This window comes from Streptomyces sp. NPDC089424, from assembly GCF_044749345.1.
Taxonomy (GTDB): domain Bacteria; phylum Actinomycetota; class Actinomycetes; order Streptomycetales; family Streptomycetaceae; genus Streptomyces.
In genome coordinates this window covers 277,861-325,124 of sequence record NZ_JBIVHU010000010.1, presented here as the reverse complement: position 1 = coordinate 325,124, position 47,264 = coordinate 277,861, and the positions used below count along the sequence as shown (strand labels likewise).

Annotated in this window: 49 protein-coding genes, 2 tRNA genes and 1 riboswitch; of the genes, 32 read left to right on the top strand and 19 right to left on the bottom strand. The window is 71.0% G+C overall.

The window, feature by feature from the left end:
* Window positions 1-728 precede the first annotated feature (728 nt).
* A complete protein-coding gene (locus ACIP2X_RS34375) occupies window positions 729-1,907 on the top strand; it encodes an SUKH-4 family immunity protein (RefSeq protein WP_401681068.1) in 1,179 nt (392 codons plus the stop codon).
* Window positions 1,908-1,931: 24 nt separating this feature from the next.
* Here ACIP2X_RS34375 and ACIP2X_RS34370 read toward each other — a convergent pair.
* A tRNA-Cys gene (locus tag ACIP2X_RS34370) sits at window positions 1,932-2,006 on the bottom strand.
* 250 nt (window positions 2,007-2,256) lie between these two features.
* Here ACIP2X_RS34370 and ACIP2X_RS34365 point away from each other — a divergent pair.
* The 6 genes from ACIP2X_RS34365 (at window position 2,257) to ACIP2X_RS34340 (ending at window position 8,223) form a co-directional block, all read left to right on the top strand.
* The gene (locus tag ACIP2X_RS34365; RefSeq protein ID WP_401681065.1) at window positions 2,257-3,708 is read left to right on the top strand and encodes an MFS transporter; all 1,452 of its coding nucleotides are present in this window, start codon (window positions 2,257-2,259) and stop codon (window positions 3,706-3,708) included.
* A 48-nt stretch (window positions 3,709-3,756) separates the two neighbouring features.
* The gene (locus ACIP2X_RS34360; protein ID WP_401681062.1) at window positions 3,757-3,957 is read left to right on the top strand and encodes a hypothetical protein; all 201 of its coding nucleotides are present in this window, start codon (window positions 3,757-3,759) and stop codon (window positions 3,955-3,957) included.
* Entirely contained in the window at window positions 3,954-4,328 is a 375-nt protein-coding gene (locus ACIP2X_RS34355; RefSeq protein WP_401681059.1) for a type II toxin-antitoxin system death-on-curing family toxin, read from the top strand. Before ACIP2X_RS34360 ends, ACIP2X_RS34355 begins: the two co-directional genes overlap by 4 nt.
* A 177-nt stretch (window positions 4,329-4,505) precedes the next feature.
* Window positions 4,506-6,296 carry a DEAD/DEAH box helicase gene (locus tag ACIP2X_RS34350; RefSeq protein ID WP_401681057.1) on the top strand — a complete coding sequence of 597 codons (1,791 nt, stop codon included), beginning with the start codon at window positions 4,506-4,508 and terminating at the stop codon, window positions 6,294-6,296.
* 417 nt (window positions 6,297-6,713) lie between these two features.
* Complete coding sequence (locus tag ACIP2X_RS34345; protein ID WP_401681054.1) at window positions 6,714-7,355, top strand: IclR family transcriptional regulator; 642 nt, start codon at window positions 6,714-6,716, stop codon at window positions 7,353-7,355.
* A gap of 76 nt (window positions 7,356-7,431) precedes the next feature.
* Window positions 7,432-8,223 carry a S16 family serine protease gene (locus tag ACIP2X_RS34340; protein ID WP_401681051.1) on the top strand — a complete coding sequence of 264 codons (792 nt, stop codon included), beginning with the start codon at window positions 7,432-7,434 and terminating at the stop codon, window positions 8,221-8,223.
* Between the two features lie 24 nt (window positions 8,224-8,247).
* On the opposite strand, the gene ACIP2X_RS34335 is transcribed toward ACIP2X_RS34340, so the two are convergent.
* From ACIP2X_RS34335 to ACIP2X_RS34315, 5 genes are read right to left on the bottom strand one after another with little or no spacing between them, the layout of a single operon-like run.
* On the bottom strand, window positions 8,248-9,207 hold the full coding sequence (locus ACIP2X_RS34335) for a glycine betaine ABC transporter substrate-binding protein (RefSeq protein WP_401681048.1): 960 nt from the start codon (window positions 9,205-9,207) through the stop codon (window positions 8,248-8,250).
* Window positions 9,204-10,064 carry an ABC transporter permease gene (locus ACIP2X_RS34330; RefSeq protein WP_401681045.1) on the bottom strand — a complete coding sequence of 287 codons (861 nt, stop codon included), beginning with the start codon at window positions 10,062-10,064 and terminating at the stop codon, window positions 9,204-9,206. Before ACIP2X_RS34330 ends, ACIP2X_RS34335 begins: the two co-directional genes overlap by 4 nt.
* A complete protein-coding gene (locus ACIP2X_RS34325) occupies window positions 10,061-11,299 on the bottom strand; it encodes a betaine/proline/choline family ABC transporter ATP-binding protein (RefSeq protein WP_401681042.1) in 1,239 nt (412 codons plus the stop codon). Before ACIP2X_RS34325 ends, ACIP2X_RS34330 begins: the two co-directional genes overlap by 4 nt.
* Entirely contained in the window at window positions 11,292-11,939 is a 648-nt protein-coding gene (locus tag ACIP2X_RS34320; RefSeq protein ID WP_401681039.1) for an ABC transporter permease, read from the bottom strand. Before ACIP2X_RS34320 ends, ACIP2X_RS34325 begins: the two co-directional genes overlap by 8 nt.
* 58 nt (window positions 11,940-11,997) lie before the next feature.
* On the bottom strand, window positions 11,998-12,468 hold the full coding sequence (locus ACIP2X_RS34315; RefSeq protein ID WP_401681036.1) for an Lrp/AsnC family transcriptional regulator: 471 nt from the start codon (window positions 12,466-12,468) through the stop codon (window positions 11,998-12,000).
* A 124-nt stretch (window positions 12,469-12,592) separates the two neighbouring features.
* Here ACIP2X_RS34315 and hppD point away from each other — a divergent pair, with 124 nt between their 5' ends.
* Window positions 12,593-13,738 (top strand): 4-hydroxyphenylpyruvate dioxygenase, encoded by a 1,146-nt coding sequence (hppD, locus tag ACIP2X_RS34310; protein WP_401681033.1) that lies wholly within the window; start codon window positions 12,593-12,595, stop codon window positions 13,736-13,738.
* 10 nt (window positions 13,739-13,748) lie between these two features.
* Here the strand turns inward: hppD and ACIP2X_RS34305 are convergent, their stop codons facing one another.
* Complete coding sequence (locus ACIP2X_RS34305) at window positions 13,749-15,212, bottom strand: tetratricopeptide repeat protein (protein WP_401681030.1); 1,464 nt, start codon at window positions 15,210-15,212, stop codon at window positions 13,749-13,751.
* A gap of 92 nt (window positions 15,213-15,304) precedes the next feature.
* Between ACIP2X_RS34305 and ACIP2X_RS34300 the strand changes: the two genes are divergently transcribed.
* Entirely contained in the window at window positions 15,305-16,711 is a 1,407-nt protein-coding gene (locus ACIP2X_RS34300) for an FAD-binding oxidoreductase (protein ID WP_401681028.1), read from the top strand.
* A gap of 13 nt (window positions 16,712-16,724) precedes the next feature.
* On the opposite strand, the gene ACIP2X_RS34295 is transcribed toward ACIP2X_RS34300, so the two are convergent.
* Window positions 16,725-17,135 (bottom strand): SsgA family sporulation/cell division regulator, encoded by a 411-nt coding sequence (locus ACIP2X_RS34295; RefSeq protein ID WP_401681025.1) that lies wholly within the window; start codon window positions 17,133-17,135, stop codon window positions 16,725-16,727.
* A gap of 253 nt (window positions 17,136-17,388) precedes the next feature.
* On the opposite strand from ACIP2X_RS34295, the gene ACIP2X_RS34290 reads away from it, so the two are divergent.
* Both ACIP2X_RS34290 and ACIP2X_RS34285 read left to right on the top strand, forming a co-directional pair.
* Window positions 17,389-18,903, top strand: coding sequence for an RDD family protein (locus ACIP2X_RS34290; RefSeq protein WP_401681022.1), 1,515 nt, complete (start codon window positions 17,389-17,391; stop codon window positions 18,901-18,903).
* A 103-nt stretch (window positions 18,904-19,006) separates the two neighbouring features.
* Window positions 19,007-19,744, top strand: coding sequence for an RDD family protein (locus tag ACIP2X_RS34285; RefSeq protein WP_401681019.1), 738 nt, complete (start codon window positions 19,007-19,009; stop codon window positions 19,742-19,744).
* A gap of 74 nt (window positions 19,745-19,818) precedes the next feature.
* On the opposite strand, the gene ACIP2X_RS34280 is transcribed toward ACIP2X_RS34285, so the two are convergent.
* Window positions 19,819-20,088 carry a hypothetical protein gene (locus ACIP2X_RS34280; protein WP_401681016.1) on the bottom strand — a complete coding sequence of 90 codons (270 nt, stop codon included), beginning with the start codon at window positions 20,086-20,088 and terminating at the stop codon, window positions 19,819-19,821.
* Window positions 20,089-20,481: 393 nt separating this feature from the next.
* Between ACIP2X_RS34280 and ACIP2X_RS34275 the strand changes: the two genes are divergently transcribed.
* Both ACIP2X_RS34275 and ACIP2X_RS34270 read left to right on the top strand, forming a co-directional pair.
* Entirely contained in the window at window positions 20,482-22,848 is a 2,367-nt protein-coding gene (locus ACIP2X_RS34275) for an immune inhibitor A domain-containing protein (protein WP_401681013.1), read from the top strand.
* 122 nt (window positions 22,849-22,970) lie between these two features.
* The gene (locus ACIP2X_RS34270; RefSeq protein WP_401681010.1) at window positions 22,971-23,312 is read left to right on the top strand and encodes a hypothetical protein; all 342 of its coding nucleotides are present in this window, start codon (window positions 22,971-22,973) and stop codon (window positions 23,310-23,312) included.
* Between the two features lie 584 nt (window positions 23,313-23,896).
* Here ACIP2X_RS34270 and ACIP2X_RS34265 read toward each other — a convergent pair.
* Together ACIP2X_RS34265 and ACIP2X_RS34260 are read right to left on the bottom strand one after the other, a co-directional pair.
* Window positions 23,897-24,481: an isochorismatase family protein gene (locus ACIP2X_RS34265; protein WP_401681007.1), complete on the bottom strand. Its 585-nt coding sequence runs from the start codon at window positions 24,479-24,481 to the stop codon at window positions 23,897-23,899.
* A 171-nt stretch (window positions 24,482-24,652) separates the two neighbouring features.
* A complete protein-coding gene (locus ACIP2X_RS34260) occupies window positions 24,653-26,020 on the bottom strand; it encodes a nicotinate phosphoribosyltransferase (RefSeq protein ID WP_401681004.1) in 1,368 nt (455 codons plus the stop codon).
* Between the two features lie 57 nt (window positions 26,021-26,077).
* On the opposite strand from ACIP2X_RS34260, the gene clpS reads away from it, so the two are divergent.
* From clpS to ACIP2X_RS34225, 7 genes are all read left to right on the top strand, one after another.
* Entirely contained in the window at window positions 26,078-26,395 is a 318-nt protein-coding gene (clpS, locus tag ACIP2X_RS34255) for an ATP-dependent Clp protease adapter ClpS (protein ID WP_401681001.1), read from the top strand.
* A gap of 11 nt (window positions 26,396-26,406) precedes the next feature.
* Window positions 26,407-27,000 carry a DUF2017 domain-containing protein gene (locus ACIP2X_RS34250; protein WP_401680998.1) on the top strand — a complete coding sequence of 198 codons (594 nt, stop codon included), beginning with the start codon at window positions 26,407-26,409 and terminating at the stop codon, window positions 26,998-27,000.
* A gap of 342 nt (window positions 27,001-27,342) precedes the next feature.
* On the top strand, window positions 27,343-28,761 hold the full coding sequence (locus ACIP2X_RS34245; RefSeq protein ID WP_401680995.1) for an amino acid permease: 1,419 nt from the start codon (window positions 27,343-27,345) through the stop codon (window positions 28,759-28,761).
* Window positions 28,762-28,892: 131 nt separating this feature from the next.
* Window positions 28,893-29,315: a Mov34/MPN/PAD-1 family protein gene (locus tag ACIP2X_RS34240; protein WP_401680992.1), complete on the top strand. Its 423-nt coding sequence runs from the start codon at window positions 28,893-28,895 to the stop codon at window positions 29,313-29,315.
* A gap of 79 nt (window positions 29,316-29,394) precedes the next feature.
* Window positions 29,395-29,490 (top strand): putative leader peptide, encoded by a 96-nt coding sequence (locus tag ACIP2X_RS34235; RefSeq protein WP_365457717.1) that lies wholly within the window; start codon window positions 29,395-29,397, stop codon window positions 29,488-29,490.
* A gap of 116 nt (window positions 29,491-29,606) precedes the next feature.
* A complete protein-coding gene (locus tag ACIP2X_RS34230) occupies window positions 29,607-29,885 on the top strand; it encodes a MoaD/ThiS family protein (protein WP_401680988.1) in 279 nt (92 codons plus the stop codon).
* A gap of 13 nt (window positions 29,886-29,898) precedes the next feature.
* A complete protein-coding gene (locus ACIP2X_RS34225; RefSeq protein ID WP_401680986.1) occupies window positions 29,899-30,849 on the top strand; it encodes a PLP-dependent cysteine synthase family protein in 951 nt (316 codons plus the stop codon).
* 37 nt (window positions 30,850-30,886) lie between these two features.
* On the opposite strand, the gene ACIP2X_RS34220 is transcribed toward ACIP2X_RS34225, so the two are convergent.
* Window positions 30,887-31,330: a type II toxin-antitoxin system PemK/MazF family toxin gene (locus ACIP2X_RS34220; RefSeq protein ID WP_401680983.1), complete on the bottom strand. Its 444-nt coding sequence runs from the start codon at window positions 31,328-31,330 to the stop codon at window positions 30,887-30,889.
* Between the two features lie 239 nt (window positions 31,331-31,569).
* Here ACIP2X_RS34220 and ACIP2X_RS34215 point away from each other — a divergent pair, with 239 nt between their 5' ends.
* Window positions 31,570-32,322 (top strand): MBL fold metallo-hydrolase, encoded by a 753-nt coding sequence (locus ACIP2X_RS34215; protein ID WP_401680980.1) that lies wholly within the window; start codon window positions 31,570-31,572, stop codon window positions 32,320-32,322.
* Between the two features lie 101 nt (window positions 32,323-32,423).
* Here ACIP2X_RS34215 and ACIP2X_RS34210 read toward each other — a convergent pair whose 3' ends face one another.
* Together ACIP2X_RS34210 and ACIP2X_RS34205 are read right to left on the bottom strand one after the other, a co-directional pair.
* Window positions 32,424-33,689 (bottom strand): PTS transporter subunit EIIC, encoded by a 1,266-nt coding sequence (locus ACIP2X_RS34210; protein ID WP_401680978.1) that lies wholly within the window; start codon window positions 33,687-33,689, stop codon window positions 32,424-32,426.
* 168 nt (window positions 33,690-33,857) lie between these two features.
* Complete coding sequence (locus tag ACIP2X_RS34205; protein ID WP_401680975.1) at window positions 33,858-35,144, bottom strand: PTS transporter subunit EIIC; 1,287 nt, start codon at window positions 35,142-35,144, stop codon at window positions 33,858-33,860.
* A 184-nt stretch (window positions 35,145-35,328) separates the two neighbouring features.
* On the opposite strand from ACIP2X_RS34205, the gene ACIP2X_RS34200 reads away from it, so the two are divergent.
* The 4 genes from ACIP2X_RS34200 to rdgB all read left to right on the top strand — a co-directional run bounded on the left by ACIP2X_RS34200 (window position 35,329) and on the right by rdgB (window position 37,773).
* Window positions 35,329-35,562, top strand: coding sequence for a glucose PTS transporter subunit EIIB (locus ACIP2X_RS34200; RefSeq protein WP_393104696.1), 234 nt, complete (start codon window positions 35,329-35,331; stop codon window positions 35,560-35,562).
* A 95-nt stretch (window positions 35,563-35,657) separates the two neighbouring features.
* On the top strand, window positions 35,658-36,395 hold the full coding sequence (gene rph, locus ACIP2X_RS34195; protein WP_401680972.1) for a ribonuclease PH: 738 nt from the start codon (window positions 35,658-35,660) through the stop codon (window positions 36,393-36,395).
* A gap of 327 nt (window positions 36,396-36,722) precedes the next feature.
* Window positions 36,723-37,124 (top strand): hypothetical protein, encoded by a 402-nt coding sequence (locus ACIP2X_RS34190; RefSeq protein ID WP_401680969.1) that lies wholly within the window; start codon window positions 36,723-36,725, stop codon window positions 37,122-37,124.
* A 46-nt stretch (window positions 37,125-37,170) separates the two neighbouring features.
* A complete protein-coding gene (rdgB, locus tag ACIP2X_RS34185) occupies window positions 37,171-37,773 on the top strand; it encodes an RdgB/HAM1 family non-canonical purine NTP pyrophosphatase (RefSeq protein WP_401680966.1) in 603 nt (200 codons plus the stop codon).
* Between the two features lie 42 nt (window positions 37,774-37,815).
* On the opposite strand, the gene ACIP2X_RS34180 is transcribed toward rdgB, so the two are convergent.
* The 4 genes from ACIP2X_RS34180 to bcp all read right to left on the bottom strand — a co-directional run bounded on the left by ACIP2X_RS34180 (window position 37,816) and on the right by bcp (window position 39,831).
* Window positions 37,816-37,899, bottom strand: a tRNA-Leu gene (locus ACIP2X_RS34180).
* The gene (locus ACIP2X_RS34175; RefSeq protein WP_401680963.1) at window positions 37,899-38,573 is read right to left on the bottom strand and encodes an HNH endonuclease; all 675 of its coding nucleotides are present in this window, start codon (window positions 38,571-38,573) and stop codon (window positions 37,899-37,901) included. The genes ACIP2X_RS34180 and ACIP2X_RS34175 overlap by 1 nt, the downstream gene beginning before the upstream one ends.
* A complete protein-coding gene (locus ACIP2X_RS34170) occupies window positions 38,570-39,223 on the bottom strand; it encodes an HNH endonuclease signature motif containing protein (RefSeq protein ID WP_401680960.1) in 654 nt (217 codons plus the stop codon). The genes ACIP2X_RS34175 and ACIP2X_RS34170 overlap by 4 nt, the downstream gene beginning before the upstream one ends.
* A 140-nt stretch (window positions 39,224-39,363) precedes the next feature.
* Window positions 39,364-39,831 carry a thioredoxin-dependent thiol peroxidase gene (gene bcp, locus ACIP2X_RS34165; RefSeq protein ID WP_401680957.1) on the bottom strand — a complete coding sequence of 156 codons (468 nt, stop codon included), beginning with the start codon at window positions 39,829-39,831 and terminating at the stop codon, window positions 39,364-39,366.
* Between the two features lie 93 nt (window positions 39,832-39,924).
* On the opposite strand from bcp, the gene ACIP2X_RS34160 reads away from it, so the two are divergent.
* The 3 genes from ACIP2X_RS34160 to ACIP2X_RS34150 all read left to right on the top strand — a co-directional run bounded on the left by ACIP2X_RS34160 (window position 39,925) and on the right by ACIP2X_RS34150 (window position 41,170).
* Window positions 39,925-40,254 (top strand): DUF3618 domain-containing protein, encoded by a 330-nt coding sequence (locus tag ACIP2X_RS34160; RefSeq protein WP_401680954.1) that lies wholly within the window; start codon window positions 39,925-39,927, stop codon window positions 40,252-40,254.
* A gap of 96 nt (window positions 40,255-40,350) precedes the next feature.
* The gene (locus tag ACIP2X_RS34155) at window positions 40,351-40,653 is read left to right on the top strand and encodes a co-chaperone GroES (protein ID WP_258021436.1); all 303 of its coding nucleotides are present in this window, start codon (window positions 40,351-40,353) and stop codon (window positions 40,651-40,653) included.
* A 97-nt stretch (window positions 40,654-40,750) separates the two neighbouring features.
* Window positions 40,751-40,814: riboswitch (guanidine-III (ykkC-III) riboswitch) on the top strand.
* A gap of 35 nt (window positions 40,815-40,849) precedes the next feature.
* Window positions 40,850-41,170: a DMT family transporter gene (locus ACIP2X_RS34150; protein ID WP_401680951.1), complete on the top strand. Its 321-nt coding sequence runs from the start codon at window positions 40,850-40,852 to the stop codon at window positions 41,168-41,170.
* Window positions 41,171-41,194: 24 nt separating this feature from the next.
* Here the strand turns inward: ACIP2X_RS34150 and ACIP2X_RS34145 are convergent, their stop codons facing one another.
* On the bottom strand, window positions 41,195-43,573 hold the full coding sequence (locus ACIP2X_RS34145) for a transglycosylase domain-containing protein (protein WP_401680948.1): 2,379 nt from the start codon (window positions 43,571-43,573) through the stop codon (window positions 41,195-41,197).
* 186 nt (window positions 43,574-43,759) lie between these two features.
* Between ACIP2X_RS34145 and ACIP2X_RS34140 the strand changes: the two genes are divergently transcribed.
* From ACIP2X_RS34140 to ACIP2X_RS34125, 4 genes are read left to right on the top strand one after another with little or no spacing between them, the layout of a single operon-like run.
* Window positions 43,760-44,560: an ABC transporter permease gene (locus tag ACIP2X_RS34140; protein ID WP_401680945.1), complete on the top strand. Its 801-nt coding sequence runs from the start codon at window positions 43,760-43,762 to the stop codon at window positions 44,558-44,560.
* Window positions 44,553-45,392: an ABC transporter permease gene (locus ACIP2X_RS34135; RefSeq protein WP_401680942.1), complete on the top strand. Its 840-nt coding sequence runs from the start codon at window positions 44,553-44,555 to the stop codon at window positions 45,390-45,392. Before ACIP2X_RS34140 ends, ACIP2X_RS34135 begins: the two co-directional genes overlap by 8 nt.
* A gap of 17 nt (window positions 45,393-45,409) precedes the next feature.
* On the top strand, window positions 45,410-46,426 hold the full coding sequence (locus ACIP2X_RS34130; protein ID WP_401680939.1) for an ATP-binding cassette domain-containing protein: 1,017 nt from the start codon (window positions 45,410-45,412) through the stop codon (window positions 46,424-46,426).
* A 50-nt stretch (window positions 46,427-46,476) separates the two neighbouring features.
* Window positions 46,477-47,205, top strand: coding sequence for a DUF1707 domain-containing protein (locus ACIP2X_RS34125; RefSeq protein ID WP_401680936.1), 729 nt, complete (start codon window positions 46,477-46,479; stop codon window positions 47,203-47,205).
* Window positions 47,206-47,264: the final 59 nt, after the last annotated feature.

Below are 47,264 nucleotides of genomic sequence, written 5' to 3'. Positions count from 1 at the left end.
CCGGCTGCTGTCGGGTGCGGATGACGTCCGGGGGCGAGAGAGGCGTGCTGGGGCGGGGACTGCCGGGCACGCCGGTTGCGTCTGGGGCTCGGAGGCTGTCGGGTGCGCGGACGATGTCTTGGGTTCGGAGGCTGTCGGGTGCGCCGGGGAGGTCCGGGGCCCGGCTGCTGTCGGGTGCGGATGACGTCCGGGGGCGAGAGAGGCGTGCTGGGGCGGGGACTGCCGGGCACGCCGGTTGCGTCTGGGGCTCGGAGGCCGTCGGGTGCGCGGACGATGTCTTGGGTTCGGAGGCTGTCGAGCGGGCCGACGAGGTCCGAGGCGCGGCTGCAGTCGGGGTGCGCGGATGACGTCCGCGGCTCGGAGGTGTTGGGGCGCGGATGACGTCCGGGACTCGGAGGTCGTCGAGCGCGCCGAGGAGGTCTGGCGCGCGGATGACATCCGGGCTGCCCGGGGCCGATCGTTGAGGCGCCCCCTTCCGGCGGGCCTCGCGCCTCCCTCCGTGTGGGCGGGACCGGCGGCTCCTTCCGTGGACGCGTGAGACCGGCGGCCTCCTGCAGCTCCCGGGGGTGAGCCCCTCGCGGGCGTCGTTCGCCAGGTGCCGTTCGCTCGGGGTTTGTGCAGGTCGGGGCGATTGTCAGTGGTGGCGCGTAGTGTTCTGGGCAGTGGGGACGGCCGCTCGTGGCACGGACGGCGGGCGTACCCCGTGGACAACCACGCACGGGGGAACCATGAGCACGATCGAAGCCGCCGCCGCGGTGATCACCCTGACCGAGGATCAACTCGACCCACACGTCACCCATGCGCCGACGCGCCGCTGGCTGACGGGCCCCGGACTGCCCGCGGACAGCGGCCTGTTGACGTTCGACGCCCTGCGCAGGGACGGGCTGCGGACGGTCGCCGACTCGACGGGCGACCCCGACCGCCTGATGGCCCGGCTGCGCGAGCAGCTGGTGATAGGCGGGCTCCTGGCCCCCGACGGCCTGGAGTCGGAGTCGGTGCTGCTCGACGGCGCGACCGGCGAGGTCTCGACGGCGTACTTCTTCCACGACCGCCCCGACCTGATGGACAGCCGTCCGCTGGCACCCTCGCTGCGCACGCTGGTGCGGTTCGCCGCGGCGACGGAGGAACTGGCCGAGGTGCGCGGCCAGTTCGCCTCGTACGCCGGCCGCTCCGGACCCAAGGCCGTGGCGGAGGCGACGCGGCAGCTGCTCGCGGTGTTCGAGGAGGGCGCCGGCCCGGAGGGCGAGATGCCGCCGTACTGGCGGATGGCGGCGCTGATCCGCCCGCTCGCCCTGATGGCGGGGCCGGGCACGGAGTCCGGACTCACCCTGGATCTGCCGCCGCGCCTGCTGGACCAGGAGTTCGGCCCCGGCCGGATCGCCCGCTTCGAGGAGGTCGACTTCCCCGCGCCCCTCACCCACGGGCCGACCCGCCGCTTCCTGCGCGAGACGGGCCTGCCCGAGGACGGCTTCCTCTTCCGCCTCGACACGGACGTCCCGCTGCCGACCCTCGTCGAGTACTACACCGACGAGCGCCCGGGCGACTTCCCCACCGATCGCCTCCCGGCCCGCGCGGACCACCTGATACGCCTCGGCCACCTCATCGAGGACAACAGCCTGGTCGTCGACGGCGCCACGGGCGAGGTCCTGAACTGGAGCGAGCCCGAGGCGAGGCTGTACCCCCTCAACACGGACGTCTCGACGCTGGCCTTCACCCTGTGGCTGTTGCACCGGGAGAAGGCGATCGACGCCGCGGCGGACCACGAGCTGACGACTGACGCCTACGACCAGCTGGCGGCGACGATGATCGACGTCCTGCGCAGGATCGACCCGACGGGCTCGGTCGACCGCTCCGGCTGGCACTACTGGACGGAACTGTTCCAGGACGAGGCCGGCGGCGTCCTGTGACCGCCGCCGACGCCTCGCGCGAAGTGGAGGCCGTGGCGGGATTCGAACCCACGTAACTCGCTTTGCAGGCGAGCCCCTGAACCACTCGGGCACACGGCCGTGTGCGGTGACGTGCTTCGACCGTAGGGGCGGGGCGGCGCGGCCTCAAGGAAAGGCCGGGGGCCGCAACGGGACTGCCATACGCCGTTCACGAACGGCCCGGTCCACGACCACGAACGGCCCGGTCCACGACCACGAACGGCCGGGTCTACGACCAAGGACCGAGGTCCCGGGTCTACGACCAAGGACCGAGGTCATCACCGACTCCCGACAGGGGCCACATCCGGTTGTGCCCCTTACGCTGACGTACATGGCTGCCCTGAACCCCCGCGACACCGAGGTCGCAGACGCCCCGCTCGTCACGCCGCGACCCGACGGCGAGGGTGTGCTCGGCCGGTCGTACCGGGCGCTGAGCGTGGGCATCGTCTCGGTCGTGCTGCTGATCGCCTTCGAGGCGACGGCCGTGGGCACGGCGATGCCGGTGGCGGCGCGGGAGCTGGACGGCGTCTCGCTGTACGCGTTCGCCTTCTCGGGGTACTTCACGACGAGCCTGTTCGCGATGGTGCTCGCGGGGCAGTGGTCGGACCGGCGGGGCCCGCTGGGCGCGCTGACCACCGGGATCGGCACCTTCGCCGCGGGGCTGCTGCTGTCCGGGACGGCGGGGGCGATGTGGCTGTTCATCCTCGGCCGGGCGGTGCAGGGGCTCGGCGGCGGGATGGTGATCGTGGCGCTGTACGTGGTGGTCGGGCGGGCCTACCCGGAGCGGCTGCGGCCGGCGATCATGGCGGCGTTCGCGGCGAGCTGGGTGGTGCCGTCGGTGGTCGGGCCGCTGGCGGCGGGCGCGGTGACCGAACAGCTCGGCTGGCGCTGGGTGTTCCTCGGGATACCGGTGCTGGTGCTGCTCCCGCTGGCGCTCGCCCTGCCGCAGATCCGGCTGCGCGCCGCGGGCGGGGTGAAGGACGGGGCCGGGCGGCGGCCGGGTTCGTTCGACCGCCGCCGGATCCGCCTCGCGCTCGGCATCTCCTTCGGCGCGGGTCTGCTCCAGTACGCGGCCCAGGACCTGCGCCCCCTGTCCGTGCTGCCCGGGCTGGCGGGTGTCGCGCTGCTGGTGCCGGCGGTGCTGGGGCTGCTGCCGCGCGGCACCTACCGCGCGGCGCGCGGACTGCCCTCGGTCGTGCTGCTGCGCGGCGTCGCGGCGGGGGCGTTCATCGCCGCGGAGTCCTTCGTGCCCCTGATGCTGGTCACCCAGCGGGGTCTCAGCCCGACGCTGGCCGGTTTCTCGCTGGCGGCGGGCGGGGCGACCTGGGCGCTGGGCTCGTGGCTCCAGGCGCGGCCCCGCCTGGAGCCGTACCGCGAACGCCTGATGACGCTGGGCATGCTGCTGGTCGCGGCCGCCATCACCACCGCCCCGAGCGTGCTGCTCGCTTCCGTCCCCGTGTGGATCGTCGCCGTCGCCTGGGCCTTCGGCTGTCTCGGGATGGGCCTGGTGATCTCCTCCACCAGCGTGCTGCTCCTCCAGCTGTCCGCCCCCGACCAGGCCGGCAGCAACTCCGCCGCCCTCCAGATCTCCGACGGCCTCTCCAACATCCTCCTGCTGGCCGCGGGCGGCGCGGCCTTCGCAGCTCTGGGCGGCGGCGCGGTCACCCACACCGCGACGACGGGCACGGCCTCCCACCCGGCGGCGTTCGCGGCGGTGTTCCTGCCGATGGCGGCGGTGGCGTTGCTGGGAGCCTGGGTCACGACCCGGCTGCGCGAGCGGTGAGCCGCAAAGCGATCGCCCCGTGGTGACCGCACCCCGTAGCCTCACGCCATGCACGAACTCACTCTCCCCTTGACCGCCGAGCTCCGGCAGGCCGTCGAGGACCTCGCGGACGCGAGCGGACGCCGGCCGGAGGACGTCGCGCGGGACGCCGTACGCGCGTACCTGCGGGACGAGGGCGCGAGGGTGCGCGCCTCGGCCGAGCGGCTCGCCGCCGCCCATGCCGATCTGCTGCGCAGGCTCGGGCAATGACGCGCCACCTCACCGTCGCGGACGTGACAGGACTCGCCGAGACCGCCTTCGGCGGGCGGGCGCCCGAGGCCCGGGATCCCGGACTGCTGGCCTCGGCCGTGCACCGGCCGCGGGCCCGGATGTTCGGCACGGCGGCCTACGACGACGTGTACGAGCAGGCGGCCGCGCTGCTGCACGCGCTCGCGACCAACCATCCCCTCGTCGACGGGAACAAGCGCACGGCCTGGCTCGCGGCGGCGACGTTCCTCGCGGTCAACGGGGTGGATCTCGCGGCGTGCGACCAGGACGTGGCGTACGACCTGGTCGTCGACGTGGCGTCGGGAGCCGAGGGGGACGTGGGGCGGATCGCGGGACGGTTGAGGGGGTTGTGACGTCGGTCCCACCCGTGGGGGAGGCGGGGGAGTTCCCTGCTCGACGGGTGGGGGGCGCCGGTAGGGTGGCCCGGTTGTCGTACCCAGCCCGGCCGCTCTACCCCCACGGAGACCGTGACTACCGCCCGCCAGTCGCCCGCCACCACCTTCAACGGAGGGCCCTCCGGGCCCACGCCCATGTCTGCTTCCTCCTCGTCCTCCCATCACCTCTCACCCGCCTTCCCCGGCCGCGCCCCCTGGGGCACGGCCGGCAAGCTGCGTGCCTGGCAGCAGGGCGCGATGGAGAAGTACCTCCAGGAGCAGCCGCGTGACTTCCTGGCGGTCGCCACGCCCGGCGCCGGCAAGACGACCTTCGCGCTGACGCTGGCGTCCTGGCTGCTGCACCACCACGTCGTGCAGCAGGTGACCGTGGTCGCGCCCACCGAGCATCTGAAGAAGCAGTGGGCGGAGGCCGCCGCGCGGATAGGCATCAGGCTGGATCCCGAGTACAGCGCGGGCCCGCTCAGCAAGGAGTACCACGGGGTCGCGGTGACGTACGCGGGCGTGGGCGTGCGCCCCATGCTGCACCGCAACCGCGTCGAGCAGCGCAAGACCCTCGTGATCCTCGACGAGATCCACCACGCCGGCGACTCCAAGTCCTGGGGCGAGGCCTGTCTGGAGGCCTTCGAGCCCGCGACCCGGCGGCTGGCCCTGACGGGTACGCCGTTCCGGTCCGACACCAACCCCATCCCCTTCGTGGCGTACGAGGAAGGGGCCGACGGGATCCGGCGGTCCGCCGCCGACTACACCTACGGATACGGCTCCGCCCTCGCGGACAACGTCGTGCGGCCCGTCATCTTCCTTTCCTACAGCGGCAACATGCGCTGGCGGACCAAGGCCGGCGACGAGATCGAGGCACGGCTCGGCGAGCCGATGACGAAGGACGCGATCAGCCAGGCCTGGCGCACCGCGCTCGACCCGCGGGGCGAGTGGATGCCGTCCGTGCTGCGCGCCGCCGACCAGCGGCTGACCGAGGTGAGGAAGGCGATCCCGGACGCCGGCGCCCTGGTGATCGCCTCCGACCAGGACTCGGCACGGGCGTACGCCAAGCTCATCAGGGACATCACCGGTGACAAGGCCACCCTCGTGCTGTCCGACGACGCCGGCGCGTCCGACCGGATCGACGAGTTCAGCCACAACGACGAGCGGTGGATGGTCGCGGTGCGGATGGTGTCCGAGGGCGTCGACGTGCCGCGGCTGGCGGTGGGGGTGTACGCGACGACCATCTCGACGCCGCTCTTCTTCGCGCAGGCCGTCGGCCGCTTCGTACGGTCGCGGCGGCGCGGCGAGACCGCCTCCGTGTTCCTGCCGACCGTGCCGGACCTGCTCTCCTTCGCGAACGAGATGGAGCGCGAGCGCGACCACGTGCTCGACAAGCCGAAGAAGGACGGCGAGGAGGACCCGTACGCCGAGGAGGACAAGCTCCTCGCGGAGGCGGAGCAGCAGAAGGACGAGGACACCGGCGAGCAGGACATGCTCCCCTTCGAGGCCCTCGAATCCGACGCCGTCTTCGACCGGGTCATGTACAACGGCGCCGAGTTCGGGATGCAGGCCCACCCGGGGAGCGAGGAGGAGCAGGACTACCTCGGTATTCCGGGGCTGCTCGAACCCGACCAGGTGCAACTCCTGCTCCAGAAGCGGCAGGCGCGGCAGATCGCGCACAGCCGCAAGAAGCCGGACGCCGAGGCCGACCTGCTCGAAATGCCCGCCGAGCGGCGGCCGGTGGTCAGCCACAAGGAGCTGATGGAGCTGCGGCGGCAGCTCAACACCATGGTGGGCGCCTACGTCCACCAGAGCGGCAAGCCGCACGGCGTCGTCCACACCGAGCTGCGCCGGGTGTGCGGCGGGCCGGCGAGCGCGGAGGCGACGGCGGGTCAGCTGCGGCAGCGGATCGCCAAGGTGCAGGAGTGGGCCACGCGGATGCGGTGACGACGGCGCCGCATCCGGCAGGGAGCCGGATGCGGCGACGACAGCGCCGTCTCCGGCCGGGAGGCAGCTCCGTGTTCGGCCGAGGACCGATCGGCCAGTGGTTGCTCGCGTCGCTCCCGCGCGCCCCGTCCCGGGCGACGCGCGCCGTACGTATCAGGGCAAACCCGAATACCCCATACCGGTCCCTGACCGGATTCTGGACGGAGACTTCCGCTGAGCGAACCGGCTCGCTAATGTCCCGCTACGCACACGCCCCGTGGCAGCGCCGCCGCGGAGCGCAGCCGTGAAGCGACTGGGCCCGGACCACCGGCCGGGCCGTCAGCCGATCGGCAGCCTCTGTAGCGCGTCGCTGACGGGACTCGGTGACGCATCCGCCGCGAGAGCGCTGCCGACCTCACCACTTAAGGAGTGGGCGTCGTGACCGCGGAGACCTCTCAGACGCTCGACCGGGGACTGCGCGTCCTCAAGTTGCTGGCCGACACGGACCACGGGCTGACCGTCACCGAACTGTCCACCAAGCTGGGCGTGAACCGCACCGTCGTCTACCGCCTCCTCGCCACGCTGGAGCAGCACGCGCTGGTACGCCGCGACCTCGGCGGGCGCGCCCGGGTCGGACTGGGCGTGCTGGGGCTCGGACGGCAGGTGCATCCGCTGGTACGGGAGGCCGCGCTGCCGGCGTTGCGGTCGCTGGCCGAGGACATCGGGGCGACGGCGCATCTGACGCTGGTGGACGGGGCGGAGGCGCTGGCCGTCGCGGTGGTCGAGCCGACCTGGACGGACTATCACGTGGCCTACCGGGCGGGCTTTCGGCACCCCCTGGACCGGGGCGCCGCCGGCAAGGCGATCCTGGCCGCCCGCCAACGCCCGCACAAAGACCCCGGCTACACCCTCACCCAGGGCGAACTGGAGGCAGGCGCCTGCGGAGCCGCCGCTCCCCTGGTCGGCGTGACCGGGGTCGAGGGCAGCGTGGGCGTGGTCATGCTGGCGGACGCGGTCCCGGAACGCGTCGGCGCGAGAGTGGTGGACGCGGCGAGAGAGGTGGCGGAGGCCCTGCGCTGACGCCGGCCCCCGGCCCCGGCTACCGGCCGCCCTACCGGCCGCCCCCTCGAACAGTCCCGCGCGTTAGATTGACCTCGTGCTCTCTCGTCTCACGCGTTCCAAGGCCCTCGCCGTCTGCGCGCTGCCCGTCGCCGGTCTGATCGCCGCCGCCGCGACGGCGCCGCTGCCCTTCGTGGTGGCGCAGCCGGGAATGACGGCGAACGTGCTCGGGGAGGACCAGGGCACGCCGGTGATCACGATCTCCGGGGCGCCGACCCGCGAGACCGACGGGCAGCTGCGGATGACGACCATCGAGGCGACCAGCCCGGACACCCGCGTGTGGCTCGGTGACGTGCTGGACAGCTGGTGGAGCACCGACAAGGCCGTCATGCCCCGTGACGCGGTCTACCCGAGCGGCGACAACGTCAAGGAGATCGAGCAGCACAACGAGGCCCAGATGCGGGAGTCCCAGAACGCGGCGAGCGAGGCCGCGCTCACCTACCTGGGCCTTCAGGACAAGGACATCGAGGTCGACCTGGAACTCGCCGACGTCGGCGGCCCCAGCGCCGGCCTGCTCTTCTCCCTCGGCATCATCGACAAGCTGGAGGGCGACGGCAGCGGCGGCGACCTCACCGGCGGCCGCAACATCGCCGGCACGGGCACCATCGAGGCCGACGGCTCCGTGGGCGCGGTCGGCGGCGTCGCCCTGAAGACCCAGGCCGCCCACCGCGACGGCGCGACCGTCTTCCTCGTCCCGAGCGCCGAGTGCGCCGACGCCAAGTCGGAACTCCCGGGGGGCCTGCGCCTGATCCCGGTCAAGACCCTGAAGGACGCCGTCCAGTCCCTGACCACCTTGGAAAAGGGCACGGGCCGACTCCCGAGCTGCTGACCCGCGCCCCGCCGCGCCGGCGGGTCAGCCCTCTCGTACGAAGCCCTCCTGTACCAGCCAGTCCAGGGCCACCTGGTGGGGGTCCTCGCCGTCGACGTCGACCTTCGCGTTGAGGGTCTGGGCCACCGTGTTGTTCAGTTTCTTCGTGATCGGGTCGAGGATCCCCGCGATCGCCGGCCACTTCTCCAGGGTCTTCGTGTTGATCACGGGGGCGGCGTTGTAGTTGGGGAAGAACTTCTTGTCGTCCTCCATCACCACCAGGTTCATGGACTTGATGCGGCCGTCGGTGGTGAAGACCTCCCCGTAGGTGCAGCCGCCCTTCGCCGTCTGGGTGTAGATGATCCCGGTGTCCATCTGCGTGACCCGGGACGGCGGGATGTCCATGCCGTACGCCTTCTCCATGCCCGGCAGGCCGTCCGCGCGGTTGGCGAACTCGCCCTCCACGCACAGCGTCACGGCCGGGGGGTCGGACTTGGAGAGCGCGGCCACCTCCGAGAGGGTCCGCGTGCCGTACTTCTTGGCGTTGGCCTGGTTCATCGCCAGGGCGTAGGTGTTGTTCAGGGCCGACGGCTCCAGCCAGGTCACCCCGTTCCCGCGGTCCGCCTCGCGCACCGCCTCCCATTGCTGCCGGGGATCGGTGATCGGCTTGCTGTTGCCCAGGTACGTGATCCAGGCCGTGCCCGTGTACTCGTACCCGGCGTCCGCCTCGCCGCTCTTGACCGCCTCGCGCGACCCCACGGACCCCTGGATGCCGGTCCGGTCGAGGACCTCCGCGCCCGCCGCCTCGAAGGCGATCCCCATGATCGCGCCCAGGATCAGCTGCTCGGTGAACTCCTTCGAGGTGACCGTCAGATCGGCGCCCTTCAGCGGCTCGCCCTGCCCGATCGACCCGGGCCGCACGTCGTCGACCATGGGGGAGCCGCTGGTCAGCCCGCAGCCGGAGGCCAGCACCAGTGCCGTGGCGAGATACAGCAGCCGCCTCATCGGCCCACCTCCAGTCCGCGGGGCCGCAGCGTCACTTCGGCGAGTGAGGCCAGCCAGTCCACCAGCAGGGCCAGCGAGACGGTGAGGATGGATCCCAGGATCAGCACGGGCATCCGCTGACTGGTGATACCGGTCGTGATCAGCGTACCCAGCCCCCCTCCACCGCCGAAGGTGGCCAGCGTCGCCGTACCGACGTTCAGCACCAGCGCCGTACGGACGCCCGCCAGGATCAGCGGGACCGCGAGGGGCAGCTCGACGCGGCTCAGCACCCCCGTCGGCGACATGCCGATGCCCCGGGCCGCCTCCAGCAGCATGGGGTCGTTCGCCTTGAGGCCGGCGATGGTGTTCGACAGCACCGGCAGGATGGCGTAGACGATGATGCCGATCAGGGCGGCCCGGCGGCCGATGCCCAGCCAGATCACCAGCAGGGCGAGCAGACCGATCGCCGGGGTCGCCTGGCCCATGTTGGCGAACGTCATGGCCACCGGGGTGACCTTCTGGAAGGTCCTGCGGGTGAGCAGGATGCCCAGCGGGATCGCGATGATCAGCACGAAGAAGGTGGAGATCGCGGTCAGCTGGATGTGCTGCCACAGCGCCTCGGACACCTGGCCCCCGGACAGCGCGTTCTCGGAGATGGTGTCCAGCTCGGCCTGGCGGAACCACAGCCAGGTCGCCAGCAGCAGGGCCACCACGAAGGCCGGCAGGAACGTCAGCTTCTGCCAGGTGATGCGCGGCGCCGTCCGGGCCGGCGGCGGAGGCGGCTCCTGGTCGGCGGGCACCTCGCCCTCGTCCCGGTAGACATGCCCGCGGACGTCGTGCTCGCCGGGCGGACGGTTCTGTTCCGAAGAGGTGGTCACGCCTTGGGCTCCCCTCCGTGACCTTCCTGTTCCGCGTGCGTCTGCCCGGCCCGTGTCCCCTCCAGGTCGTGCTGGTGCTCCAAGGCGTCCAGCCGGTCGGCCTCCAGCAGTTCGTGCACCGAGTTCATCAGCGTCTCCATGTCGACCACGCCGGTGTACTCGCCGCGCCGCCCGGTCACCGCGACCCGGCCGGTGTTGTCCGTGAGGACGGCCTCCAACGCGTCCCGCAGGGTCGCGTCCCGGGTCACCGTGTCGTGGACCAGGGTCCCGGCCCGGGCGAGCGAGCCCTTGGCCCGCATCAGGTCGCCCCGGCGGAGCCACTTGTAGGGGCGGCCCCGCTTGTCGAGCAGCAGGATCTCGTTCGTGCCGCTGGAGCGGAGCCGGTTGAAGATGCTCTGGAGCGGGTCGTCCACGGTGACCGTCGGGTAGTCGGTGATCTCCACGTCCCGGACCCGGGTGAGGTTCAGCCGCTTCAGCGCCGCGCCGGCACCCACGAAGCCGGAGACGAAGTCGTCCGCCGGGTTGGTGAGGATCGCCTCCGGGGTGTCGAACTGCGCGATGTGCGACCGCTCGCGCAGCACCGCGATGCGGTCACCGAGCTTGATCGCCTCGTCGAAGTCGTGGGTGACGAACACGATCGTCTTGTGCAGCTCGCGCTGGAGGCGGATCAGCTCGTCCTGGAGGTGGTCCCGCGTGATCGGGTCCACCGCGCCGAACGGCTCGTCCATCAGCAGCACCGGCGGATCGGCGGCCAGCGCCCGTGCCACGCCCACGCGCTGCTGCTGCCCGCCGGAGAGCTGACGCGGATAGCGGCCGTGGAACTCGGCGGGGTCGAGACCGACGAGATCGAGCATCTCCTCCACCCGGTCACGGATGCGCGTCTTGGACCAGCCGATCATCCGCGGTACCAACGCGATGTTCTGGGCGACCGTCATGTGCGGGAAGAGGCCGGACGACTGGATCGCGTAGCCGACCTTGCGGCGCAGCTTGACCGGATCGATGTGGGTCACGTCCTCACCGTCGATCCGGATGCGCCCGCCCGACGGCTCGATCAACCTGTTGATCATCTTCAGGGTGGTCGACTTGCCGCACCCGGACGGGCCGACGAAGATGACGGTCTCGCCCGCCTTGATCTCCATGCTGACGTTGTCGACGGCGGGTTGTGGATTGCCGGCGTACCGCTTGCTGAGGTTCTCCAGCTCGATGGTCGCCCCGTGGGACTCGGACTCAGGCACGGATCCCCTTAGAAATGGTCAGCCGCCCGATCAGCACGTACGCGGCATCGAACAGCAGGGCCAGGATGATGATGCCGACGGTGCCCGCGAGCACCTGGTTCAGCGCGTTCTTGCTGCCCAGGGAGGCGAGACCGCGGAAGATCAGGTTGCCCAGACCGGGGCCCGAGGCGTAGGCGGCGATGGCCGCGATGCCCATCAGCATCTGGGTGGAGACCCGGATGCCGGTCAGGATCGGCGGCCAGGCGAGGGGCAGCTCGATCCGCATCAGCCGCTTCGCCCGGGACATCCCGATGCCGGTGGCCGCGTCGACCAGGGTGGGATCGACGCCCCGCAGGCCCACGATGGCGTTGCGGACGATCGGCAGCAGTCCGTACAGCGTCAGGGCGATCACGGTGGGCGGCACACCGAGTCCCACCAGGGGGATCAGCAGACCGATCATGGCCAGCGACGGAATGGTGAGGATGGTCGAGGTGGCGAGGGTCGCGAGGTTTCCGGCCCACTCGGAGCGGTAGGTGGCCACGCCGATCAGCACGCCGATCGCGGTCGCCACGACCATGCACTGGAAGACGACGCTGGCGTGCTGGTAGGCGTCGGTGAGGATCTGTTGATGGCGGTTGCCGAGATACTCCCAGAAGTTCACACACCATCACCCCGCTGCTAGGTCATGTCCGACCGTCGCCTTCCCGGTGATCGTCGGTTCACTCATGAAGCGCCGCCTGCTCCACGAGCGGGATGATCCGCAGCGGAACGGGGTTCTCCATCACGATCGCCGTGGCGGCCCGCACGATGCCATCAAAACCGACGACCCGGTCGATCACACGCTGAAGATCGGCGTTGGAGCGGGCCACCAGCCGGCACAGCATGTCCCCGCTGCCGGTCGTCGTGTGCAGCTCCAGCACCTCCGGCACGGTCGCCAAGTGCGCCCGGACGTCGGGCCCTTGCCCCTGCCTGATCTGGAGCGTGGCGAAGGCGGTGACCGGATAGCCGAGGGCCGCCGGGTCCACCTGGGGGCCGAACCCGCGGATGACGCCATTCGACTGAAGCCGGTCCAGCCGGGCCTGCACGGTGCCCCGCGCCACCCCGAGCCGGCGGGACATCTCCAGCACGCCGATCCGCGGCTCCCGTGCGAGCAGCACGATGATCCGCCCGTCCAGCCCGTCGATCGTCATCGCTGCCTCCCTAAGTGGTCATCCTGTACAGAGCGTCCGCCGAATCGGGGAATCCACTGGTCACTTTGCCCAGTGAAGACGCCAACTATTGCGCACCTTGCGTTGTCGGGGAGACGCTGCGGCCATGACGCAGACCACAGACCACACCCCGGACACCGCACGGCAGGCCGACCCCTTCCCGGTCAAGGGAATGGACGCGGTCGTGTTCGCCGTGGGCAACGCCAAGCAGGCCGCGCACTACTACTCCACCGCGTTCGGCATGAAGCTGGTCGCCTACTCCGGACCGGAGAACGGCAGCCGCGAGACCGCCTCGTACGTGCTGGAGAACGGCTCCGCCCGGTTCGTGTTCACCTCGGTGATCAAGCCCTCCACCACCTGGGGCCACTTCCTCACCGAGCACGTGGCGGCGCACGGCGACGGTGTCGTCGACCTCGCGATCGAGGTGCCGGACGCGCGGGCCGCGTTCGCCTACGCCGTGGAGCAGGGCGCCCGCCCGGTCGCCGAGCCGTACGAGCTCAAGGACGAGCACGGCACGGTGGTCCTCGCCGCGATCGCCACGTACGGCGAGACCCGGCACACCCTGGTCGAGCGGACCGGCTACGACGGCCCGTACCTGCCCGGCTACGTCGCCGCCGAGCCGATCGTCGAGCCGCCGGCCCAGCGCACGTTCCAGGCGATCGACCACTGCGTGGGCAACGTCGAGCTCGGCCGGATGAACGAGTGGGTCGGCTTCTACAACAAGGTCATGGGCTTCACGAACATGAAGGAGTTCGTGGGCGACGACATCGCGACCGAGTACAGCGCGCTGATGTCCAAGGTGGTCGCCGACGGCACGCTCAAGGTCAAGTTCCCGATCAACGAGCCCGCCCTCGCCAAGAAGAAGTCCCAGATCGACGAGTACCTGGAGTTCTACGGCGGCGCCGGCGTCCAGCACATCGCGCTGAACACCAACGACATCGTGCAGACGGTCCGCACGATGCGCGCGGCCGGAGTGCGGTTCCTGGACACCCCCGACTCGTACTACGACACGCTGGGGGAGTGGGTCGGTGAGACCCGGGTGCCGATCGACACCCTGCGCGAGCTGAAGATCCTCGCCGACCGCGACGAGGACGGCTATCTGCTGCAGATCTTCACCAAGCCGGTCCAGGACCGTCCGACCGTCTTCTTCGAGATCATCGAGCGGCACGGCTCGATGGGCTTCGGCAAGGGCAACTTCAAGGCCCTGTTCGAGGCCATCGAGCGCGAGCAGGAAAAGCGCGGCAACCTCTGACGGACGCGGGTCAGGCCGCCGGAACCGGCACCTCCGGCGGCTCGCCCAGCGCCTTCAGCTTCTCCCGCGCCAGCGGCGCGAACAGCGGTGAGAAGTACGGGTTGATCCGCAGCGCCTCCTCCAGGTGCCGCCGCGCGGGCCCGGCGAGGCCGAGACTGTTCTCGATCATCCCCCGGTGGTAGGCGTACAGCGCGCTGCGCACGCCGCCCCCGTGCTCCTTGTCGGTCGCCCGCAGCGCGTACTCCAGCGCCTCCTCGTTCTCCCCGGTGCGGTGCAGCGCCCATCCGAGGGCGTCGGCCACGGCGATCCCGGGCTGCTTGCGCCACTCGGCCCGCAGGATCTGCACGGCCTCCTCGGGATCGCCGTGGTCCGCCTCGAAACGGCCCAGCACCAGATCCTCGTCCACCCCGCCGGCGGCGGCGGCGCGGACCTGGTCCTGCAGCAGGTCGTACTGCGGGCGGGCGGCCTGCTCCAGTCCCATCGACTCGTACAGCTCGCCCAGCTCCAGCGCGTACTGCGGCGACGGCCGCTCGGCGAGCGCCAGCCGGTAGGCGCTCAGCGCCTCCGTCGTCCGCCCCAGCGCCGCCAGCGCGCGCGCCTGCCCCGCCTTCGCGGTCCGCCGGTCGGGGTCGACGCGCCCCGCCTCCTCGAAGTGCCGCAGGGCGACCTCCCGCTCCCCGCGCTCCCAGGCGAGCTGCCCGGCCCGCTCCAGCCAGGCCCCCCGCTCGGCCGGCGCCTGGGCGCCCGCCGCCGCGTCGGACAGGGTCGCCACCGCGTCCTCCCGCCAGCCCCGGTCCCAGTACACGGCGGCCGACGTGGCCATGACGACCCTGCCGGAGTTCAGTTTCTGGAGCCGTTCGAGGGTGCTGCGGGCGGCCTTGTAGTCGCCGACGCCGGTGTACGCCTCGATCAGCGGCGGGAGCGCCGTCCAGCGCCGGCCGTCCGCCTTCAGCGCGGCCTCGCCCCAGGTCCGGGCGGCCCGGAAGTCCCGGCGCGCGTTCGCCAGCGCCGTCATGCCCTCCAGCGCCACGGCGTTGCCCGGCCGTACCTTCAGCGAGGTGCGCAGCGCCTTCTCGGCGGCCGGGTAGGAGGCGGTTTCGGCGGTCCGCCGCCCCTGCTCCACGTACGCCGTGCCGAGCACCGCCCACGCGCGCGCGTCGCGGGGATGCGTCCGCAGGTGCCGCTCGCGTTCGCCGATCAGCACGGCCAGATCGCGCAGGGCGGGCGGCACCCCGGCACCGACCGCGGCCAGCGCCAGTTCGGCCGGGCCCGGCTCGGGGGGCGGGACGGGCCGCGGCCGCGGGCGTTCCAGCCACAGCAGCCCGCCCACGGCGAGGGCGCCCACGAGCAGGCCGAGCAGCAGGCCCACGACCAGCCGGGTACGCCGCCGGCCGGTACCCCGGCCCCCGCCGCGCGGGGGACCCGTCCCGGTCTCCGTGCCGGTCCTGACGGCGGTCTTCACACCGGTCTTCATGGCGCACACTGTGCGCCAGTACGACGACCGGGTCCCGGCACGCAGTCGGTGCCGCTGGCGGGGTTCACACCGATGGCCCCGGGTGACACGCTGTGATCATGAGCCGTATCCAAGCCCCTCCCGACGAAGCGCAGGGCAACCTCACGGACCGGCTGCTCGCGGGCCTGCCGGCCGAGGCCGTCCTGACCGACCCCGACATCACCGTCTCCTACGCCAACGACATGGCGAGCTTCTGCCCGGCCGGCACCCCGGCCGTGGTCGTGCTGCCCCGCACCGTCGAGCAGGTCCAGCACGTCATGCGCGTCGCCTCCGAGCTGCGCGTCCCCGTGGTCCCGCAGGGCGCCCGCACCGGCCTGTCCGGCGGGGCCAACGCCACCGAGGGCTGCGTCGTAATGTCGCTCACGAAGATGGACCGGATCCTGGAGATCAGCCCGGTCGACCGCATCGCCGTGGTCGAGCCCGGTGTCGTCAACGCCGCCCTCTCCCGCGCCGTCGGCGAACACGGCCTCTATTACCCGCCGGACCCCTCCAGCTGGGAGATGTGCACCATCGGCGGCAACATCGGCACCGCCTCGGGCGGCCTGTGCTGCGTGAAGTACGGGGTGACCGCCGAGTACGTCCTCGGCTTGGACGTCGTCCTCGCCGACGGCCGTCTGCTGTCCACCGGCCGCCGTACCGCCAAGGGCGTCGCCGGTTACGACCTCACCCGTCTGTTCGTGGGCTCCGAGGGCTCGCTCGGCATCGTCGTGCGGGCCGTCCTCGGCCTGCGGCCCAAGCCGCCGCCGCAGTTGGTGCTGGCCGCCGAGTTCGCCTCGGCGGCGGCCGCCTGCGACGCCGTGTGCGCGATCATGGCCGGCGGGCACGTGCCCTCGCTCCTCGAACTGATGGACCGTACGACGGTCAAGGCCGTCAACGACATGGCGTCCATGGGGCTGCCGGAGACCACCGAGGCGCTGCTGCTCGCGGCCTTCGACACCCCGGACCCGGCCGCCGACCTCGCCGCGCTCGGGGCGCTGTGCGAGGCCGCCGGCGCCACCCAGGTCGTCCCCGCGGACGACCTGGCCGAGTCCGAACTGCTCCTGCAGGCGCGGCGGCTGTCGCTCACCGCGCTGGAGGCCGTCCGGGGCACCACGATGATCGACGACGTGTGCGTGCCCCGCTCCCGGCTCGGCGACCTGATCGAAGGCGTCGAGCGCATCGCCGAGAAGTACCGGCTCACCATCGGGGTGGTCGCCCACGCGGGCGACGGCAACACGCACCCCACCGTGTGCTTCGACGCCCAGGACCCCGACGAGTGCGCCCGCGCGCGTGAGTCCTTCGACGAGATCATGGCCCTCGGCCTGGAGCTCGGCGGCACGATCACCGGCGAACACGGCGTGGGCGTGCTGAAGAAGGAGTGGCTGGCGCGCGAGATCGGCCCCGTCGGGGTGGAGATGCAACGGGCGGTCAAGCAGGTGTTCGACCCGCTGGGGATTCTCAATCCCGGCAAGCTGTTCTGAGGCCGTACCGGCCTCACTGGGCCAGCAGCTGGGCCAGACCGTCGTCGATGCCCAGCTGCTCGCCCTCGCTTCCCGGCGGCACCACGCGCAGGGTGCGCTCCAGCCAGGCCGACACCTGTGCCGCGGGCGCCTCCAGCAGGGCGTCCCCGTCGGGTGAGGTCAGCGCCATCAGCACGGAGCAGCGCCCGCCCGTCTTCGAGGGCCACACCCGCACGTCGCCGTGCCCGCACGGCCGGAACACCCCCTCCACCAGCAGGTCCCGGGCGAACGTCCAGTTGACGGGGTGTTCGGAGTGGATGTGGAAGCAGACGTGCACGGCGTACGGGTCGTCGGTGCGGTAGGCCAGGCGGGCCGGCACCGGGATGCCGCGCTCCGGCGACAGGATGAGCCTCAGCTCCAGTTCGCGCTCCACCACGGTGTGCATGGTGTGCCTCTCCCCTCGTTCGGGGCCCCGGGCGGGCCCGTACCCGACGAGAGCGGGCAGGGGCGCGAGCATTACGCGGGTCGCGCGGAGTTCTTTCCGGGGGTGACGATGAGCCGCCGGGGCCCGTCTCCCCGGCCCTAGCACAACCGTGCTCGAAAGGGGCGGGTCCGGCGGGACGGGCGGTGCGGGCTGCGCAGGTCTGATAGATGTGGAGGCCCCCATAACACCACCGAGCAGATACGGGACGACGGACATGAGCGCCCCAACCCCGGCACCAGGCGACGACCGGCCCCGCGAGGGCTATTACCCGGACCCCTCCATTCCTGGATATGTCCGGTACTGGAACGGAGCCGCCTGGGTGCCGGGCACCAGCCGCCCGGCACCGGCCGACGGCGAGCCGCTCGCCCCGCCCTCCGGCACGCGTTCCGCGCAGCCCGCCGTCGAGGAGACCGGGCCGCACTTCTTCGACGAGGATCCCGGCCCCGGGCGCCCGGACGCCCAGCACGGCAGCCGCCCCGAGCCCGCCTCCGCGTGGGGAGCCGACCGCTCCCGGCAGTCCGGCTTCGGCGGTGACCAGGACCGGCGCGTCTCCTGGCCCGCGGCCCAGGGCGCCGACCCGCGCGTCCCGGCGGACCAGCCCGCACGGCCGGACGGCGGCGCCGCCCGCACCGAGGGCCCGGCCTCGTCCTCCGATCACTCTGCTCCGCCCGCGCAGGGGGGATCGCCGTCGCCCGCGCAGTCCGAACAGCCGCCCTCCGGCAACACGTTCGTCTTCCGCCGTCCGGCCGCCAAGGCGCCGGGTGCGGGCGGTGCGGAGGGTGCCCCCGAGGACCCGGGCACGATGACGTTCCGCGCGCCCACCCCGCGCACGGGGCAGCAGGACGGGGCGCACGGCGGGGGCACCGGAACGCCGGGCACGGCCGCCGCCGGCTCCCCGGCGGCGGGACCGCTCACCGCGCCCGCGTCGGGCCCCGCCGCCCCGGCGGCGCCCGGACAGCAGCAGACGGGCACGCCCGGCGGCCCCGGCTTCGGCGCCGGGAAGGCGGCAGCCGCCCGCGCCACGTCGCAGCAGGCGCCCGCGCCCGCCCAGCAGTCCGCGAGCGTTCCCCACCAGGCGCAGGCGGCCGCCCCGGTCACCTCGGGCTCCGGCGGCGGACAGTCCTCGTGGGCGCAGCAGGTGCACCAGCTGGCCGGCGCCTCCGCCGGCGCCGGCGACGGGCAGCCCGTCGCCCCGTGGAAGCCCCCGGTCGAGGACCCCTTCCAGGCGGCGGCGCGTCGGCAGGCCGAGGCCCGCCCGGCCGGCCTCGGCAAGCGGCTGACTGCCCGTCTGATCGACACCGTGGTCGTCGCGGGCGTCACCGCGGTCGCCGCCGTGCCCCTCGGCACCCAGGCCCTCGACCATGTCCAGAGCAAGATCGACGAGGCCAAGCTGTCCGGCCGGACGGTCACCGTCTGGCTGCTGGACGGCACGACGGCGGCGCAGTTGGGCATCGTCCTCGCCGTGCTGCTCGTCTTCGGCGTCCTCTACGAGGCGCTGCCCACCGCCCGGTGGGGACGCACGCTGGGCAAGAAGCTGCTCGGCCTCGAGGTGCGCGACATCGAGGGCCACGACGCTCCCTCCTTCGGCGCGGCCCTGCGCCGCTGGCTCGTCTACAGCGTTCCCGGCCTGCTCTTCTTCGGTCTGATCGGCGTCCTGTGGTGCCTGTTCGACCGGCCGTGGCGGCAGTGCTGGCACGACAAGGCCGCCCATACGTTCGTCGCGGGCTGACGGCAGGGGCGTGGTCCGGAGCGGCTGCCGGCTGCCGGCGGCCGGTACTCCGGACGGCCCCTCGCCGGATGCGGAGTCCCGGGGTTCGGGTTCGACTCGGGCCATGAGCACCGAACCGCCGCCCGGTTCCGGCGGGCAGCCGCCGGAGGACGACCCGTTCAAGAAGCAGCCCCCGCCCGGTGAGGGGGCCGGTTCGCCGTACGACAGGCCCCCGGGCGGCGGCGAGCAGCCCCCGCCCGACGGCGGCGGTCAGCCGCCGCCCCCCGGCGGTGGCCCGTACGGGGGCGGACCCTACGGAGGCGGCGGTCCGCAGGGCGGTGGGCCCTACGGAGGCGGTCCGTACGGAGGCGGTCCGTACGGCAGTGGCGAGCCCCCCGCCGATCCGCTCGCCGGGATGCCCCCGCTCGCCGACAGCGGCAAGCGCACCCTGGCCCGGATCATCGACATGGTGCTGGTCGGGATCGTGGTCTGGCTGATCACCTGGGGTTTCAACGTGGACGAGTACCAGGTGGACGCCGACCGGGTCGACGTCGGCGACTCCGTGGCGCAGTCCGTCATCGCCGCCGTGCTCTACATCGCGTACGACACGATCATGATCGCCAAGTCCGGGCAGACCCTCGGCAAGAAATGGCTGAACATGCGCGTGGCACATCTGGACAACGGAGCCACGCCTTCCGTCCAGACCTCGCTGCTGCGCGCCTCGGTGCTGTGGATTCCGTTCGCGTTCTGCTGTGCCTGCATCTGGACGGCGATCTGCGGCGGCTGGAGCTTCTTCGACAGGCCCTACAAGCAGGGGCTGCACGACAAGGCGGCCAAGACCGTGGTGGTCAGCACCACGTGAGCCGCCCGGACGACGGCGGGCCCGTCACCTGGGAGGTGACGGGCCCGCCGTACCGTGCGCTGCTGGTGACTTCCTCAGTGGGCCGTCGGCTCCCGTACGGGCTCGCGGCGCACCGTCGCCGGCCTCGGCGGCGCCACGTCCGTGGCGGGTCGTGGCGCGGGTATCGGGGTTCGCTTCGGCATGGGCACCGTCATGGCGACCAGCAGCCCGAGCAGGAGTGCCGCGACGGCGATGACCGCGATCCCCGCACCCGAACTCGTCTGTGACAGCAGCAGCATGGCGAGGGTCGAGAAGATCACGGTGCAGGAACCGTAGGCGAGCTGTGCGGCGGTCGGACGAGGCATGGCAATCGTGTCCTCGAAGAATGGGGGTGGACTCCCCCCGTGCCTCACGCTGCGGGGGAGGGTGCGGACAGAATCTCTTCGCGTGCATGCCCGACCGGAACGAACCGTAAGCGTGACCTGACCAACAGTGCCGATGCACAGGGGGCGCACCGAGTCATGTCGGCCACCGGATCGGCCGTCCCGCGCGCCCGGAGAACGTATCCCGACTTGTTCGGTAAGCGAAATGTCATCTCCGCATAGTGCAGTTGTCCTGCTCAAGTCAAGGTCTGTCTTTTCTCCGCAACCTCTAGTCAAATGTCGGCACTTGACTACACGCGTCAATCAGGCGCGCGCGGACGCACCACCTCCATCACCCCCCTTTCCGCGCGCCCCGGACGCTGGGGAGGAACTCAAGTGACCAGTAGATCCTGGACGTTGAGAGCTGCCGCGACCGCGGTCGCGCTCGCCGCGGCCACCGCCACGCTCTCCGGCCTCACCGTGGCCCAGGCGGACTCGGCCGGCCCGGCTGCCAAGGCGCCCGCCGCCGACCGGCATGACCCCGCGTCGCCGGAGAACCACAAGGGCCACGAGCACAACCTCGACGGCCCGCTGAGCAAGACGGTCGAGGCCCAGCGCGAGGAGGCGCTGAAGCAGGTCATATCCGGCCAGGCCTCCGTGAAGGAGCGCGACGGCTCGAAGGTCGTGCAGCTCAAGAGCAAGAAGGGCGACGCCAAGTACGTCGAGCTGGGCCGGGAGAAGACCGACAAGATCTTCACCATCCTGGTCGAGTTCGGCGACCAGACCGACCCCCGCTACGGCGGCACCCCGGGCCCGCTGCACAACAAGATCGCCAAGCCCGACCGCAAGAAGGACAACTCCACGGCCTGGCAGGCCGACTACGACCAGCAGCACTTCGAGGACCTGTACTTCGGTTCCGGCAAGGGCGTCGACTCGGTCAAGACGTACTACGAGAAGCAGTCCTCCGGCCGCTACTCGGTCGAGGGCGAGGTCTCCGACTGGGTGAAGGTCCCCTACAACGAGGCCCGCTACGGCAACAACGCCTGCGGCGACACCAACTGCCCGAGCGTGTGGAACGTCGTCAGCGACGGTCTGAACGCCTGGGTCGCCCAGCAGAAGGCGGCCGGCCGCACCGACGCGCAGATCAAGGCGGACGCCGCGCGCTTCGACGAGTGGGACCGTTACGACTTCGACGGCGACGGCGACTTCAACGAGCCCGACGGCTACATCGACCACTTCCAGGTCGTGCACGCGGGCGAGGACGAGTCCGCGGGCGGCGGCGCCCAGGGCACCGACGCGATCTGGGCCCACCGCTGGTACGCCTTCGGCACCGACGCCGGCGCCACCGGCCCCGAGCAGAACAGGCTCGGCGGCACGCAGATCGGCTCCACCGGCATCTGGGTCGGCGACTACACCGTCCAGCCCGAGAACGGCGGACTCGGCGTCTACGCCCACGAGTACGGCCACGACCTCGGTCTGCCGGACCACTACGACACCGCGGGCGGCGAGAACTCCACCGGCTTCTGGACGCTGATGTCGTCCGGCTCCTGGCTCGGCACCGGCCAGGGCGAGATCGGCAACCTGCCCGGCGACATGACCGCCTGGGACAAGCTGCAGCTGGGCTGGCTGAACTACGACACCGCCAAGGCGGGCGTCAGCTCCTGGCACAAGCTGGGCCTGGCCGAGTACAACACCAAGCACAAGCAGGCCCTCGTCGTCGACCTGCCGAAGAAGGCCGTCACCACCGAGCTGGTCGAGCCGGCCGAGGGGCAGACCCAGTGGTGGAGCGGCAGCGGTGACAACCTCAAGAACACGCTGACGCGTACGGTCGACCTCACCGGCAAGACGTCCGCCGAGCTGGCGTTCGACGGCTGGTACCAGATCGAGGCCAACTACGACTACCTCTACGCCGAGGTCTCGACCGACGGCGGCGCCAACTGGACCGCCCTCGACGGCACGGTGGACGGCCAGCCGGTCCCGCGGGACGGCAGCGACAAGCCCGCCCTGCACGGCACCCTCGACGGGTACAAGAAGTTCGCGTACCCGCTCGACGCCTACGCGGGCAAGAAGATCGGCCTCCGCTTCCGCTACCAGAGCGACGGCGGCGTGGCCCTGAAGGGCTTCACGGCCGACGCGATCACGGTCACCGCGGACGGCGCGCCCCTGTTCACCGACAACGCCGAGACGGCGGACGGCGCTTGGAACGCGAACGGCTTCTCCCGCGTCGGCGCGTCCTTCACCAAGGACTACGCGCAGTACTACATCGCCGAGAACCGGCAGTACGTGTCGTACGACAAGACGCTCAAGACCGGCCCGTACAACTTCGGTTTCACGGAGCGTCCGGACTGGGTGGAGCACTACGCGTACCAGAACGGCCTGTTGATCTGGAAGTGGGACACCTCCCAGGCGGACAACAACACCAGCCAGCACGCGGGTACCGGTCTGGTGCTGCCGATCGACTCCCACCCGACCGCCCTCAAGTGGGCCGACGGCACGCTGATGCGCAACCGCATCCAGGCCTACGACTCGCCGTTCAGCCTCGGCCGCACCGACGGCATGACGCTGCACAAGGCGGACGTGGCGAAGTACATCCCGGGGTCGAAGGGTGTCTCGGTCTTCAACGACCGCACCGGTGACTACTACGACGAGTCGAACCCGACCGCCGGCGTGAAGATCACTGACACCAACACGAAGATCAAGATCCTGGAGGAGGCCGCGAACGGCTCGACGATCGAGCTGGAGGTCGGCCCCGCGGGTAGGTAATCGGTATCTGCCCAGGTCAGAGCGTGATCGGCGGTGACCCCCTGGCGGGTCACCGCCGATCCGTGTTTAGGTGCGTCCTGTGGTTCTCTTATTGACACCGGCTGATACGGGGGTATGACGACATGGCCGCAGGAGGTTTCTGCAAGCTGCCGAACGGCACGGTGGTGGTGGCGCTGAACCTGCCCAGTCCCGCCGCCGACGGATCCGCCGCGGTGCGGGTGCTGGTCCACGCCCAGAACCGGGCGCGCGCCCTGACCAGGCTGCGCAACCTGGGGTTGCGGGCGGTCTACCTGCGCGGCAACGCGGCCCCACCCACCCCGGACGAGATCACGGCGGTCCTGCACCACCCGGACGGCCTGATATGGCGCACGGCCCCCGACGCGACCCTCGGCGGCCCCGACCTCACCCAGGAGCTCTGGCGCCCCATCCGGGCCCTGCTACGCCGCCCCACAGCCCAAATGTGACAGCTCCGCCCGCCGCGCGAGGCACCGCGGGAGCCGGCACGCCGCCGTCAGCCTCGTCCGCCGCGACGCAGCGCGTGATGGGCCGCGGGGGCCCGAGTGGCCTCGTCCGCGGTGCGCCGCACTAGCCGCACACCGCCGGAAATCTCACCGCCCCGTGACGCATCCCGGAGGCCCGCACACCGCCGTGAGCCCCGCCCGCCGCGGGTCCGTCCCGAGCGCCCGCCTGCCGCCGGGGGCCTTGTCCGCCGCGCGCCGCACTTCGGGCCATCCGGGGGGAGCCGCACACCGCCGGAAGGCTTACCCGCCCCGTGGCGCATCCCGGAAGCCCGCACACCGCCGTGAGCCCCGCTCGCCGCCGTCAGCCCTGCTCGCCGCCGTGAGCCCCGCCCGCCGCGGGTCCGTCCCGAGGGCGCCCGCCCGCCGCGCGAGGCACTCCGGGCCGTCCCGGCGGAGACTCACGCCGCCGGAAGCCTTACCCGCCCCGCGAGGCGCCCCGGGAGCCGGCACGCTGCCGGAAGCCTTGTCCTGCGCGTAACGCATCGCGGGAGCGTCGTCCGCCGCGTGGCGCAAGGGGGACCCGGGGGTCAGACGACCGGCTTGCCTGACAGTTCCACGCCTGCCGCGCGGAGCTCCTCCAGGGCCTTCTCCGTGGTCGCCTCCGCGACGCCCGCCGTGAGGTCCAGCAGGACGTGGGTGCGCAAGCCCTCGCGGGCCGCGTCCAGGGCCGTCGCGCGCACGCAGTGGTCGGTCGCGATGCCGACCACGTCCACCTCGTCGATGCCCCGCTCGCGCAGCCACGCGGCCAGCGTGGCACCGTTCTCGTCGACGCCCTGGAAGCCGCTGTACGCCCCCTCGTACGCGCCCTTGTCGAAGACCGCGTCGACCGAGCCCGAGGCGACGGCGGGAGCGAAGTTCGGGTGGAAGCCGACGCCCTCCGTGCCCGCCACGCAGTGCGCGGGCCAGGTGTGCACGTAGTCGGGGTTGTCCGCGAAGTGGCCACCGGGCGCGATGTGATGGTCACGGGTCGCCACCACGTGGCGGTACCCGGCGGGGGCCTGCCCGATCAGCTCGGTGATCGCGGCGGCCACATCGGCACCGCCGGCGACCGCGAGACTTCCCCCCTCGCAGAAATCGTTCTGCACGTCTACGACGATCAAGGCGCGGCGCATGGTCGGTGTCCTTACGGTTATGGGGTCTGGCGACCGTGGTCCCGGCGGTTCGGTACAGGGCGGCGGAGCCTGGTGCCGGGGGTGCGGGCCCGGTCCGGCGGGTGGAGCTGAACCTCCGAGCCTAGAGACTCCGGGCTCACAGCGGGAGGGGGCGCTACGGGGCGCGCACGCTCACGCCCCCCGTCGGTCCGCCGGAACGGACTGACCGTCGGTGGCGTACTCCGTCGGCAGGACCGGCTCTCCCCGGGACAGCTGGGTCGCCGACAGGGGCAGGGCGGCGCGGGCGGCGCTGTGCCGGTCGCGGGCGGCGTCGAGCGGCTCGCGGGCGACCACCTCGCCGCCCTTGACCAGCTCGACCAGCAGCTGCCGGTCGACCAGCCCCGCCGGGACGGCCCCCGTGCCGACGACCTCCGCCTCGGCCACGCCCTGCTCGTCCAGCCGCCGGGCGGCCCACTTGCGGCCCCCGACGGAGGTCTTGCCACCGGTCGACTTCTTCGCCACCGCCACCAGCGGCGCCTTCGGCTCCTCGGACTCGGCGCGGGCGACCAGCTTGTAGACCATCGACGCGGTCGGGTGCCCGGAACCGGTGACCAGCTGGGTGCCGACGCCGTACGCGTCCACGGGCGCCGCGGCGAGCGAGGCGATGGCGTACTCGTCGAGGTCCGAGGTCACGATGATCCTCGTGCCCGTGGCGCCGAGCGCGTCCAGCTGCTGGCGCACCCGGTGCGCGACCAGCAGCAGGTCGCCCGAGTCGATCCGCACGGCCCCGAGCTCTGGCCCGGCGACCTCCACGGCCGTCCGCACGGCCTCCGCGACGTCGTACGTGTCCACGAGCAGGGTCGTGCCCCGTCCCATGGACTCGACCTGGGCCCGGAAGGCGTCCCGCTCGCGGTCGTGGAGCAGGGTGAAGGCGTGGGCGGAGGTGCCGACCGTCGGGATCCCGTAGCGGAAGCCGGCGGCCAGGTCGGACGTGGAGGCGAAGCCGCCGACGTACGCGGCGCGCGCGGCGGCGACCGCGGCGAGCTCGTGGGTGCGCCGCGCACCCATCTCGATCAGCGGGCGGCCCCCGGCGGCCGAGGACATCCGGGAGGCCGCGGCCGCGATGGCCGAGTCGTGGTTGAGGATGGAGAGGATCACCGTCTCCAGCAGCACGCACTCGGCGAAGCTGCCCTCGACGCGCATGATCGGCGAGCCCGGGAAGTAGACCTCGCCCTCGGGATAGCCCCAGATGTCGCCGGAGAAGCGGTAGCCGGCGAGCCAGTCGAGGGTCTCCTCGCCGACGATCCCGCCCTCCCGCAGGAAGCGCAGGACGTCCGCGTCGAAGCGGAAGTTCTCGACGGCGTCCAGGACGCGGCCGGTCCCGGCCACCACGCCGTAGCGGCGCCCCTCCGGCAGCCGCCGGGTGAAGACCTCGAAGACGCTGCGCCGTCCGGCGGTGCCGGCCTTCAGCGCGGCCTGGAGCATCGTCAGCTCGTACTGGTCCGTGAAGAGGGCGGTCGAGGGGACGTCCACCGGCAGCCCAAGGTCCGCTGTGTTCATGGCAAGGATGCTACACCCCATTTCGTCAGTGTGACGATTTGTGGGGCCCATGGCAGCATGGGTCTTGTGACGTCAGCCGCTCCCATCGAGATCGAACGCACCGAGTCGGCGGAGGAGGTCTCTGCCGTACCAGAGCCGGACGTCCCCTGGGTAACGATCGTGCACAACGACCCGGTCAACCTCATGAGCTATGTGACGTACGTCTTCCAGTCCTACTTCGGCTACTCCAAGGACAAGGCCACCAAGCTCATGCTCGACGTCCACCACAAGGGCCGGGCGGTCGTCTCCAGCGGCAGTCGCGAGGAGATGGAACGCGACGTGCAGGCCATGCACGGCTACGGTCTGTGGGCCACCCTCCAGCAGGACCGGAAGTAGCGATCGCCGCCATGCCAGGAACCTTCGAACCGCTCCCCGGCGGCGGCGCGGCCGTCGCCCTCGACGACGTCGAGATCTCCATCATCCGGTCGCTGGCCGTCCAGCTGCTGGAGCTCATCGGCCCCGGCCCCGGCGAGGACGCCTCCGCCGACCCGCTGGCCGAGCTGTTCGCCGAGGGACCGAGCGAACCGCCCTCCGACCCGGTGCTCCGCCGTCTGTTCCCGGACGCCTACAGCGACCCCGAGCAGCCGCAGGAGGACGAGGAGCAGCGGGCGCACTCCGCCGAGTTCCGCCGCTACACCGAGAACGACCTGCGGGCCGGCAAGCGGGAGAACGCCCTCGCGGTGATCCGCTCGCTGGACGAGCTGGCCTCCCCGGGGGACGGCGGGGCGGTGCTGCAGCTGACCCCGGAGCGGTCCCAGCAGTGGCTGGGCGCCCTGAACGATCTGCGTCTCGCCATCGGTTCCCGGCTGGAGATCTCCGACGAGGACGACACCGATCTCCTCTACGGACTGCCGGACGAGGACCCGCGCAAGCCCATGGTGATGGCCTATTTGTGGCTCGGAGGGCTTCAGGAGACATTGATCTCCACCCTTTTGCCCTGATTGTGAAGGCGTTGTGTTCGCTCAGCGGACGCTCAATTCCGGATAACGATCCTGTCACCGCTGTGGCCGCTTTTGGGCTTATTGGTGTTCGTTTGTCCGGTTCTTCCTGTGTCGTGCGCCACATACCCCTCGGGCGATCAGTGTTGCGGCCGTGATAAATCTTCACGACCGCCCGGCGAACACCACCCTTATGTCGCGCCGGGTGCGCCACCGAGCCGGCGACCGTCGGCCAGGCACGAGCGGCCTTGGGAGGGCTGCTCAGCTCCATCAATCCGGGGGGATCGAAACCCGATCCGAGGCCGACGAGAGGTCCGGATCGGCATGGAGAAAGGCGCACTACACATGGCCTCTGAGAAGGTCACGGACGCTCCTGAAGAGGGGTACGAGCGCGGGCTCGGCAGCCGTCAGGTCCAGATGATCGCGATCGGCGGCGCCATCGGCGTCGGCCTGTTCCTGGGTGCCGGGGCGAACATCGCCAAGGCCGGCCCCAGCCTGATCCTGATGTACGCCCTGGCCGGCGTGATCATCTTCTTCATCATGCGGGCGCTCGGCGAGCTCCTGCTGTACCGCCCCGTGTCGGGTTCCTTCGCGGAGTACTCCCGCGAGTTCCTCGGCCCGTTCTTCGGTTACTTCACCGGCTGGACGTACTGGCTGATGTGGGTCGTCACCGGCATGGCGGAACTCACCGCCGCCGCGATCTACGTCAACTACTGGTTCCCGTCGATCCCGCAATGGGTGACGGCACTGGTCTTCCTGGTGATCCTGTTCGGGGTCAACCTGATCTCCGTGAAGCTCTTCGGAGAGCTGGAGTTCTGGTTCTCGATGGTCAAGGTCACGGCCCTGATCGGCATGATCGTGATCGGCCTCGGTGTGCTGACCTTCGGCTTCAGCAGCGCCGGTGACACGGCCGCCGTCTCCAACCTCTGGGCCTTCGACGGCTTCTTCCCCAAGGGCATCGGATCCTCCCTGATGACCCTTCAGGGCGTCATGTTCGCCTACCTCGCGGTCGAGCTGGTCGGTGTCACGGCCGGCGAGTCCGAGAACCCCGAGAAGACCCTCCCCAAGGCGATCAACACCCTGCCCTGGCGCATCGCCCTGTTCTACGTCGGTGCCCTCACCGTCATCCTCTGCGTCGTGAAGTGGACCGAGTTCGCGCCAGGCGTCAGCCCGTTCGTCGAGGCCTTCGCGCAGATCGGCATCCCGGCGGGCGCGGCCATCGTCAACTTCGTGGTGCTCACCGCGGCGCTGTCGTCCTGCAACTCCGGCATGTACTCCACGGGCCGCATGCTGCGGAACCTGGCGGAGAGCGGCGAGGCCCCACGGGTCTTCACCAAGCTGTCGTCGACCAAGACGCCCGCCCTGGGCATCTTCGTCTCGGTGGCCTTCATGGGCATCGGCGTGGTCCTGAACTACGTCGTCCCGGAGAAGGCCTTCGGCTACGTCACCTCCATCGCCACCGCCGCAGGCATCTGGACCTGGCTGATGATCCTGATCAGCCACGTCCTGTACCGCCGCGCGGTCGACGCGGGCCGGCTGCCCGCCTCGTCCTTCCCGGCCCCGGGCGGCGCGAAGTGCTCGTACGTCGCCATCGCGTTCCTGCTGTTCGTGACCGGCATCATCGCCTACGACGCCGACGCCCGCGTCTGCCTCTACGTGATGGCCGGCTGGGCCGCGGCCCTGGGGGTCGGCTGGATGGTCCTCAAGGCGCGCAACCCGCAGATCGCCGAGCGCGGCACCTCGGAGCTCGAGAAGGTCGGCTGACCAACGCGAGGACGTCCGGCGGCAGCGAGCGCTCGTGGTGCTCTCTGCCGCCGCCGCTCCGGACGTCCGGCATGTGGGCCGTCCCGTACCACCCCTCGGTACGGGACGGCCTTCTGCTTATCCTGACGGGCATGCTGACCATCACCCAGGACCTGTACGACCGGATCGTCGCCCACGCGCGTGAGGACCACCCCGACGAGGCGTGCGGCGTGGTCGCGGGCCCGGCGGGCGAGGGCCGCCCCGAGCGCTTCGTGCCGATGCTGAACGCCGCCCGCTCGCCCACGTTCTACGAGTTCGACTCCGGCGATCTCCTCAAGCTCTACCGCGAGATGGACGACCGCGACGAGGACCCGGTGATCATCTACCACTCGCACACGGCGACCGAGGCCTACCCGTCCCGCACGGACATCTCGTACGCCAACGAGCCCGGCGCCCACTACGTCCTCGTCTCCACCGCGGACACCGACGGTCTCGGCGACTTCCAGTTCCGCTCCTTCCGGATCGTCGAGGGCGAGGTCACGGAGGAGGAGGTCAGGGTCGTGGAATCCTACTGATCCCGGGATTCGGTCAGAATTCATCCACCATCCGAGATCACATTCCAGGACCCGGACCAGGAATCGATACGATGAGCCCATGGTTTTCCTCGACGTGAGCGACAAGACGCCGGGCGCCCTGCTCGTGGCGCGGCTGCACGTCGACCTGTGCAGGCTCGCCAGCGCCATCTGTTGACGCCGACGCCTGCCGCCGTACGGCCGTGAGCCGCGGCGCGACGTACGCACGACCTGCAGTCACCGCGCTGCCGCGCGCCCACCGAACCTGACTTCTCCCGACAGGAGCCCTGAGCCATGGCCATCGAGGTCCGCATCCCCACCATCCTCCGCCAGTACACCGACGGCCAGAAGGCCGTCGAAGGCGCCGGGGCCACCCTCGCCGACCTGTTCGCCGACCTCGACACCCGGCACGCGGGCATCCAGGCCCGCATCGTGGACGGCGACCAGCTGCGCCGCTTCGTCAACGTCTATCTGAACGACGAGGACGTCCGCTTCCTCGACGGCATCAACACCAAGCTGACCGACGGCGACAACGTCACGATCCTGCCGGCCGTGGCCGGCGGCATGGCCTGAGGCTCCGGGCCCGATGCGTTACGACTCCCCGCTGGCCGCGGTGGGCAACACCCCGTTGGTGCGCCTGCCGCGGCTCTCGCCGTCCGCCGAGGTCCGGATCTGGGCCAAGCTGGAGGACCGCAACCCGACCGGCTCGATCAAGGACCGCCCGGCCCTGCACATGATCGAGCAGGCCGAGAAGGACGGCCGGCTCACCCCGGGCTGCACCATCCTGGAGCCCACCTCCGGCAACACCGGCATCTCCCTCGCCATGGCGGCCAAGCTCAAGGGCTACCGCATGGTGTGCGTGATGCCCGAGAACACCTCGCAGGAGCGCCGGGACCTGCTCGGCATGTGGGGCGCGGAGATCATCTCCTCCCCGGCGGCGGGCGGCTCCAACACCGCCGTGCGCGTCGCCAAGGAACTCTCCGCCGAGCACCCCGACTGGGTGATGCTCTACCAGTACGGCAACCCGGACAACGCCGGCGCGCACTACGCCACCACCGGCCCGGAGATCCTCGCCGACCTGCCCTCCATCACCCACTTCGTCGCGGGCCTCGGCACCACGGGCACCCTGATGGGCGTCGGCCGCTTCCTGCGCGAGCAGCGCCCCGACATCAAGATCGTCGCCGCCGAGCCGCGCTACGACGACCTGGTGTACGGCCTGCGCAACCTCGACGAGGGCTTCGTACCGGAGCTGTACGACGCCTCCGTGCTGACCACCCGCTTCTCGGTCGGCTCCGCCGACGCGGTCACCCGCACGCGTGAACTGCTCCAGCAGGAGGGCATCTTCGCGGGCGTCTCCACCGGCGCGGCCCTGCACGCGGCGATCGGTGTCGGCACCAAGGCGCTCAAGGCCGGCGAGAGCGCGGACATCGTGTTCGTCGTGGCCGACGGCGGCTGGAAGTACCTCTCCACGGGCGTCTACACGGCGGCCACCACGGAGGAAGCGATCGAGACCCTTCGGGGACAGCTCTGGGCCTGACCCCCGCCCTACGAAGGCACGGGTCGCGGAGCCTGCCCTAGGTCGCCAGGTGGCGGACCTGGTCCCACAGGGCCGGGTCCACCACCCCGACCCGGCGCCGGAACTCCCACAGCGCGACCTCGCGCAGCTCGTCCGTCTCCAGGAAGCTCGCCCGGCCCTGGGTGTCCCCGACCGAACCCGGCGGCAGCGGGATCACCCCGGCCCGTTCGTCGTGGTACCTGCTGGTGATCTTCGCGACCGTGGCGCGGCGCCCGTGCACCGCCAGCACCAGGCACGGCCGGTCCTTGGCGCCGGGCCCGTCCTCGTAGGGCACGTTGGCCCACCAGATCTCCGCCGCCCGCGGCCGGGCCGCCGGCCCTTCCGGGTGCCCGGGTGGCCGCGTCCGCCGGCCCGCGGGACGCCGCCCCCAGCCGTCCACGAGCGCGGCGACCAGCGCGAGCAGCACCACCGCTGCGAGTGCCAACCACCAGGACGTGTCCATACGATGACGTTACCGGCGTACGCACCCGCACGCGCGCCCTTCCCCCGCGCCGCCCGCCCCACCGCGGCCCGCACGACGTGGGAGCGGCGCCCGTCAGGTCCAGCCGAACCGGTGACAGCACAGGTGAGTTCCCCCACAACGGCCCCTGGCGGAGGAGCGACCGGACCTTTCGCGCCTTACGCTCGACGGACCGCACGACCCCCCGATTCTCCCCATCCGCCCGCGGAGGTTTCTGCTTCATGAAGCTCACCGTCGTCGGCTGCTCCGGGTCGTTCCCGTCCGCGGAATCGGCCTGTTCGAGCTACCTCGTCGAGGCCGACGGCTTCCGGCTGCTTCTCGACATGGGCAATGGCGCCCTGGGCGAGTTGCAGCGCCACTGCGGTCTCTACGACCTCGACGCGATCTTCCTCAGCCATCTGCACGCCGACCACTGCATCGACATGCTCGGCTACTTCGTGGCGCGCTACTACCGCCACGACGGCGGCCGCTGCGACCCGCTCCCGGTCTACGGACCCGAGGGCACCGAGCACCGTCTGACCACCGCCTACGCCGACACCCCGTCGGCCTCCTCGATGAGCGAGGTCTTCGACTTCCACACCGTCAAGCCGTCCACGTTCGACATCGGCCCCTTCACGGTGCACACCGAGCGGGTGGCCCACCCGGTGGAGGCGTACGGCATCCGGGTCGAGCACGCCGGACGGACGCTGACGTACTCCGGCGACACCGGTGTCAGCGGCGCCCTGGACGAACTGGCCCGGGACACCGACCTCTTCCTGTGCGAGGCCGCCTTCACGCACGGCAAGGAGCACATCCCCGACCTGCACCTCAACGGCCGCGAGGCGGGCCAGACGGCCACCCGGGCGGGCGCCCGCCGGCTGCTCCTCACCCACATCCCCCCGTGGACCGACCCGCAGGTCAACCTCGCCGACGCCCGCGCGGTCTACGACGGTCCGGTGGAACTGGCGCTGCCCAGGAAGTCGTACGACATCTGACCGTACGCAGGACGCCGCGCCGGGCATCCGGCGCCCCGACAACACGACGAAGGCCCCCGGACGCCGTCCGGGGGCCTTCGTGCGGTCGGGACCGGCCGGGGCTACTTCGCCTCGGCCTTCTGCAGCTCCGCCAGTTCCTCGTCGGACTCGCGGCCCGGCGTCGGGAGGTTGAACTTGGTGATCGCGAAGCGGAAGACCACGTAGTAGACGGCCGCGAAGCAGAGGCCGACCAGGGCCAGGCCCCACGGGTTGGTCGCGATGCCCAGGTTCAGGAAGAAGTCGACCGCGCCGGCCGAGAAGCCGAAGCCGTCCTTCATGCCCAGCGCCCAGGTCAGCGCCATGGAGACACCGGTCAGCACCGCGTGCAGGGCGTAGAGCACCGGCGCGATGAACATGAAGGTGAACTCGATCGGCTCGGTGACACCGGTGACGAACGAGGTCAGCGCGAGGGAGAACATCATGCCGCCGACGACCTTGCGGCGCTCCGGACGGGCGCAGTGCACGATCGCGAGGCAGGCGGCGGGCAGGGCGAACATCATGATCGGGAAGAAGCCGGTCATGAACTGGCCCGCGGTCGGGTCACCGGCCAGGAAGCGGGCGATGTCGCCGCTCTTGCCCTCGTACTCGCCCGCCTGGAACCACGGGAAGGAGTTCAGCAGGTGGTGCATGCCGATCGGGATCAGCGCGCGGTTGGCGACACCGAAGATGCCCGCGCCCACGGCGCCGGAGCCGACCAGCCACTCACCGAAGTTGTGCAGACCCGTGCCGAGCACCGGCCAGATGTAGCCGAAGACGATGCCGATGAGCAGACCCGCGAAGGCCGACAGGATCGGGACCAGGCGGCGACCGCCGAAGAAGCCCGCCCAGTCGGGCAGCTTGGTGCGGTAGAAGCGCTGGTAGAGCAGCGCGACGACGATGCCCATGACCACGCCGCCGAGGACCTTGGCGTCCACCGCCTGCTCGACCATGACGATCTTGCCGTCGACTATGGCTTCCTTCTTGGGCAGGCTGCCGTCGGTGAACGTGCCCAGCACGTTCTTGAAGACGAGGTAGCCGACGACGGCCGCGAGCGCGGTCGAGCCGTCCGACTTCTTCGCGAAGCCGATCGCGATGCCCACCGCGAAGAGCAGCGCCATGTTGTCGAGAATGGCGTTGCCGCCGGCCGTCATGAAGCCCGCGATCTTCGTGAGGAAGGCGGGGTACTCCGGGTCGCCGAGCATGTCGGCGTTGCCGAAGCGGACCAGCAGCGCGGCGGCGGGCAGCACGGCGACCGGCAGCATCAGGCTGCGGCCGATACGCTGCAGAACAGCCATCGTGCCGGAGCCCTTCTTCTTCTCGGCCGCGGGAGCGGCGCTGGCCGTGGACACAACTTCCTCCAGTGGGCATGGCGCCGCCCAGCAACGGACAAGGGAAGGGGGACGGCGGCGTCCAGGTGGTCTACACCATCAGTGGTGTAGACCTGTTGTAGCACGATGAAGGCCGCATAAGGAACCCGCGATTCTTGCTACCGAGCCGCTACCCGCAGTGGCCGCTTCTCAGGACTTCGTGACGTCCTCGACCTCGTCCTCCGGCTCCCGTCCCGGCGTCTTCAGATCGAACCTGGTGATCGCGAACCGGAAGATCGCGTAGTAGAGGACCGCGAAGGCCAGCCCGATCGGCACCAGCAGCCACGGCTTCGTCGCCAGGTTCCAGTTGATGACGTAGTCGATCAGTCCCGCCGAGAAGCTGAAGCCGTCCTTCGCGCCCAGCCCCCACGACACCGCCATCGACACACCGGTCAGCAGGGCGTGGACTACGTAGAGAGCGGGGGCGACGAAGAGGAACGAGTACTCCAGGGGCTCGGTGATGCCGGTGACGAACGACGTCAGGGCCACCGACAGCATCAGCCCGCCCACCTCCTTACGACGGTCCGGCCTGGCGCAGTGCGTCATCGCGAGTGCCGCGGCGGGCAGCGCGAACATCATGATCGGGAAGAAGCCCGTGGTGAACTGGCCCGCGTCCGGGTCGCCCGCCAGGAACATGTTGATGTCGCCGTGCACCACCGTGCCGTCGGGCTCGACATACGTGCCGAACTGGAACCAGATGGGCACGTTCAGGAACTGGTGCAGGCCGACCACCAGCAGCGCCCGGTTCGCGATCCCGAACACCCCCGCGCCCCACGCGCCCAGATCGCTCATCCAGTCGCTGAAGCTCTCCAGCGCCGCGCCGATCGGCGGCCAGACCCACAGGCACAGCGCCGCGAACCCGATCGCGACGAACGCCATGATGATCGGCACCAGCCGCCGGCCGTTGAAGAAGCCGAGCCAGTCCACCAGCTTCGTACGGTGATAGCGCTGCCAGAAGAACGCGGACAGCAGCCCCATGACGATCCCGCCGAACACCCCCGGGTTCTGGTACGTGAAGACCGACACCGTCCCGTCGTTCGCCTGACAGCCCGCGACGATCACCCGCGCCCCGGCCGGGCACTCCTGCGGGAACTGGCGCAGCACCGAGAAGTAGACGAGGAACCCCGCCACCGCCGCGAGCGCCGTCGAACCGTCCGACTTCTTCGCCATGCCGATCGCGACACCCACACAGAAGAGAAGGGGGAGCCCGAGCGCGCTGTCCAGCAGCGCCCCGCCCGCGCCCGCCATCACCTTGGAGACGTCGGTCCAGCCCAGCCCCTCGTCGCCGAACAGGTCCGGCTGTCCCAGCCGGTTGAGGATGCCGGCGGCCGGGAGGACGGCGATGGGAAGCTGGAGGCTGCGCCCCATCTTCTGCATGCCCTGGAAGAGGGCGCTCCAGCGGCTGCGAGAGGGGCGTGCGACGCTGTCGGCACTCATCGGACTCCTCCCGGAGGGACCGGGTTTGGCGAGCGTCCGCCAGGTGGTGTAGACCAGTCGGCGGAAGGTTCCGCTGTCGTGACGCCATCATTCGGTACGCAGGTCATGACCGCTCGCGAAGCTGGGCCAACTGTGGGTTACTGCGAAAAAGCGCATCGGACCAGGTCGGATCAGGGAGAAGGACATGGCCAGCAAGGCTGAGAAGATCGTTGCCGGGCTCGGCGGCATCGACAACATCGAAGAGGTCGAAGGCTGCATCACGCGGCTGCGGGTGGAGGTGTCCGACCCCGCGCTGGTCGACGACGCCGCCCTCAAGGGCGCCGGCGCCCACGGCGTCGTGAAGATGGGCACCGCCATCCAGGTCGTCATCGGCACCGACGCCGACCCCCTCGCCGCGGACATCGAAGACATGATGTGACCCTGGCCGGCTCCGGAAGGGGCCCTTCCCATACCGGGAAGGGCCCCTTCCGCATGCGGGTCCGAGCAGCGGTGACGGGGGGCTAGGCTCGACCCATGTCTCGCATCGACGGCCGCACCCCCGAACAGCTCCGCCCGGTCACCATCGAACGTGGCTGGAGCAAGCACGCCGAGGGCTCCGTCCTCGTCTCCTTCGGCGACACCAAGGTCTTCTGCACCGCCTCCGTGACGGAGGGCGTGCCGCGCTGGCGCAAGGGCAGCGGAGAGGGCTGGGTCACCGCGGAATACGCGATGCTGCCCCGCTCCACCAACACCCGGGGCGACCGCGAGTCGGTCAAGGGCAGGATCGGCGGCCGTACGCACGAGATCTCCCGCCTCATCGGCCGCTCCCTGCGCGCGGTCATCGACTACAAGGCGCTCGGCGAGAACACCATCGTCCTCGACTGCGACGTCCTCCAGGCCGACGGCGGCACCCGCACCGCCGCCATCACCGGCGCGTACGTCGCCCTGGCCGACGCCGTCACCTGGGCCCAGGGCAAGAAGCTGATCCGGGCCGGCCGCCAGCCCCTGACCGGCACCGTCAGCGCGGTGTCCGTCGGCATCGTCGGCGGCGTCCCGCTGCTCGACCTCTGTTACGAGGAGGACGTGCGCGCCGAGACCGACATGAACGTCGTCTGCACCGGCGACGGACGCTTCGTCGAGGTCCAGGGCACCGCCGAGGCCGAGCCGTTCGCCCGCGAGGAGCTCAACGCGCTCCTCGACCTCGCGGTGGCCGGCTGCACCGAACTCTCCGCCCTGCAGCGGGCCGCGCTGACGACGACCACCGAAAAGTAGGACACCGCCCACGGGGGTCGGGGCGGGGTCCGCCGCCCACGCGGGTCGGGACAGGGTTTCGCCGCGCCGCGGGTCGCGGGAGGCTCCCGCCGCCGGGTGGGCCGGGCTCCGTCCCCGCCGGTCGGGGGAGGAGCCGCCTGCGCGGCGCGCGGAATGCTCTGCCCGCGCGGCGCCAGGAAGGTAAAGGGCGCACAAAAAGCTGTGGTCGGTGCGGGCAACCGTCCCGCGCGCGGCCGCGTCTCATGAGGTACGGGCGCACGGCTCATCCCTGTGCGCCCGGCCAGCAGCCGGGCCCGTGGGGCCCGATCCGAGGGAGGGACCGTTTCCATGGCCGAGAGCCGCCGCCGACGCCGTACCGCAGCCGTCGCCGCCACCTTGGCGGCCGTCGTGCTGACCGCCGGGCTCACCACCGGCTGCGACGCCGTGAGCAAGGCACTCGACTGCGTCCAGACCGCCGACGCCATCGCCGACAGCGTCACGGATCTCCAGCAGGCCGTCGAGAGCGCCGCCAACGACCCGACACAGCTCGCGGAGTCCCTCGACTCCATCGAGCAGAACCTCGGCGAGATCGGCGACAAGACCGACAACGCCGACGTCAACAAGGCGGTCGACGACCTCCAGCAGGCCGTCGACAACGTCCGCACCTCCGTGGAGAACGGCGACGAGACCCCCGACATCAGCCCGATCACGGACGCGGCCGGCGAGCTGACCAAGGTCTGCACCCCGTAACCCGCGCGCGGGCGAGCCGGGACACCGGGGCCTGGATACTGAGGGCATGACCCGCTTGATCCTCGCCACCCGCAACCCCGGAAAGATCACCGAGCTGAAGGCGATCCTCGCCGACGCAGGTCTGCCGCACGACCTCGTCGGCGCGGACGCCTACCCCGACATCCCCGACGTCCGGGAAACGGGCGTGACCTTCGCCGAGAACGCCCTGCTCAAGGCGCACGCCCTCGCCCAGGCCACCGGCCTGCCCGCGGTCGCCGACGACTCGGGCCTGTGCGTCGACGTCCTCGGCGGCGCGCCGGGCATCTTCTCGGCCCGCTGGTCCGGCCGGCACGGCGACGACCGCGCCAACCTCGAACTCCTGCTGGCCCAGCTGTCCGACATCGCCGAGGAGCACCGCGGCGCCCACTTCGCCTGCGCGGCGGCGCTCGCCCTGCCGGACGGCACGGAACGCGTGGTCGAGGGCCGGCTGACGGGCGTACTGCGCCACGAGCCGATCGGCACCCACGGCTTCGGCTACGACCCGATCCTCCAGCCCGAGGGCGAGACCCGCACCTGCGCGGAACTGAGCCCCGACGAGAAGAACGCCATCAGCCACCGAGGCAAGGCCTTCCGCGCACTGGTCCCAGCGGTACGGGAACTACTCGGCTGACCACGCAGCAGGGGGCCGCCCGACAGGGCAGCCCCCTTTGTGTGCGGCGGAAGGGATTCGAACCCTCAAGCCCTGTCAGGGGCCACAGATCCTAAGTCTGCTGCGTCGCCGTTGCGCCACCGCCGCTAGCCATGTGTCATCGTAGCGGGACCCTTCGCCCGTCCTTTGCCTCCCCTGCACCAGGTGCTCGTGATGGCGTGGCAGTTGGGACACAGCAAGCGCAGGTTCTCCCGTCGGTTGTCCCGCCAGTCCCCGTTGATGTGATCGACTTCCAGAGTCATGGGTCGCCCGCACCACTCGGGTCCCACTCCGCACCTGGAGCACCTCTCCGGTATCCCCACCTCACACAGCGCACGGCGCAGGCGGGAACTCTGAACCCGGTGCTCGCCCTTGTGACGTACCAGGACCTCTTCGGGGCGCCGACTGTTGGGGGCCCGCCTTCCTTGCTGGTGTGCCTGCCCCAGGAAGTGGGCGGTCAGGATGCGCTCCTCCTCGATCCATGTCCTCAGACCGGCGCGTTGCCTGCTGTTGTCCGGACGCCCCAGACGTCGCAGCACCTCCGCCATGGAGACCGCCCCGGCCACTGCCGTACGCAATTCGATCGGGGTGGGCCGCCTGGGTCTGCCGACGGGCCGGAAATGCGAGACGTCGATGCCGAAGTGGGCGAACCGCCCCATCAGATAGCGCCGGAGATTTCCGTAGGGACGGGTGTCGAGGAAGGTGATGACCTCGTCGATGTCGGAGCATTGCGCCGCGGCTTCCGCGAGCCTCTCCCGGGAGTACCGAAGGGCGCTGCTCACAAGACACCACCGCGGATGCGTCCCTTGCCACGGCCCCGGTAGCCGTCCGTCGTCGCATGGCAGTTGGGGCACAGCAGCCGGAGGTTGCCGAGTTCGTTGTTACGCCAGTCGCCGTCGACATGATCGACCTCCAGCGCGAGCGGCTCGCCCAGCCACGTGGGCCCCCCTCCGCACAGAGCGCACCGTTCCTCGACACCCATGGCGGACATTGCCCTTTTGAGCCTGCTGCTCGGGATGCGGCGGGCCGTACCTTCCGGCTGCGCGATGAGTACGGCTTCCGGGGTACGCGGCCGACGGCCTCCCGTACGCCGTGGCGGAGCTTGGAAGTGTGACGTGTCGATGCCGTACGCCTTGATCCGTCGGCTGATGTGGGCGTGGTGGCCGCCGACGAGCTCGAGCCCGAGACGACGGAGCACCTCGTACGTACTCGCCGAGGCCGACACCGCCTCTGCAAGGACCTCCCGGGTCCACTTGACGCCCTCCCGTTCTAAGTGCGAGGTGTCCACGCCCAATCTCCGCATCCGCTGCCGGATGTAGCCTCGCGTCGAACTCCTGGGATCCACCCCCAACCGTGTCAGCGCCTCCGAGAACGTCCGCGCTCCCTGGGCCGCGGCCTCCAGTCGTTGCCTGGTGTACCTGCTGGTCGGCATCGGACCCCCTCCGTTCACGGTCCTGAGTTCCCTGTTCGCACGGAGTAACGAACCGCTCATCCGACAGTCACGCCGGGCAAAGGGAAGCGGCCCGTGCCGGATATCACCGGTGCGGGCCGCAGGGGGACGGGAGCGTGGGGTCAGACGCCCAGGTCCTTGATGATTTTGGCTACGTGGCCTGTGGCCTTGACGTTGTAGAGGGCGCGTTCGACCTTGCCCTCCTCGTCGACGATCACCGTGGAGCGGATGACGCCGACGACCGTCTTGCCGTAGAGCTTCTTCTCGCCGAAGGCGCCGTAGGACTCCAGGACCTGCTTGTCGGGGTCGGCGAGCAGGGTGACCTTCAGGGACTCCTGCTCGCGGAACTTCGCGAGCTTCTCGGGCTTGTCCGGCGAGATGCCGATGACGTCGTAGCCGGCGCCGGCCAGCACGTCGAGGTTGTCCGTGAAGTCGCAGGCCTGCTTGGTGCAGCCTGGCGTCAGCGCCGCGGGGTAGAAGTAGACGATGACCTTGCGGCCCTTGTGGTCCGCGAGGGACACCTCGTGACCGTCGGCGTCGGGCAGGGTGAAGGCGGGGGCCACGTCCCCGGGCTGGAGTCGTTCGCTCATCGATCCAGCGTAACCGGGGGTCCTGACAGTGCGGTCGCCCAGGGAACTGACAGACTGTCCGGAACAGCATCAGCAGACTTCGGAGGCCGTACGGTGGCGGAATCGTCGGACACCAGAACCCCGGCGCAGATCGAGGCGGACATCAGGCGCCGCCGCGACGTGCTGGCCGAGACCCTCGACGAGATCGGTGTGCGGGTGCACCCGAAGACCATCGTCGGGGACGCCAAGGCGAAGGTCGTCTCGAATGTCGATCACACCCTTGGACGAGCCTACGTTCAGGTCAACCGGGCGGTGAGCGACGTCAGGCGGCAGTTCGTGGACGAGGACGGCTCGCCCCGGATGGCCCGCGTGCTGCCCGTGGCGCTCGTCGCCGTCGGCGTCGTCGGGCTGCTCGCGCTCGGTACCCGGCGCCGCAGGCGCTGACCCCACCGGCGTACGAATTCCCCGGATGCAGGTAGGTTCAAGGACGTGAGCGGCAACAGAAACGACAGCACCCATCCCGACAAGCTGCCCATCCGGATGCTCCACGACCGCGTGCTCGTGCGGCAGGACACCAGTGAGGGCGAGCGGCGTTCCGGCGGCGGCATCCTGATCCCCGCCACGGCGGCCGTGGGCCGCCGGCTGGCGTGGGCGGAGGTCGTGGCGGTGGGGCAGAACGTACGGGCCGTGGAGCCGGGCGACCGGGTCCTGTACGACCCGGAGGACCGCGCCGAGGTGGAGGTGCGCGGTGTCGCGTACGTCCTGATGCGCGAGCGTGACCTGCACGCGGTGGCCGCCGACCGGTTCGAGGGGTCCGAGGACTCCACGGGGCTGTATCTGTAGGCGTCTGTCCCGGCGAGCGGCACGAAAGGGCTGGTGACCATGGTCACCAGCCCTTTTTCTCTGCCCGTGGCCGACCGCCCTGCGGCTGCCGGCGCTTTGCTACCTTGGAGAGGCACCCGACGAGACGCGCCGTACCGGGTAGAAGGCAAAGACGACGCACCCCCGTCAGTCCGCCTGTCTCCCGGAGGTGCCTGTCATGGCCTGGGTTCTGCTGATCGTCGCCGGCCTGCTCGAAGTCGGCTGGTCGATCGGGATGAAGTACACCGACGGCTTCACCCGGCTCGTCCCGAGTCTGCTCACCGGCGCCGGCATCGTCACCAGCATGCTGCTGCTCTCGTACGCCGCGAAGTCCCTGCCCATCGGTACCGCCTACGGCGTGTGGGTCGGGATCGGGGCGGCCGGGGCGGCGGTGCTCGGCATGGTGGTGCTGGGCGAGCCCGTCACCGCCGCCCGGATCTTCTTCGTCTGTCTGCTGCTGGTCGCCGTCGTCGGCCTGAAGGCGACCTCCGGTCACTAAGGGCCGGAGCGGGTCGGACCGGGTTCACAGTCGGCGGGGGCCCAGTGCTCCCGTCGTCGTGCCCACGGTCGTCGTGCCGTCGGTGGTGCCGCCCTGGAGGCCGCCGGTGGTCGGGCCCGCCGTCGTGGGGTCCCCGCCGGTGCTCGCGCCGCCGTCCGCCGTGCCGCCGTCGCCGGTGGTGCCCCCGTCGGTGGTGGCCCCGCCGTCGGACTCCCCGCCGGTGACCCCGCCGTCCGTGGGCGTGCCGCCGGTCGTCGTGCCGCCGTCGCCCGTCGTCCCGCCGTCGGTCGCGCCGCCCTGCGCCGTGCCCGGGATCTGCGGGTCGCCGGTGCCGGTCGGGTCCTCCTGGCTGGGGTCGCCGGTGTTCTCCTCGCGGGTGGGCGGGGCCGGGGGCGTGAGGACGACGTCGGCGCCCTCCTGGAGCCGTAGGTCGAAGTCGGTGACCGGGGTGCCTTCCAGGGCGTCCTTGGTGAACTGGGCCCAGATCTCGGCGGGCGGTCCGCCGCCGTTGACGCGCTCCAGGCCGATCGCGCCGTACAGCGACTTGTGGGCGGCCGTCTTCGGGTCCTGGCCCATCACGGCGACGACCGTGGCCAGCTCGGGGGTGTAGCCCGCGAACCAGGCCGCCTGGTCCTCCTCCGCGGTGCCCGTCTTTCCGGCCGCCGGACGGCCGGCGGCCTGCGCGGCGGTGGCGGTGCCGTTGTCGACGACGCTCCGCAGGACCGACGTCGTGGTGTCGGCGGCCTCGCGGCTGACGGCCTGGGTGGTGTGCCGCTCGGGCATCTCGACCTCGGAGCCGCCTCGGGTGATCTTCTCGATCAGGGTGTACGTGCCGTGCTCGCCGTGGTTGGCGAGCGTCGCGTACGCCTCGGCCATGTCGAGGACGCTCGCCTGGGCGACGCCGAGCGCGATCGACGGGTACGGGCCGAGTTCCGGTGTGCTGGAGGGCAGGCCGAGGTCGACCGCGGTGCGCATGACCTTGTCGGGGCCGACGTCGACGGCCATCTGCGCGTACACCGCGTTCACGGACTTGTCGGTGGCCTCGCGGACCGTGAGGTCGCCGTAGGAGACCTGGTCCTCGTTCTCCGGCGCGTAGGCGCCGTTCCAGCCCTGCACGGGGCGCTTGTTGGTGCCGTCGTAGAACGTGTTGGGCGTGATGCGGGTGCCCTGCTGGGTGATCGAGCCGTTCTCGACGGCCGAGGTGAACACCAGGGGCTTGAAGATGGAGCCGACCTGGAAGTCCCGGCGGGTGGCGCCGTTGGTGTACTGCTTCACGTAGTCGATGCCGCCGTACATCGCGACGACCTTGCCCGTCCTCGGGTCGACGGCGGCGCCGCCCGCGCGGACGTAGTTGTCGACCTCGCGGTTCTCCTTGTCCAGCTTGGACATCAGCTTGTCGTCGACGGCCTTCACGAAGGCGTCCTGGCGCGGCTTCTGCAGCGTGGTGGTGATGCGGTAGCCGCCCGCTTCGAGGGATTCGGCGTCGACGACGTCGTGCTCGACGAGGTACTGCTTGATCGCGTCGACGACGTAGCCGCGCTGCCCGGACATCCCGGTCGAGACGGTTGCCTCCTTGGGCATCGGGAACTTCAGGCCGGCCCGCTCGGAGCGGGTGAGCCAGCCCTCCTTGACCATGCCGTCCAGGACGTAGTTCCAGCGGGCCTGGGCCGCGGGCCGGCTCTCCGGGTGGGCGACGACGTCGTACTCGCTGGGCGCGTTCAGCAGTGCGGCGAGATAGGCGCCGCGGGCCGCGTCGAGGTCGGTGGCGTCCATGCCGTAGTAGGCCTGGGCGGCGGCCTGGATGCCGTAGGCGTTGCGGCCGAAGTAGCTGGTGTTGAGGTAGCCCTCCAGGATGTCGTTCTTGCTCTTCTCCCGATCGAGCTTGATCGAGATGAAGAACTCCTTGACCTTCCGGGTGACCGTCTGTTCCTGGGCCAGGTAGTAGTTCTTCACGTACTGCTGGGTGATCGTGGAGCCCGACTGCTTGCCCTTGCCGGTGACCGTGTTCCAGCCCGCGCGCACCATGGCCTTGGGGTCGATCGCGGACTCGGAGTAGAAGTCGCGGTCCTCGGCGGCCAGCACGGCGTGCTGCGCGTCCTTGGAGATCTGGGGGAGGTCCACGTTCTCCCGGTTGACCTCGCCGTCCCGGGCGAGCTGCGAGCCGTCCGCGTAGAGGTAGACGTTGCTCTGCTTGGTCGCCAGCGCGTTCGCGGAGGGGATCTTGACCATCGAGTAGCCGAGGTAGAACAGGCCGATCAGCAGCAGGACGCCGATGACGAAGGTGCCCAGCAGCATGCGCCAGGTCGGGAGGATCCGGCGCCAGCCGGTGTGCTTGGGACGCCCGGTCTCCCCGTCCCCGGGCCCGCCCTGGTTCGGCTGCTGAGGCTGCGGCTCGTCACTCATGTCGTGCACGGACTCCTGTGTGTTTCCTCGTACGTCATCTGCGCCCCCCTCTGAAGACTCTCGTACCGGCCGTTCCGTTCCCGGATCCGGGCACGTGTCCCGCCCGGAAAATGCCTGGCAGGCGTCCTGCGCCGCGTACTAGGCTCCTGCGCTTCGGTGTCGGCTCGTCGGGGACGGTGGTTCGGTGTGGGCACGGGACGGTTGTACGCGGCCGTCGCGGTGGGGAATTTCCGACGGTACGCGACCTATCGGGCGGCCACGGCCGCCGGGGTGTTCACCAACACGGTCTTCGGGCTCATCCTCGTCTACGCCTATCTCGCCCTGTGGGACGAGAGACCGCAGCTCGGCGGGTACGACCAGGCACAGGCCGTCACCTACGTGTGGCTCGGCCAGGCGCTGCTGTCGACCCTCGCGATCGGGGGCGGCGGCTTCGAGAACGAACTGATGGAACGCATCCGTACGGGTGATGTGGCGATCGATCTCCACCGCCCGGTCGATCTGCAACTGTGGTGGCTGGCGGCTGACTTGGGCCGGGCCTTCTTCCAGCTGCTGGGGCGCGGGGTGCTGCCGTTCGCGTTCGGGGCGCTGGCCTTCGACGTCGCGCTGCCCTCGGACCCGGTGACCTGGGGGGCCTGTCTGGTCGCGGTGCTGCTCGGGATGGTCGTCAGCTTCGGGCTGCGGTACCTGGTGGCGCTGAGCGCGTTCTGGCTGCTCGACGGCACCGGCGTGTCCCAGATGACCTGGCTGCTTGGCTATTTCTGCTCGGGCATGCTGCTGCCCCTGAACGTCTTCCCCGGTCTGCTCGGCGAGATCGTCCGGGTGCTGCCGTGGTCGTCGCTGCTCCAGGCGCCGGCGGACGTCCTGCTCGGCCGGGCCGATCCGCTCGGCACCTTCCTCTTCCAGGGCGCGTGGGCGGTGGCGCTGCTGGCGGTCGGACGGCTGATGGAGTCGGCGGCCACCCGGCGGGTGGTGGTGCAGGGTGGGTGACAGGGGGCAGCTGCGGTGGTCCGGCCGGGTCGCCGAAGGACTGCGCGCGTACGGGCTGATCGTCGCCATGTGGATCAGGTCCACCATGGCCTACCGGACGTCGTTCGCCGTGACCGCCCTCGGCAACTTCGCGGCGACCGGCCTCGACTTCGTCGCCATCCTGCTGATGTTCTCCCGGGTCGACGAGCTCGGCGGCTGGACCCTGCCCGAGATCGCCTTCCTGTACGGCCTGACCGGTGTCGCCTTCGGGCTGGCCGATCTGTCCATCGGGTCGATGGAGCGGCTCGGCCGCCGGGTGCGCGACGGCACGCTGGACACGCTGCTGGTGCGTCCGGCGCCGGTCCTCGCGCAGGTCGCCGCCGACCGGTTCGGGCTGCGCCGTCTCGGCCGGGTCGTCCAGGGCGCGCTGGTCCTCGGCTACGCGCTGGTCGCGCTCGACGTCGACTGGACGCCGCTGAAGGTGCTGCTGATGCCGATGATGCTGCTCAGCGGGGCGGCGATCTTCTGCGCGGTGTTCGTCGGGGGCGCCGCCTTCCAGTTCGTGGCGCAGGACGCCTCCGAGGTGCAGAACGCGTTCACCTACGGCGGCACGACGCTGCTCCAGTACCCGCCGACCGTCTTCGGCAAGGAACTGGTGCGCGGGGTGACCTTCGTGCTGCCGCTGGCCTTCGTCAACTGGCTGCCCGCGAGCCACATCCTGGGGCGGCCCTACCCGCTGGACCTGCCCGAGTGGGTGGCCTTCGCACCGCCGCTGGTGGCGGCGGCGTGCTGCGCGCTCGCGGGGCTGGCCTGGCGGGCCGGACTCAAGTCGTATCGGAGCACAGGGAGTTAGGGCCGGTGACGGTGAGGGTGACAGAGGCAGACGGAGCGGACGCCACGGGCGCCGAGGGGTTCATCGAGGTCGACCGGGTCGAGAAGGTCTTCGAGGTGCGCACGAAGGCCGGCTTTTTGAAGCGGGAGCGGAGGCAGGTGCGGGCCGTCGACGCGATCTCGTTCCGGGTGGCGCGCGGCGAGATGGTCGGCTACATCGGGCCGAACGGCGCCGGGAAGTCGACCACGATCAAGATGCTGACCGGCATCCTCACCCCGAGCGGGGGGCGGGTGCGGGTCGCGGGCATCGACCCGTCCCGTGAGCGGACCCGGCTGGCGCACCGGATAGGGGTGGTCTTCGGTCAGCGCACGACGCTGTGGTGGGATCTTCCGCTGATCGACTCGTACCGGCTGATGCACCGCATGTACCGGATCCCCGACGCCCGCTACCGCGCCAACCTCGAACGCTGCGTCGAACTCCTGGAGCTGGCCGATCTGCTGGACGTGCCGGTACGGCAGCTCTCGCTGGGCCAGCGGATGCGCGGGGACATCGCCGCGGCGCTGCTGCACGATCCCGAGGTGCTCTACCTCGACGAGCCGACCATCGGTCTGGACGTCATCTCCAAGGCCAGGGTGCGGCAGTTCCTGCGCGAACTGAACGCCGAGCGCGGCACGACGGTGCTGCTCACCACCCACGACCTCCAGGACATCGAGCAGCTCTGCTCCCGGGTGATGGTCATCGACCACGGGCACCTGGTGTACGACGGCGGGCTCGCCGGGCTGCACGAGGCGGGGGAGAGCGAGCGCACCCTCGTCGTCGACCTGGAGCGGGAACTGCCGCCGATCGAGGCGCCGGCACCGGCGCGGGTCGTCCGCGTGGAGGGGCCCCGGCAGTGGCTGGCCTTCCCGGCGGCGGAGTCGGCGGCGCCGCTGGTGGCACGGATCGCGGCGGAGTATCCGCTGGTGGACCTCTCGGTGCGGGAGCCGGACATCGAGGCGGTGATCGCGCGGATGCTGCGGGCGACGGGGGACGTCGCGGAGTCCCGGCGCGGCTGAGTCCCGGCAGCGCGTAGTGCCGGGACCGTGGAAAACGTAGGCTGCTGCCCATGACCGACGATGCCCCGGAGCTGCGAGCCTCCGACGCCGATCGCGAGCGAGTCGCCGAGGTCCTGCGGGACGCCCTCGCGGAGGGGCGGCTGGACATGACGGAGTTCGAGGAACGCCTCGACGCGACCTACCAGGCCCGGACCTACGGCGAGCTGGCCCCCATCACGCGGGACCTGCCCGCCGGGGGCGCGGCGCCGGGACCGGCGGTCTCGATGGTCAAGGAGCCTGCGGCGCGCGGGGGTTGGGCCGGGCGGATCACCGGGGGCCGGGGATCCTCGACGGGCGGCGTCGCCGTGATGTCCGGGTTCCAGCGCAAGGGGCGCTGGACCGTGCCGAAGCGGTTCACCTGCTTCACGTTCTGGGGCGGCGGGGAACTCGACCTGCGTGACGCGCTGTTCGCCGACCGCGAGGTCGAGATCAACTGCGTGGCCATCATGGGCGGCGTGAGCATCGTCGTGCCTCCCGGCGTCGAGGTCGTCGTCCGCGGCATCGGGATCATGGGCGGCTTCGACAGCCGTGAGGACGGGGTGCCGGGCGACCCGGGCGCCCCGCGCGTGATCGTCTCCGGGTTCGCCTTCTGGGGCGGGGTCGGCATCGAGCGCAAGCAGGTACGGGTGCGCCGCGGCGGCGAGCGGCGGGACGTCGAGGGCGGCGACCGACGGACGCTGGGCCACGGCGACGAGGGCCACGGCTGGGGCCACGACCAACGCCGCAGAGACACGGACTGACCCACACCCCCACCCGAGGCCCCCCACTCTGCACCCACGCCCGGGGTACGCACCTTGGC

Excerpts from the sequence above, each read along its gene's own strand:
- ACIP2X_RS34375 (WP_401681068.1), top strand. The coding sequence starts at position 729 with ATGAGCACGATCGAAGCCGCCGCCGCGGTGATCACCCTGACCGAGGAT.
- ACIP2X_RS34365 (WP_401681065.1), top strand. The coding sequence starts at position 2,257 with ATGGCTGCCCTGAACCCCCGCGACACCGAGGTCGCAGACGCCCCGCTC.
- ACIP2X_RS34360 (WP_401681062.1), top strand. The coding sequence starts at position 3,757 with ATGCACGAACTCACTCTCCCCTTGACCGCCGAGCTCCGGCAGGCCGTC.
- ACIP2X_RS34355 (WP_401681059.1), top strand. The coding sequence starts at position 3,954 with ATGACGCGCCACCTCACCGTCGCGGACGTGACAGGACTCGCCGAGACC.
- ACIP2X_RS34350 (WP_401681057.1), top strand. The coding sequence starts at position 4,506 with ATGTCTGCTTCCTCCTCGTCCTCCCATCACCTCTCACCCGCCTTCCCC.
- ACIP2X_RS34335 (WP_401681048.1), bottom strand. The coding sequence starts at position 9,207 with ATGAGGCGGCTGCTGTATCTCGCCACGGCACTGGTGCTGGCCTCCGGC.
- ACIP2X_RS34315 (WP_401681036.1), bottom strand. The coding sequence starts at position 12,468 with ATGACGATCGACGGGCTGGACGGGCGGATCATCGTGCTGCTCGCACGG.
- hppD (WP_401681033.1), top strand. The coding sequence starts at position 12,593 with ATGACGCAGACCACAGACCACACCCCGGACACCGCACGGCAGGCCGAC.
- ACIP2X_RS34305 (WP_401681030.1), bottom strand. The coding sequence starts at position 15,212 with ATGAAGACCGGTGTGAAGACCGCCGTCAGGACCGGCACGGAGACCGGG.
- ACIP2X_RS34295 (WP_401681025.1), bottom strand. The coding sequence starts at position 17,135 with ATGCACACCGTGGTGGAGCGCGAACTGGAGCTGAGGCTCATCCTGTCG.
- ACIP2X_RS34290 (WP_401681022.1), top strand. The coding sequence starts at position 17,389 with ATGAGCGCCCCAACCCCGGCACCAGGCGACGACCGGCCCCGCGAGGGC.
- ACIP2X_RS34285 (WP_401681019.1), top strand. The coding sequence starts at position 19,007 with ATGAGCACCGAACCGCCGCCCGGTTCCGGCGGGCAGCCGCCGGAGGAC.
- ACIP2X_RS34280 (WP_401681016.1), bottom strand. The coding sequence starts at position 20,088 with ATGCCTCGTCCGACCGCCGCACAGCTCGCCTACGGTTCCTGCACCGTG.
- ACIP2X_RS34270 (WP_401681010.1), top strand. The coding sequence starts at position 22,971 with ATGGCCGCAGGAGGTTTCTGCAAGCTGCCGAACGGCACGGTGGTGGTG.
- ACIP2X_RS34265 (WP_401681007.1), bottom strand. The coding sequence starts at position 24,481 with ATGCGCCGCGCCTTGATCGTCGTAGACGTGCAGAACGATTTCTGCGAG.
- ACIP2X_RS34260 (WP_401681004.1), bottom strand. The coding sequence starts at position 26,020 with ATGAACACAGCGGACCTTGGGCTGCCGGTGGACGTCCCCTCGACCGCC.
- clpS (WP_401681001.1), top strand. The coding sequence starts at position 26,078 with ATGGGTCTTGTGACGTCAGCCGCTCCCATCGAGATCGAACGCACCGAG.
- ACIP2X_RS34250 (WP_401680998.1), top strand. The coding sequence starts at position 26,407 with ATGCCAGGAACCTTCGAACCGCTCCCCGGCGGCGGCGCGGCCGTCGCC.
- ACIP2X_RS34245 (WP_401680995.1), top strand. The coding sequence starts at position 27,343 with ATGGCCTCTGAGAAGGTCACGGACGCTCCTGAAGAGGGGTACGAGCGC.
- ACIP2X_RS34240 (WP_401680992.1), top strand. The coding sequence starts at position 28,893 with ATGCTGACCATCACCCAGGACCTGTACGACCGGATCGTCGCCCACGCG.
- ACIP2X_RS34235 (WP_365457717.1), top strand. The coding sequence starts at position 29,395 with ATGGTTTTCCTCGACGTGAGCGACAAGACGCCGGGCGCCCTGCTCGTG.
- ACIP2X_RS34230 (WP_401680988.1), top strand. The coding sequence starts at position 29,607 with ATGGCCATCGAGGTCCGCATCCCCACCATCCTCCGCCAGTACACCGAC.
- ACIP2X_RS34225 (WP_401680986.1), top strand. The coding sequence starts at position 29,899 with ATGCGTTACGACTCCCCGCTGGCCGCGGTGGGCAACACCCCGTTGGTG.
- ACIP2X_RS34220 (WP_401680983.1), bottom strand. The coding sequence starts at position 31,330 with ATGGACACGTCCTGGTGGTTGGCACTCGCAGCGGTGGTGCTGCTCGCG.
- ACIP2X_RS34215 (WP_401680980.1), top strand. The coding sequence starts at position 31,570 with ATGAAGCTCACCGTCGTCGGCTGCTCCGGGTCGTTCCCGTCCGCGGAA.
- ACIP2X_RS34205 (WP_401680975.1), bottom strand. The coding sequence starts at position 35,144 with ATGAGTGCCGACAGCGTCGCACGCCCCTCTCGCAGCCGCTGGAGCGCC.
- ACIP2X_RS34200 (WP_393104696.1), top strand. The coding sequence starts at position 35,329 with ATGGCCAGCAAGGCTGAGAAGATCGTTGCCGGGCTCGGCGGCATCGAC.
- rph (WP_401680972.1), top strand. The coding sequence starts at position 35,658 with ATGTCTCGCATCGACGGCCGCACCCCCGAACAGCTCCGCCCGGTCACC.
- ACIP2X_RS34190 (WP_401680969.1), top strand. The coding sequence starts at position 36,723 with ATGGCCGAGAGCCGCCGCCGACGCCGTACCGCAGCCGTCGCCGCCACC.
- rdgB (WP_401680966.1), top strand. The coding sequence starts at position 37,171 with ATGACCCGCTTGATCCTCGCCACCCGCAACCCCGGAAAGATCACCGAG.
- ACIP2X_RS34170 (WP_401680960.1), bottom strand. The coding sequence starts at position 39,223 with ATGCCGACCAGCAGGTACACCAGGCAACGACTGGAGGCCGCGGCCCAG.
- bcp (WP_401680957.1), bottom strand. The coding sequence starts at position 39,831 with ATGAGCGAACGACTCCAGCCCGGGGACGTGGCCCCCGCCTTCACCCTG.
- ACIP2X_RS34155 (WP_258021436.1), top strand. The coding sequence starts at position 40,351 with ATGCTCCACGACCGCGTGCTCGTGCGGCAGGACACCAGTGAGGGCGAG.
- ACIP2X_RS34150 (WP_401680951.1), top strand. The coding sequence starts at position 40,850 with ATGGCCTGGGTTCTGCTGATCGTCGCCGGCCTGCTCGAAGTCGGCTGG.
- ACIP2X_RS34145 (WP_401680948.1), bottom strand. The coding sequence starts at position 43,573 with ATGAGTGACGAGCCGCAGCCTCAGCAGCCGAACCAGGGCGGGCCCGGG.
- ACIP2X_RS34125 (WP_401680936.1), top strand. The coding sequence starts at position 46,477 with ATGACCGACGATGCCCCGGAGCTGCGAGCCTCCGACGCCGATCGCGAG.